The organism is Fulvimonas soli, assembly GCF_003148905.1.
Lineage (GTDB): Bacteria > Pseudomonadota > Gammaproteobacteria > Xanthomonadales > Rhodanobacteraceae > Fulvimonas > Fulvimonas soli.
Genome location: NZ_QGHC01000016.1, coordinates 1 through 54,711, shown reverse-complemented (window position 1 = coordinate 54,711; position 54,711 = coordinate 1). Strand labels below are relative to the sequence as shown.

At 70.6% G+C, this 54,711-nt stretch carries 48 protein-coding genes and 1 riboswitch; of the genes, 24 read left to right on the top strand and 24 right to left on the bottom strand.

Going from position 1 to position 54,711, the window contains the following annotated elements:
- The 8 genes from C7456_RS15355 to C7456_RS15320 form a co-directional block, all read right to left on the bottom strand.
- On the bottom strand, positions 1–129 hold a 129-nt coding region (locus tag C7456_RS15355), incomplete at its 3' end, for a type II toxin-antitoxin system RelB/DinJ family antitoxin (RefSeq protein WP_281268534.1).
- A gap of 149 nt (positions 130–278) precedes the next feature.
- Positions 279–1,475 carry an STY4528 family pathogenicity island replication protein gene (locus tag C7456_RS15350; RefSeq protein WP_109724683.1) on the bottom strand — a complete coding sequence of 399 codons (1,197 nt, stop codon included), beginning with the start codon at positions 1,473–1,475 and terminating at the stop codon, positions 279–281.
- On the bottom strand, positions 1,472–2,038 hold the full coding sequence (locus C7456_RS15345; RefSeq protein ID WP_109724682.1) for a DUF2857 domain-containing protein: 567 nt from the start codon (positions 2,036–2,038) through the stop codon (positions 1,472–1,474). The genes C7456_RS15350 and C7456_RS15345 overlap by 4 nt, the downstream gene beginning before the upstream one ends.
- A 17-nt stretch (positions 2,039–2,055) precedes the next feature.
- Complete coding sequence (locus C7456_RS15340; RefSeq protein ID WP_109724681.1) at positions 2,056–3,714, bottom strand: ParB family protein; 1,659 nt, start codon at positions 3,712–3,714, stop codon at positions 2,056–2,058.
- Positions 3,707–3,955, bottom strand: a complete 249-nt coding sequence (locus C7456_RS15335; RefSeq protein ID WP_109724680.1) for a hypothetical protein — start codon at positions 3,953–3,955, stop codon at positions 3,707–3,709. Before C7456_RS15335 ends, C7456_RS15340 begins: the two co-directional genes overlap by 8 nt.
- Positions 3,939–4,805, bottom strand: a complete 867-nt coding sequence (locus C7456_RS15330; RefSeq protein ID WP_109724679.1) for a ParA family protein — start codon at positions 4,803–4,805, stop codon at positions 3,939–3,941. The genes C7456_RS15335 and C7456_RS15330 overlap by 17 nt, the downstream gene beginning before the upstream one ends.
- Before the next feature lie 41 nt (positions 4,806–4,846).
- On the bottom strand, positions 4,847–5,065 hold the full coding sequence (locus C7456_RS15325; RefSeq protein WP_009461157.1) for an AlpA family transcriptional regulator: 219 nt from the start codon (positions 5,063–5,065) through the stop codon (positions 4,847–4,849).
- 110 nt (positions 5,066–5,175) lie between these two features.
- Positions 5,176–5,937: a hypothetical protein gene (locus C7456_RS15320; protein ID WP_109724678.1), complete on the bottom strand. Its 762-nt coding sequence runs from the start codon at positions 5,935–5,937 to the stop codon at positions 5,176–5,178.
- Between the two features lie 703 nt (positions 5,938–6,640).
- On the opposite strand from C7456_RS15320, the gene C7456_RS15315 reads away from it, so the two are divergent.
- Positions 6,641–7,051: a helix-turn-helix domain-containing protein gene (locus tag C7456_RS15315; protein WP_027350494.1), complete on the top strand. Its 411-nt coding sequence runs from the start codon at positions 6,641–6,643 to the stop codon at positions 7,049–7,051.
- Positions 7,051–8,295, top strand: coding sequence for a type II toxin-antitoxin system HipA family toxin (locus C7456_RS15310; protein ID WP_087837839.1), 1,245 nt, complete (start codon positions 7,051–7,053; stop codon positions 8,293–8,295). The genes C7456_RS15315 and C7456_RS15310 overlap by 1 nt, the downstream gene beginning before the upstream one ends.
- Positions 8,296–8,316: 21 nt before the next feature.
- Here the strand turns inward: C7456_RS15310 and C7456_RS15305 are convergent, their stop codons facing one another.
- The 5 genes from C7456_RS15305 to C7456_RS15285 all read right to left on the bottom strand — a co-directional run bounded on the left by C7456_RS15305 (position 8,317) and on the right by C7456_RS15285 (position 15,782).
- A complete protein-coding gene (locus C7456_RS15305; protein ID WP_043223293.1) occupies positions 8,317–9,522 on the bottom strand; it encodes a DUF3322 domain-containing protein in 1,206 nt (401 codons plus the stop codon).
- The gene (locus tag C7456_RS15300) at positions 9,519–12,896 is read right to left on the bottom strand and encodes an ATP-binding protein (protein ID WP_109724677.1); all 3,378 of its coding nucleotides are present in this window, start codon (positions 12,894–12,896) and stop codon (positions 9,519–9,521) included. Before C7456_RS15300 ends, C7456_RS15305 begins: the two co-directional genes overlap by 4 nt.
- Positions 12,893–13,567 (bottom strand): DUF4194 domain-containing protein, encoded by a 675-nt coding sequence (locus C7456_RS15295; protein ID WP_109724676.1) that lies wholly within the window; start codon positions 13,565–13,567, stop codon positions 12,893–12,895. Before C7456_RS15295 ends, C7456_RS15300 begins: the two co-directional genes overlap by 4 nt.
- Positions 13,568–13,598: 31 nt before the next feature.
- Positions 13,599–15,074, bottom strand: a complete 1,476-nt coding sequence (locus C7456_RS15290) for a DUF3375 domain-containing protein (protein WP_109724675.1) — start codon at positions 15,072–15,074, stop codon at positions 13,599–13,601.
- 96 nt (positions 15,075–15,170) lie between these two features.
- Positions 15,171–15,782 (bottom strand): type IV toxin-antitoxin system AbiEi family antitoxin domain-containing protein, encoded by a 612-nt coding sequence (locus tag C7456_RS15285; RefSeq protein ID WP_027350488.1) that lies wholly within the window; start codon positions 15,780–15,782, stop codon positions 15,171–15,173.
- Positions 15,783–16,062: 280 nt separating this feature from the next.
- On the opposite strand from C7456_RS15285, the gene C7456_RS15280 reads away from it, so the two are divergent.
- The 4 genes from C7456_RS15280 (at position 16,063) to C7456_RS15265 (ending at position 19,689) form a co-directional block, all read left to right on the top strand.
- Positions 16,063–16,509 carry an ATP-dependent zinc protease family protein gene (locus C7456_RS15280; RefSeq protein ID WP_109724674.1) on the top strand — a complete coding sequence of 149 codons (447 nt, stop codon included), beginning with the start codon at positions 16,063–16,065 and terminating at the stop codon, positions 16,507–16,509.
- Entirely contained in the window at positions 16,506–17,384 is an 879-nt protein-coding gene (gene rimK, locus C7456_RS15275) for a 30S ribosomal protein S6--L-glutamate ligase (RefSeq protein ID WP_109724673.1), read from the top strand. The genes C7456_RS15280 and rimK overlap by 4 nt, the downstream gene beginning before the upstream one ends.
- 342 nt (positions 17,385–17,726) lie before the next feature.
- Positions 17,727–18,413: a response regulator transcription factor gene (locus C7456_RS15270; protein WP_109724672.1), complete on the top strand. Its 687-nt coding sequence runs from the start codon at positions 17,727–17,729 to the stop codon at positions 18,411–18,413.
- Positions 18,397–19,689 (top strand): sensor histidine kinase, encoded by a 1,293-nt coding sequence (locus C7456_RS15265; protein WP_109724671.1) that lies wholly within the window; start codon positions 18,397–18,399, stop codon positions 19,687–19,689. The genes C7456_RS15270 and C7456_RS15265 overlap by 17 nt, the downstream gene beginning before the upstream one ends.
- 187 nt (positions 19,690–19,876) lie before the next feature.
- On the opposite strand, the gene C7456_RS15260 is transcribed toward C7456_RS15265, so the two are convergent.
- From C7456_RS15260 to metF, 3 genes are all read right to left on the bottom strand, one after another.
- Positions 19,877–20,794 carry a branched-chain amino acid transaminase gene (locus C7456_RS15260; protein ID WP_109724670.1) on the bottom strand — a complete coding sequence of 306 codons (918 nt, stop codon included), beginning with the start codon at positions 20,792–20,794 and terminating at the stop codon, positions 19,877–19,879.
- A gap of 62 nt (positions 20,795–20,856) precedes the next feature.
- A complete protein-coding gene (locus tag C7456_RS15255) occupies positions 20,857–21,417 on the bottom strand; it encodes a DUF4124 domain-containing protein (RefSeq protein WP_109724669.1) in 561 nt (186 codons plus the stop codon).
- Positions 21,418–21,449: 32 nt separating this feature from the next.
- The gene (gene metF / locus C7456_RS15250; protein WP_109724668.1) at positions 21,450–22,274 is read right to left on the bottom strand and encodes a methylenetetrahydrofolate reductase [NAD(P)H]; all 825 of its coding nucleotides are present in this window, start codon (positions 22,272–22,274) and stop codon (positions 21,450–21,452) included.
- A gap of 197 nt (positions 22,275–22,471) precedes the next feature.
- Here metF and ccoN point away from each other — a divergent pair, with 197 nt between their 5' ends.
- From ccoN to C7456_RS15200, 10 genes are read left to right on the top strand one after another with little or no spacing between them, the layout of a single operon-like run.
- Positions 22,472–23,905 carry a cytochrome-c oxidase, cbb3-type subunit I gene (gene ccoN, locus C7456_RS15245; protein WP_109724667.1) on the top strand — a complete coding sequence of 478 codons (1,434 nt, stop codon included), beginning with the start codon at positions 22,472–22,474 and terminating at the stop codon, positions 23,903–23,905.
- A 10-nt stretch (positions 23,906–23,915) separates the two neighbouring features.
- The gene (gene ccoO, locus C7456_RS15240) at positions 23,916–24,563 is read left to right on the top strand and encodes a cytochrome-c oxidase, cbb3-type subunit II (protein ID WP_109724666.1); all 648 of its coding nucleotides are present in this window, start codon (positions 23,916–23,918) and stop codon (positions 24,561–24,563) included.
- A 1-nt stretch (position 24,564) separates the two neighbouring features.
- The gene (locus C7456_RS15235) at positions 24,565–24,702 is read left to right on the top strand and encodes a cbb3-type cytochrome oxidase subunit 3 (protein ID WP_109724665.1); all 138 of its coding nucleotides are present in this window, start codon (positions 24,565–24,567) and stop codon (positions 24,700–24,702) included.
- Positions 24,699–25,628 carry a cytochrome-c oxidase, cbb3-type subunit III gene (gene ccoP, locus C7456_RS15230; protein WP_109724664.1) on the top strand — a complete coding sequence of 310 codons (930 nt, stop codon included), beginning with the start codon at positions 24,699–24,701 and terminating at the stop codon, positions 25,626–25,628. Before C7456_RS15235 ends, ccoP begins: the two co-directional genes overlap by 4 nt.
- The gene (locus C7456_RS15225) at positions 25,625–25,927 is read left to right on the top strand and encodes a hypothetical protein (protein WP_109724663.1); all 303 of its coding nucleotides are present in this window, start codon (positions 25,625–25,627) and stop codon (positions 25,925–25,927) included. Before ccoP ends, C7456_RS15225 begins: the two co-directional genes overlap by 4 nt.
- Positions 25,924–27,477: a 4Fe-4S dicluster domain-containing protein gene (locus C7456_RS15220; RefSeq protein ID WP_109724662.1), complete on the top strand. Its 1,554-nt coding sequence runs from the start codon at positions 25,924–25,926 to the stop codon at positions 27,475–27,477. The genes C7456_RS15225 and C7456_RS15220 overlap by 4 nt, the downstream gene beginning before the upstream one ends.
- Positions 27,474–27,962: a hypothetical protein gene (locus C7456_RS15215; protein ID WP_109724661.1), complete on the top strand. Its 489-nt coding sequence runs from the start codon at positions 27,474–27,476 to the stop codon at positions 27,960–27,962. The genes C7456_RS15220 and C7456_RS15215 overlap by 4 nt, the downstream gene beginning before the upstream one ends.
- Before the next feature lie 19 nt (positions 27,963–27,981).
- The gene (locus tag C7456_RS15210; protein ID WP_109724660.1) at positions 27,982–30,372 is read left to right on the top strand and encodes a heavy metal translocating P-type ATPase; all 2,391 of its coding nucleotides are present in this window, start codon (positions 27,982–27,984) and stop codon (positions 30,370–30,372) included.
- Complete coding sequence (gene ccoS, locus C7456_RS15205; protein ID WP_109724659.1) at positions 30,369–30,548, top strand: cbb3-type cytochrome oxidase assembly protein CcoS; 180 nt, start codon at positions 30,369–30,371, stop codon at positions 30,546–30,548. Before C7456_RS15210 ends, ccoS begins: the two co-directional genes overlap by 4 nt.
- Positions 30,538–31,263, top strand: coding sequence for a sulfite exporter TauE/SafE family protein (locus tag C7456_RS15200; protein ID WP_109724658.1), 726 nt, complete (start codon positions 30,538–30,540; stop codon positions 31,261–31,263). Before ccoS ends, C7456_RS15200 begins: the two co-directional genes overlap by 11 nt.
- A gap of 199 nt (positions 31,264–31,462) precedes the next feature.
- On the opposite strand, the gene ahcY is transcribed toward C7456_RS15200, so the two are convergent.
- Positions 31,463–32,890, bottom strand: a complete 1,428-nt coding sequence (gene ahcY, locus C7456_RS15195; protein WP_109724657.1) for an adenosylhomocysteinase — start codon at positions 32,888–32,890, stop codon at positions 31,463–31,465.
- A 55-nt stretch (positions 32,891–32,945) separates the two neighbouring features.
- Positions 32,946–33,020: riboswitch (S-adenosyl-L-homocysteine riboswitch) on the bottom strand.
- 95 nt (positions 33,021–33,115) lie between these two features.
- Between ahcY and C7456_RS17600 the strand changes: the two genes are divergently transcribed.
- The 4 genes from C7456_RS17600 (at position 33,116) to C7456_RS15170 (ending at position 41,432) form a co-directional block, all read left to right on the top strand.
- Positions 33,116–35,968, top strand: coding sequence for a phosphoenolpyruvate carboxylase (locus tag C7456_RS17600; protein WP_245889898.1), 2,853 nt, complete (start codon positions 33,116–33,118; stop codon positions 35,966–35,968).
- A gap of 109 nt (positions 35,969–36,077) precedes the next feature.
- The gene (locus C7456_RS15180; protein WP_109724656.1) at positions 36,078–40,202 is read left to right on the top strand and encodes a hypothetical protein; all 4,125 of its coding nucleotides are present in this window, start codon (positions 36,078–36,080) and stop codon (positions 40,200–40,202) included.
- Complete coding sequence (gene prmC / locus C7456_RS15175) at positions 40,195–41,034, top strand: peptide chain release factor N(5)-glutamine methyltransferase (protein ID WP_109724655.1); 840 nt, start codon at positions 40,195–40,197, stop codon at positions 41,032–41,034. The genes C7456_RS15180 and prmC overlap by 8 nt, the downstream gene beginning before the upstream one ends.
- Before the next feature lie 77 nt (positions 41,035–41,111).
- Entirely contained in the window at positions 41,112–41,432 is a 321-nt protein-coding gene (locus C7456_RS15170) for a hypothetical protein (RefSeq protein ID WP_139942845.1), read from the top strand.
- A gap of 24 nt (positions 41,433–41,456) precedes the next feature.
- Here the strand turns inward: C7456_RS15170 and dxs are convergent, their stop codons facing one another.
- The gene (gene dxs / locus C7456_RS15165; RefSeq protein WP_109724653.1) at positions 41,457–43,346 is read right to left on the bottom strand and encodes a 1-deoxy-D-xylulose-5-phosphate synthase; all 1,890 of its coding nucleotides are present in this window, start codon (positions 43,344–43,346) and stop codon (positions 41,457–41,459) included.
- A 140-nt stretch (positions 43,347–43,486) separates the two neighbouring features.
- On the opposite strand from dxs, the gene C7456_RS15160 reads away from it, so the two are divergent.
- Positions 43,487–43,948: a low affinity iron permease family protein gene (locus C7456_RS15160; protein ID WP_109724652.1), complete on the top strand. Its 462-nt coding sequence runs from the start codon at positions 43,487–43,489 to the stop codon at positions 43,946–43,948.
- Here C7456_RS15160 and C7456_RS15155 read toward each other — a convergent pair.
- Complete coding sequence (locus C7456_RS15155) at positions 43,908–44,507, bottom strand: HNH endonuclease (RefSeq protein WP_109724651.1); 600 nt, start codon at positions 44,505–44,507, stop codon at positions 43,908–43,910. The genes C7456_RS15160 and C7456_RS15155 overlap by 41 nt on opposite strands.
- Positions 44,508–44,750: 243 nt before the next feature.
- Here C7456_RS15155 and C7456_RS15150 point away from each other — a divergent pair, with 243 nt between their 5' ends.
- Both C7456_RS15150 and C7456_RS15145 read left to right on the top strand, forming a co-directional pair.
- Positions 44,751–45,509 (top strand): SapC family protein, encoded by a 759-nt coding sequence (locus C7456_RS15150; protein WP_109724650.1) that lies wholly within the window; start codon positions 44,751–44,753, stop codon positions 45,507–45,509.
- A 121-nt stretch (positions 45,510–45,630) separates the two neighbouring features.
- Positions 45,631–45,978, top strand: a complete 348-nt coding sequence (locus C7456_RS15145) for a GFA family protein (RefSeq protein WP_109724649.1) — start codon at positions 45,631–45,633, stop codon at positions 45,976–45,978.
- 266 nt (positions 45,979–46,244) lie between these two features.
- Here C7456_RS15145 and C7456_RS15140 read toward each other — a convergent pair whose 3' ends face one another.
- From C7456_RS15140 to C7456_RS15120, 5 genes are all read right to left on the bottom strand, one after another.
- A complete protein-coding gene (locus C7456_RS15140; protein ID WP_109724648.1) occupies positions 46,245–46,718 on the bottom strand; it encodes a GNAT family N-acetyltransferase in 474 nt (157 codons plus the stop codon).
- A gap of 84 nt (positions 46,719–46,802) precedes the next feature.
- The gene (locus C7456_RS15135; protein ID WP_425454640.1) at positions 46,803–48,893 is read right to left on the bottom strand and encodes a TonB-dependent copper receptor; all 2,091 of its coding nucleotides are present in this window, start codon (positions 48,891–48,893) and stop codon (positions 46,803–46,805) included.
- Between the two features lie 92 nt (positions 48,894–48,985).
- Complete coding sequence (locus C7456_RS17380; RefSeq protein ID WP_109724647.1) at positions 48,986–51,277, bottom strand: TonB-dependent receptor; 2,292 nt, start codon at positions 51,275–51,277, stop codon at positions 48,986–48,988.
- A 166-nt stretch (positions 51,278–51,443) separates the two neighbouring features.
- Positions 51,444–51,839: a DUF2946 domain-containing protein gene (locus C7456_RS15125; protein ID WP_146203587.1), complete on the bottom strand. Its 396-nt coding sequence runs from the start codon at positions 51,837–51,839 to the stop codon at positions 51,444–51,446.
- Positions 51,840–52,092: 253 nt separating this feature from the next.
- A complete protein-coding gene (locus C7456_RS15120) occupies positions 52,093–53,097 on the bottom strand; it encodes a cytochrome-c peroxidase (protein ID WP_109724645.1) in 1,005 nt (334 codons plus the stop codon).
- Positions 53,098–53,194: 97 nt separating this feature from the next.
- Here C7456_RS15120 and C7456_RS15115 point away from each other — a divergent pair, with 97 nt between their 5' ends.
- On the top strand, positions 53,195–54,619 hold the full coding sequence (locus C7456_RS15115; RefSeq protein WP_109724644.1) for an IPT/TIG domain-containing protein: 1,425 nt from the start codon (positions 53,195–53,197) through the stop codon (positions 54,617–54,619).
- The last annotated feature ends 92 nt before the right edge of the window (positions 54,620–54,711 follow it).

The following is a 54,711-nucleotide window of genomic DNA, read 5'->3' as shown; positions in this document are numbered from 1 at the left end:
CGGCAGCGCGCCTTCCTTGACCACACGGGTCAGCAGGATGCGCACGGCGTCCGAAACGGTGAGGCCGACCCCGGCGAGCTTCTCGGCGGCATCGGCCTTGAGCTTGTCGTCCACTCGGATATGCAGCATCGAAGTCTGTGCGGCCATCTCGGCTCTCCTGTTTGTGCATCAGGCTGTATTTTGTATCTCAATTGAGACTCGCGCAAGAGCCAGGGCCGGGCCGACTGCCCGCCAGAAGGCTCCCTGTCCCAGCTATCCCCTGGGGATAGCTCGGCCGGTCACGGGTCGCGCAGGGCCGCCCGCAGCCGCGCCAGGTGGGCGCGCGCCACTTCGGGGGATACCGGCGGTGCCGATGGCGCCGGTGCCGGCGCGGGTGGACGGGAAGCAGGCGGCACCGTGGCGCTGTCGCCCGCCCAGGCCTTGAACTCCCCACGGATCGCCTTCTGGATGATGCCGAAGAGATAGCCCGCCGGGTTGCGCACTGCGCTGTTGCGGCAGCGCGCCTCCCACTCGTCGAGCACGGCCTGCCGCTGGGGCTCGTCCACCTGCTGCAAGGCCACCAGCGCGCCGGCCTGCTGCTCGTCCTTCAGGCGCAGGAAGCGCTCGGGCAGCCGCAGGTTCTGCAAGGCCCTCACGCGCGGTACTGTACGTACTTCTTTATTTATACGATTCATACGTACTGTACGGTCCTCCTTCGGAATCCGAAGAGAGCCGTCTGGCGCGGATTCCAACCCTGCTTCGGAATCCGAAGACGGGCGCACGCCATTCCGAAGAAGGGCTTCCTGGCCTTCTTCGGATTCGTGGTCCGCACCCTCCTGTGGATAACCTGGCGTCGTCCAGCCATGCAGCGCCATGCGCTGCGCCAGCACTTGCAGGCGGGTCGGCAATGTGCGGCCGCTGAGCAGCGGGTCTTCGGCAATCTCCTTGAGCGTGTTCATGCCCACGACCTGTACCGCCTTGGCGGCATGGGTCAGTGCCTGGCTGACCAGGCCGAGGTAGTCGGCATCGAGCTGCATCGCCTCGAAGGGCGACAGCGGTTCGTCGTGCAGCACGTAGAGGTTGCCGTGGATGCGGCCGGTCCTGGGATCGCGTCGCCGCCGTACCAGGCTGAGCCAGCGCGTCAGCCGCAGCAGCGTCAGGGCGCGCGCCACGGTCTCGTGCGAGGCTTGCGCCGCACAGGGCATGGACGCCAGATAGGGGCGGAGCTGGTCGTAGGTGGGAAAGGCGGTCACGCCGTCGTCGTTGAGTTGCAGGCGGAACACCTGCCAGGCATTGCGCTCCAGCGGTGTCAGGCGCCGGTCGAGGAACAGCCTGCGCGGCACGCTCTCATGGCGGTTGCCGCTGTAGAGGAAGCCGTCGGCGACTGGCGCGGTGCCCTGCGCCGGCTCCTTCGGCTCAAGGTGCCGCAGCGCCTCGTCGAACACCGCCGACAGCGCAACCGGGCCATCGCGCCGTGGTGCGCTGCCCGTGGTCATGGCGACACCAGCCCCTGGTCGATCCAGTTCCGTATCGCCGACCAGATCACCGACATCGGCAGGCTCATCGCCTCGGCCAGGTCCATGGTCAGTGCCAGCATCGACATGTCGTCGCTCAGGGCGATATGGCGCTCGGCGACGCCGGCCTTCCAGCGTTCCCACAAGGCCACGTCCTGCGCCTCGTCGAGCACCGGATGCCGGCCCTTGCGCTTGGGCAGCCCGAGGATGTCGCGGCGCAGCGCCACTTCCTGATGCGTGAGACCGTAGAACTTGCTGACCATCTCCGTGCTCGCCCCCAGGCACAGCATGCGGTCCACCGTGGCGATCTCCCGCTCCACGTCGTGCACCTGGCTCAGCAGCCGCTTCACCACCTCCCGGTTCACCGACACCGAACACCACGACACCGTGGCATTCACCAGCATGCTCACGAGTTCGGGGTGCTTCAGCGCATCCAGTTCCTCCTCGCCGAAGCCCATGGCCTTGCAGCGGCGCAACTGGCCGTTGCGCAGGTCATGCAGGGCCTGGGCGATCACGGCCTGGTTGAGTGGGTGCGGTGCCGACATGCGGTAGCCTCCTGCGCTCAGGCTTCCTGGCCTGCTACGCCGGCTTCCAGATCCAGCAGCCGGCGCGCCAGGCGCAGCAGACGGAACAGCTTCACCAGCGCAGCATCGCTCAGGCGTGTGGCCGAGCCGCCATGGCCATGGAGCAGCGCCGCCAACTCATCGGCCAGCCGCGCGCGGCCCAATCCGTTCGCTGAGGGCGGTGCCGTACTCAGCGCTTGCAGAAGGGTGAGCACCGCCCGAGCAAATGCCGGCAGCGCCTTCGCCTGGTCCACGGCCGGCGCCACGCAGACGAAGCCGATGCCGCTGACGCTGGCCTCGATGTGGTCGGCGACCGCCGCTTCCTCGCCGATCTCGCGCGCGAACTGCGCGATGTGCACGCGCAGGCGATCCGGCACGTCCAAGCTCGGCTCGATGTACCAGACGTCCGAGATGGGATAGAGCCCGCCGACCTGCACGGGGATCGCACGCAGCGCATCGGCCTCGAAGTCGGGCAACTTGTCGCCGAGCTGGTCCGCGACCATCCGTTGTATGGACTGCAGGCGCTCGGTGGTCGGTGCCGGTGTCACGATGTGCCCTTGCAGGCGATCGTCGTGTGGTCCGTGCTGGTCCTCCAGCGCTTCGGACGATGCAGGCGATGTCGCTGCTGGCGCCGAAGGCGCGACCGGCGTGGTGTCGCGCGGTACGGACGACCCGGGTGGCTGCTGAGGCGCGGAGACCGGTGCGGAAGTAGCAGCAGGCACGATAGGCGCTGCCGGAGGCGTTAGCGCCGCCGGTTCGCTGGTCAGCGCACGCTGGCGGTTTTCGCTGTCGTCGATCTCCAGCGCCAGCGTGTCGTAGTCCGTCTCCAGCAGTTCGGCCATCTGGCCCACCAGTTCGTCCTGCACCCGCTGCGGCGAGAAGTCATCCGGCTGCGTGTCGAACTGCGTCAGCACGTCCTGAAACAGCGTGGCGAAGTCCACGGCCACCGTGCGGCCCAGCGTACGCCGCTCCCAGGTGCGCTCGCACGCCTTGCGCAGTACCGCGATCCGTTCCACCTGATGTCGTCCCAGGCCGCCGTAGAGCAGGTTCGGTATCGCCGGCAGCAGGTAGCGCACCGCATCGTTCATGCGGCTGATGTGTGACTGCGGCACCGGATAGCCGTCGGCCGTCAGCCGCCGTGCGAGTTCGCTCTGTGACAGCGCCTGGCCGCTTTCTTGCTCGTAGAACTCGCGCGCCTTCTCGATGCCCAGGGCGCGCTCGATGAAGGTCAGCCCACCGCGCAGTTCGTTCTCGGCCAGGTGCCCGGTCAACGCCACGATTTCGCCGCGCGCCGGCCACGGGCGGAACAGGCACGCGATCCGGAAGAAGCGGTCTTCCTTGGTTTCGCTCCACAGTTCGCGCAGGATGGCGAGCCGCGTATTGCCACCGTTCCTGATGATGTAGTGCGCCTCGCCCGGCCGGCGGGTGATCGCGGGCGGTGCGTCCAGCCCGCGCTCGCGGATCGAGGCCTTGATTTCCTCGTAGGCCGGGTTGCGCGTCACGCGTGGGTCATGTTCATAGGGGCGCAACTCGTCCAGCGTCACCACCATCGGCGTATCGGCGATGGGGTCGGTCAGGGCGGCGGCCGAAGGACCGCTGCGTTCGAAGCCGGTGGCCAGCAGCTTGGCGGCCATGTCCTGCGGCGTCGACTCAGCCATCGCTGCTCTCCCGAGATGCCACCGGTGCCTGTCGATCGGCGCGGCGAAGCTGCGCGCGAGCGTTGCGGCTGGCGCGGTGATCGCTCGCGGTCGAACTGGTGTAGATCGCGGCGCAGCCGGGCTTGGTGAACATCAGGTGCCCGCCGCGCGTGCGTTTTACGTGCCAGCCTTCGCTCAGCGCGAACTCGATCAGTGCGCGCAGCCGGTCATGGCCGCGGGCCAGTTCATGCGCGTTCGCCATGCCTGGTTCTCCCTGCGTGACCTTTGCCGGTAACGCACGCGAAGCGCTCCCGCCATGCCGGGAACAGCTCGCCAGCCAGCGCACGCATCGTCTCCAACGCCGCAGGCGCAGTACGGCCCACTGGTTGCCGGTACTCGACGCGATGCACCGGCAGTCCTCGTGTTGCGGCACGTGGGTAGGCCTCGATGGCCGGGACGTTGGTGTTCAGGACCTGTATGCCAGCGTGCGCCTGGAAGACTTGTCGCAGGGCCTGCTGGATCAGTCGGGCGTTCGACGACACCGGATGCACGCGGTTGATGAGCAAGCGCAGCGGCGGTGGCTCGATGCCGAGGTGCCGATACGGAGCGATGTCCTCGATCAGTTGCAGCGTGCCGCGCCTCAGCTCACGCGCCGCCAGGATTTCCGGCGTCACCGGTGACAGCGCCAGGCTGGAGGCCAGTACCGCCATCTCCAGCAGCACGCTGCGCGCTCCCTGGGTATCGATCAGCAGCAGGTCGTAGTGCGACGCCAGCGCGGGGAGCAGGTGACGCAGGCGAAGCCTGCCGTCGGGCGCGTGCAGCAGCAGCGTGTTCAGTTCGCCGCGGCGGTCGTTCGAGACCACCAGGTCGAGACCCGCCACAGCGGTCTGCGAAGCCAATTGCTCGATACGCTGCTCGTTGAAGGCCAGCATCTCGTAGATACCGGCAGGCGCATGCGTGCCGAGCGTGAAGTAGCTCGACAAGGTGGGCTGTACGTCCAGGTCCAGCAGCAGAACGCGCAGCCCCGCATCGGCGATGAAGCCGCCCAGGTTCGCCGCGGTGGTCGTCTTGCCGACGCCCCCCTTGGTCGAAATGATGGATACCACCTGCATGGCGCGACTCCTCGTGGAAGGGATTCCGACGCAGCGCGGACTCACGCCCGTTCCCTGAGGCGATCGGTGATCCACTGATCGATCTCCACCGAATCCCAGCCGATGGCGCGTACCCCGAGGCGCAGGGGCTTGGGAAACTTACCCTCCTTGATCAGGTTGTAGATGTGGGCGCGCTTGAAGCCGGTCTTGGCCTCGACTTCCGCGCGGCGCAGGATGCGGTGTTCGTTCGGCGTCGCGGTGGCGATGGTCTGGGCAGTCACGAGGGGCACTCCTTGGCGCTGTGTAGCGGCGGTGATGGACGTGCCCCGTATTCAATAGCGCGGTTCCCGCGCAGTCACCGCAAGTGCAGACATGCCGTCTGCACTTGCAGTCAGCGGTCCCGGGTGGCGAGATGACGCTTGGCTGCCGAAAACTTCGCCCACAGCGTTCGCTCGCTGATCCCGGACTTGTCGCCGTAATGGGCAACCAGCGCACTGATGACCGACTCCAGCGTCTCGAAAGACGAATAGGGAACGCCATTGGGTGACTTGCCCAACAGCAGGGTCAGAAGACCGCCAACGATATTCAGGTAGGTGGATTCACTGCGGGCGCCCGGCATCCCGGAACGCTTCTCGCGCTCCGTACGTGCCTGGTGCTCCTGGCTGAGCGTCTGGAACTGGTCATAGAGCGCGTCCCAGGCTTGCACCTTGTCGGCAAGCTGGAGCTTCAACGCCTCGCGATCCATGACCAGTGCCTGCACGGCATCGACACTGACGGCCGGATGCAGGTGACGCTCGAAGGCATCGAACAGGAAGGCCGGTCGCTGGTCGGGATAGAAACGGATCATCCATGCCTTCAGATCGACGTGGCGGATCGTGAGGCTGGGGTCATCGAGCAAGGCGGGGTCGTTGCTCGTGATGCCGTCCTTGCCGTAGGGAAGGTCGAGGTGCACCAGTGCGTCGTAGATCCGTTCCGCGTTCAGGCGAAGCTGTGGCCAGCGCGCCAGTTCGGGGTGCTCCGGCAAGCGGTTCATCCCCTTGGCGACATCGAGGATGCGACGCTCGAAACGCGACAGCCCTGCCCACTGGATGGCCGCCTCGATCGGACGGTAGAAGACCTTGGCGTGGGCGCCGGAAGAAAATGACTTTCTCATGGCTGCTCCCTGGTAACCGGATTCAGGACATCTGTTTCCTCTCGTTGATTGGAATCGCTGCCGGGACGCGCCTTCACGGCGCGAGACGGTGGCGGCTTGGCTTGTGGCAAAGGCCGGGATGACGGATGCTCAGCAGAGCAGCCGCCTGTCGATATGGCGCTTGTCCACCAGCACCGAGCCTCTGCGTGGCGGTATGCTTCAAGCGGTTGACTGCACATGGCAGGATGGCTCGATAACGAGGTTTGCTACAGACGCCATCGAGGCGAAAGACGGATTTGGTCTTCTCGCGTTAGAGCCTGGTTGTCACCGGCGTGCAAGACAGCGACGGTCTATCAGCAGACGCAGTGCAGGCGGAAACAGGTGTGGCGATGCCGCCTCGACGGGGTGCGGCGAGGTTTGGGGCAAGACGCGAGGGGTCTTCCCCCAGATCGACAAAGCATGACGCCCCGTTTCTCTCACGTGCGTAGGAGCCGTTTGGTGGCTCCTGCGAACAATCGAGCGGTGACGAGGTGAGATCACCTGCCGGATTTCATCGGGAGTTGGCAGCCCGGTGACACCTCTCACGAACAGGACGGCTGGCAATGGCGCAGCGCGGTCACCAGAACTGCAAGGGCAGACATGGACTGGGTTGACTGACCCCCATTTTTGCATTCAAATATGAATGCTTATTTCGAGAATAACTTCATATTTGAGGCCCTAAAAGATGTCTTCTTCCGAGCAAAAGCGCTCCGGTGCGCAGGTGGCGATGCCGCAGCCTGTCGCGCGCGCGCTGCGCCGCCTGGGGCAGGACATCTCGGCGGCGCGGCGCATGCGCCGCCTCAGCCAGGAAGACCTTGCTCAGCGCATCGGCACGTCCCTGAGCACCGTCCGGCGCATGGAAGATGGCTATCCCGGCACCGCGCTACACACCTTCCTGCGCGCGCTGCACGTGCTGGGCCGGCTCGATGACCTGGCCCAGGCGATGACCCTGGAGAACGATGCGCTCGGCATGGAACTGGTGCGGGCGCAGTTGCCGCAGCGGGTACGCACCTCTGCCGGCAGGAAGCGGCAGGCAGCGCCCGTCGTCGACAAGGGCGATGCGCCCGCTCCTGCCGATGACCTGGAGGGCTTCTGATGGCAACGCCTCGGCCCGCACGACGTCCGGACCTCGAAGTCCACCTGGGGGCGAGCGGCTTGGTCGTGGGGCGCCTGCATCTTGGCAGCGGCCGGCGCAGCGCGTTCAGCTATGACGAAGGCTGGCTGCGGGATGCCCGGTTCTTCACGCTGTCGCCCGACCTCCAGCCGGTGGCCGGCGTGCAACATCCCCGGCAGGTGTTCTTCCTCGCGCTGGAGGACACCGCGCCCGACGCCTGGGGCGAGCGCGTGATCCGGCGCGCCCATGCGAAGCTGCGGCAGGAGGACCGCGACACGCCTGCATTGGACCCGGTGGACTTCGTGATGTGGGTGGACGACGAGGCGCGCATCGGCGCGCTGCGCCTGTTCGATCCGCACTCTGGCGCCTACCTGCGCGCCGGAGGAGCGAACCGGCACGTACCGCCACTGGTGGAACTGGAGAAGGTGCTCCACGCGGCCCGCGCCCTGGAAGACGGAACGGAAAGTGCGCAGGACCTGCGCTACCTGCTGGGGCAAGGCACGTCGCTGGGTGGTGCCCGGCCGAAGTCCACGGTGCGGGACGCTGACGGACGCCTGGCGGTCGGCAAGTTTCCCAGCCAGGCGGACCGGCGCGACGTGATCCGGGGCGAAGTGCTGGCCATGCAACTGGCGGCCAGGGCCGGCATCCGCGCGGCGCCGGCCCGCGTGGAAATGATCGGCGGCACGGCGGTCGCCGTCATCCGGCGTTTCGACCGCACCGACGACGGCGCTCGCATCCCCTACGTGTCGGCCGCGACGATGCTCCAGTCCGATGGCCGCGATGCGACGCATGCCTACACCGAACTGGTGGATGTGCTGCTTCAGTCGGGCGCCGATCCGATCGCCGACATCCATGAGCTGTGGCGGCGGCTGGTCCTCAATTTCCTGATCTGCAATACCGACGACCACCTGCGCAACACCGGCTTCCTCTACGACGCGCGCCGGCGCGGCTGGCGCCTGTCGCCGGCCTTCGACCTGAACCCGATGCCGGGCGACCGTCGCGAGAGCAAGACCTGGCTGACCGAGGACACCGGCGTCATCGACAGCCGTGACATGCTGATGGCCGCCGCGTCGTATTTCAGGCTGGATGCTGCGCAAGCGCAGGCGATCTGGAACGAAGTGGCCCAGGCCGTGGCGGGCTGGCGTGCAGTGGCCCGGGGATTGGGCATGCGCGGTACCGACCTGCTGGATTTCGAGCCGGCGTTCGTCGAATCGACCACGCCCTGACGACATCGGCAGGACATACCGCTACGGCCGAGAATCGTCCTGGACTGTTGTCGCCAACGCCGCGCATAGCCAGCGATAGCTGATGCGTTCCTGTTCCAGCCGCAGCTGTGGCCGGATTCGGTCATGACGCAAGTCGTCGTAGAGAGCGGCCTCCTCATCGACCAGTCGGGACAAGGGCAACGTATGGCGTTTGTCGAGGGGCTCGTCACCCCATTGAAGTGCGTGGGCCATCAGGGTGGAGCGGTCCATGAGGAACGAAGCGGCTAGCGGGAAATACTTGCGCAGGCTGTCCAGAATGGCAAAGCCATGGGTATCGATGTCTCCCCAGTAGTGCAGAGAGGCGCGATGCAGCCAGTTGGCTCGGGCGAGCGCTCCCCAGCCATAGCCGGCACCGAACACGACGATGGCACTGGAGACCGGTGGGAACGCTAGGAAGTTCACCTCGTTTTCGGTGATGAACACACGCTGCGCAGGCAAGGTGAGCGTGGCGAAGCTATCCTCATCCAGGGTGATGTCGGTCAGTCCGGTGCAGCCGGGAAGCTGGGGCAGTTGCGGATCGAGCAAGCGCAGGCGGATGCGAACGGGCTTCTCCAGAAAACCGTAGCGACGGGCAAACCCGGCCATCCCGGTAGCAGCGTGGTCGATGGCTTCCGTCGGCAAAGCCAGATCCAGCCACTGAGCCAGCGTACCGCGATGGGCTTCGATGAATTTGCTGTCCACGCCCGGCGCGTCAACCTGCCGAAGATAGACGCCTGGGCGCGGATGGGCTTGCACCCAGGCCACCACGGCCAGCAGGCGTGGCCAGTGTTCGGCCAGCGCCAAAGTCTGCAACGGCGATCTTTGCAGCCATGCCAGCAGTGTGGGTTGCGCTTCGGCAGTTTGCTGCCAGAGCGCCTGGAACCGGCGGGCATCGCCGGTCTTGCCGATCATCGCCAGTGCATCGTCCAACGTATCGATCCACAGCGTGTCCGGCAGACGCTGCCGGCCCTGCACCCGGTGCATCCACTCGCGCCATTCGATGCGCACGCGCGGCATGGCGCTGATTTCCCGCACCCAGCCGCGCACGGCATCGAAACGGTTGCTGAGATCGGCGGCGGACGGCGACTTCAGCGACAGCCGCAATGGCCAATTCAGTGTGTCACCGCCGACCACGGTACGCAGCAGTTCGCCGCGCTGCCACAGCCGTTCGACCTGCGTGCGCAGATCGGTGGGCTGGCTCCAGGTCATGGGGCGGCTCCCGTGGCAGCAGCCTTCTGCGCACGATACTCTTCAATGCTCAGGTTGCGCAGCCGCGACTCGCGGCCGCCTTCGTTGTGCACGAAGCCGACGCTGGACACGTAGGACTCGATGATGTGGATCTTTTGCAGCGGCGTAATGATCAGCAGTTGCAGGTTGAGCTGGCGGAACAGTTCCAGCCCATACTGGGCCGATTCATCCGAGCCGCGCCCGAAGGCTTCGTCGATCACGACAAAACGGAACGAGCGCGAGCGCACCGCCCCCCATTCCAGGCCGAACTGGTAGGCCAGGCTGGCGGCCAGCACGGTATAGGCCAGCTTCTCCTTCTGCCCGCCGGATTTGCCGCCGGAGTCGGAGTAGTGTTCGTGCTCGGCATCGTCCTCGCGCCAGCGCTCGCTGGCGGAAAACAGGAAGCCGTTGCGCACGTCGGTCACCTTCTGCATCCAGCGCCGGTCGATCTCGGCCAGTCCCTCGCGCCCCCGGAAGCGGTCGATGATGGCTTTGACCTGCAGAAATTTGGTCTCGGAATACTGTTCGTCTTCCGAGCCGCTCAGCGCGCCTTCGGTGCAGGCACGCAGATCCTGCAGGAAGTCGCGGATCTCCGCATCGGGGCTGGGTTGCGCCAGCAACCGGATGTAGCGTCCGGGGTTGTAGTCGATCACCTGCAAGGATTGGTTGATGACATCGACCCGCTCCTTGATCGTTTCACGCTCGCGCGCGAGCTGGGCGTTGAAATTGGCGATCTCGTTGATGGTATTGACGTTGAGCAGTTCCTTGAAACGCGCTTCGAAGCGCGGCAGGTCGTCGTGCTGCAAATCCTTCATCAAGCGCTCGAACTCGGGCAGCGCGGCCAGGCTGATGTCGATCTCGGCGGTCTCTGCCTTGAAGGCCTCCTTAAAACCGCGCATGGCGTTGATGATGCGTTCGGTCAGGCGTGAGAGACGCTTGTCTTCGGCATCGATGCGCGCCTGCAAGCCATTGCGCACGTCCTGTTCGCGGTTGTCGCAGGATTCCACCGTGAGCTGGTGGTCGCCCAGGACTTCGGCGCGCCAGCCCTCAAGAGATTGCAGCAACATGTCGTCGAGTGCGGCTTGCGTCTGGATTTCGAGAGCCTGCGCATGCTGTGCCTGGGCAGTTTCGTGCTTGCTGCGAATTTCTCCGCGTTTGCCTTGTGCCTCGCCAAGATCGCCTTCGATCTCCTTCAGGCGCTCAACGACCTGCGCCAGTTGGCTTTCCAGTTCCCGCAGGGTATCGGAGGCCGCCTTGAGGCGGTCGCGTTCCTCGGTCAGCCGGGCAATCTCGCGTGCCGGTGCCTGCCAGTCGATCTCGCTGTAGCGGGTGAAGACTTCGAGCTTGGCCAAGGCCTCCAGTTGCGCCTGGCATTGCCCGCGCAATCGCTGTGTGTTGGCAATGCGCAGACCGATGTCGCCCAGTCGCTGTTCCAGGCCTTCACGTTCGTCACGCAAGGTCCGCAGCTTGTCGGCGTTGCTCCAGCCCAGCACGTAGCGACTGCGGTCGTCGATGCGGCGGCGGTCGTCCTTTTCGTGGCGTCCGCTCGGGTCCTTGATCTGTCCGGCGCGGGTGATGGCTCGGGTCTCGCGGCGGAACTGCTCGGTGTTGTCGCAGCAGGCCAGGTCGAAGCGGTGGTGCAGTTCGCGTTCAAGCCAGTCGTAGTACGGCGTGTCGGGCTTGATGAGCAGCTTGCGCACCAGCGACTGGGGGTGCAGGCTGCCGGCCAGCGTGGACTTGCGCGCACGCACGTGGAAGTACACCAGGCGCGTGCCCAGGTGCTGGCGCTCCACCCAGTCGGCCACGTCCTTGTAGTGCCTATCCGGCACCAGCAGGGACAGGCCGAAGCCATGCAGCAGGCGTTCGGCCGCGCCCTCCCAGTCGCGTTCGTCCTCGCGCACCTGGATCAGTTCGCCGGCAAAGGGCAGGTCTTCCTCGGCGATGGACAGGGCGGCGCACAATGCGTCGCGGATGCGCACCTGGGCCGCGTCGATATTGCTCTTGCGACGCGCAAGGCTGTCGATCTCGTCGCTGAGCGCTTTGTGTTCTTCCTGACCCCGCCGCAGCGCATATCCGTCTTCATTGATCTGCGTATCGTGGTCCGCAATGCTTGTGCGCAGCGCTTCGGCGTGTTCTCCGATGGTGGATCTTTGTGTCATGAAAGCAGCTTCGTCTCCCGGCGCTGCTTCTCCAATGCGCGTCAATAGCGTGGTGTAGGTGTCCGCTTTCTCCTGCCGTTGCTGTTTCTCTGCCTCCTGCTGCTGAATGGCGGCAGCGAGTTGTTGCAGCCGGTCGCCGCCGTTCTCGCGCAGTGCGCCTTCGAGCTTCCCCTGCTCGATTCGGGCGTTGTCTCGTTGCTCTCCCAGTTGCTTGATGCGGGCGTCCCAGCGCGTCGCATCCTGAGTCAACAATTCCAGGCGCCTCTCCAGCAGTGCTGCCTTCAAGCCGGCGAAGTACGGGCGTAATGCATCGCGTCCTTCGCGCAGCGCCTGGATCTCGGCGGCGATTTGCCCGTGGCGAAGGCCATCCTCCACCAGCGGAGTCAACAACTCGATCTGCCGCTTGGCCTTGAGTACCGACTGGTGGGCGCGGTCGAGGTCATCGAAATGGCCGAGCAGTGCCTCGATGCGCCCCCCCACGTCGAACGGTTCGAGCATATGGCTGCGCACGAAATCGGTCAGATTGCCAACCGATTTCATGGAAACCGTCTGATGGAACAGCTCCAGCGCCTGCTCGTGCTCGATGCCGAAGCGGCGGCGGAACCAGGCGCCGTAGGGCGGGAAGCTGTCATTCAGTTCGCAGCCCATCGCGCGCAACTTCTTGCGCAGGCCGTTGATGTCGCTGCCGAATCCGGAAAAGTGCTCGGTGATGGACAGCTCCCGCTCTACCGTCACGAACAAGCGTGCGGGCTGGCCCTGTGGTTCGCGAAACCAGAATACCTGCGCCAGCGTGACCGACTGGCCATAGGCTTCGTTGCGGAACACACCCAGGATCACGCTGTAGCTGCTTGCATCGCGCAGCGCCACCGGGCGGGCGCTGCCGGTGGTTTCGTTGCGCTCGCTCTTGTAATGGCCCAGCACGTAGGACCGCAGTGATCGCTCACGCGTCTCGGCGCCTGCGGCCTTGTTGTAGGCGATGCGTTGCGCTGGCACCAGCAGCGTGGTGACGGCATCGACCAGGGTGGATTTGCCCGAACCGATGTCGCCAGTGAGCAGGCCGTTACGCCCATCGAGTTCATAGCGCCAGACGCGCCGGTCGAATGTGCCCCAGTTCAGAACTTCCAGCCGCTGCAGGCGAAAGCCGACGCGGCTGTCGTCGGCCACGAAATCGAGCTCCTGTGGCGAAAAATCGTTCATCGGCCAGCTTCCTTGTCGCGATCGGCACCTGACAATGCGGTGCGATAGCCCTCCAGGCGCGCATCGAAGTCGGCCAGCCACTGTGCATCGACGAACGCCTTGAGGATGCGCCGCACCTCGTAGCGAGGTGCCTGCTGAGCTGCGCCGGCAGCGGGCTTGAGCTTGCGCAGATAGCCCAATTCCACCACCTTGGTGATGGTCGAATCCACTTGGTCGACGAGGCGCGCTTCGTTGGTGCCGTCCGGCAGAAACACGCGCATCAGTTCGGCGATCTCCTCGCGCGACAGCACCAGCCGGGTATCGCCGCCGCCGGCGTCGGCTTCGGCCATGCGCTTGCGCAGCAAGGCCAGCATCAGGCTGACCGGGTAGGACAGCGGCCGTCGCGCGATCAGGCGCGGCGGACGGGGTGTGGCGTCCACATCCTCCGGCTCCGGCTGGCTTTTGAAGAAGGCGTACCCCTCGGCTTCGTCCAGTACCAGATCCAGCAACAACACCGCCGCCTGCTCCCGCACCCGCGCTTGCAGGCTCAACAGGCTGGCCCATAGGCGCTCGTCGTCCTGACGGTACAACACGCCTTTGAGCAAATGCACCATCAGTTGCGAGAGTTCCGCTACAACGGGCGGGCGCGACTCGGTGCCGCCTTCTGGATCATCCTGGTGCATATCGTTCATGGGTCTCCGCTCTATCCGTCGCAGCTTGCATTCAACGCGTAAAAATCACGCGTGGCATTCGCGCCCGCCGTCGTACCGTCGAGCCATCGCTGTCCTGCATGGCCCATTCGATGATCTCCTGCACATCGTCATCCACCGTGGCCCTGAGGCCATCCAGCCAGCGGCTGCCCGCGTGGGCCAGTTCCAGCCAGGTGACCAGTTCGGCCAATCCCTGTTGCAGCGGCTGGGTCTCCAGCAACGCGCGCAAGCTGATCTGCGACTGCTGCCGCAATGCCTGCCGCAGGGCCTCACGCAGGCGGGTCTTGTCCACGACGTGCTGGTCGAACAGGCGTGTGGTGTCGATGTCGTCGTCCTCGCCGGATTCAAGTATCAGTTCCGCCAGGCGTGGCTTGGCATGGAGCGCAAACAGGGGGCGTTCCTGCGGCAAGGCGATGTCCGCGCCCATCTCGTCGAGGAGCATCACTTCGCCGGTCGGTGGCATGTCGCGCAATGCAAGCGCCTTGGTCTCAATGCTGCGCAACAGTTCGAGGATGCGACGGTTTTCCTGGAAGGCCCGGTCATCCAGGAAGCGGCGCAGTTGTTGCGACAACTGCGCTACCGTGCGCTGGGTATGTTCGCCGGCTTCCAGCCAATCGTGGTGCACCCGGCGGGTGCGCGGCTCCGGCTTGAGCGCAGCCACGGCGGGCAGGCCGAGGATATGGTCGAGCCGTGCGGACAGTTCTTCCTGGCGACGGCTGGACATCAGGAAATCCCAGAATGCACGGAAGCTGCGCCCCTGGTCGGAATCCCCGATGGCGTCGCGCTCGCCCATGACCTCGTCGAGCAGCGTCCCCTTGCTGCCGTCCCACAACGCGATCTTCTCGCGGACGCTGCGGTCGAGTTGGCGGAAGTTGTGTTCCACCTGGCGGAAGTCACTCAGCAGTTCGCGCGCCAACTGTTGGAATTGCAGGAAGCGATCCTTGATGGCCGTGTCATCCATGAGCGGCACGTCGCCGGACAAGACGCGGCCGATCTCGGCGTCGATCTCGTCGCGCTTGCGGCGCAGTTCCTCCAGGCGCCTGGCTGGATCGGCCTCGCTTCCGGTGCTGATCTGCTCCAGCAGCGCGAACAAGGTCAGCAGGCGAGATTCAGTGCCGACGAAAGGCCGTTCGGTCAGCGATACCAGCCAGGCGATGGCTTTTTCGGTGGCGGGGGTGAGATCGAACTGGGCCTCGTCGGTTCCGGGCTTGTAGAACTTGCGCAGCCAGCCCTTGTCCGGCGCGCACCAGTCATTCAGGTATTCAGTTGCGGCTTTCGGATACACCTCTGCACCGAGCTGTTCGCGCAGGGCAAACAGCTCATCTTCCAGCATTTCGGCCAGATCCGCTTCGCTCGTCAGCCGCACGTTCGGTGCAACGAACACCCGGTACAGGAAGCTTGCTACCAATGGCGCATGTGGCGAGGCCAGCAATCGCCATGCAGGATGCCGATCGCGGTATGTGGTGAGTGTGAGGTGGTCGAGTGCCATGATGGGCTGCCTTATCCGAGCCGTTCGTTGACAACGACGTCTCGATCCGAATGCACGGATCGGCTTGCCCGGAAAGCGCGAATCAAGGCGGCGTGGTCACTCATGCGAAACCGCCTCCAGGTAAGGACGCATGACATTTGCGACCCGGCAGACCTTGGCATGGCGCCATAGGTCATCGGCTGAAGCCTTGCGTGTCTTCCAGGCAGCCTTCAGCGCCTCAATGGCCACGTCCAGGCCGATCTGGTTGCGGTGCTTGAAGCAGTCCGCCACGGTTTTGGCGGCACTGTAGATCCGCAGTCTGGCGCCATCGCGTTCGTGCTCATCAATGCCCAAGGCATAGGCATCACCCGCCATCTGCACCATCTTGATCGGCGGGTGCTCGATACGTGGGGTGTGGCTGCCACGAGGCATGGCAATCCAAACTTGGCGAGGCAGTTGCGTGGTCAGTTCGTGGAACTGGAGTGCCGTCAGCAAGCAGAACACGGCTTTGGGAACCTTGACTGCAATCGTGGCGAGGTCCTCCTGCTCGGACATGGGGTTGCCTGGCAAACGGTAGAGGCCGCGCCCGACACGCTCCAACTGCCCGGAAGTGGACAGACGTGTCAGCACCACCCGCGGCGCGCCGATGGTGTCCAAGTCGCTGGTGCGCAGAAAGCCCTGCTTGTGGAGCAGGGCAAGAGCGCGCTGGGCATGTGAGGATCTTTCCATTGCCCCAAAGATGTTCCTTGATTTCGTTGATCTTATACATCAAACGATAGAATGAAACACGTCTGCCTGGAGCGCGCGTTGATGACTGACCGTGAATGTCAGCAGACAAATGCGGATAGGATCTGGTTGCCGACGCGGTACGTCCGGTACATAATCTGGCCTAGTTCCGTAGCGCCAAACGGAATAAACCCGTTATCAATCAACGATTTGAGTGCGGCGTGATGTTCCCATCGCCCGCTCCACCTTCCCCCTCGATCCCCACCGAGCGCGCCCGACCCCCATGACGGATGTGATCTCACTCGGCTGGCGGGAGCGTGTGGCCTTGCCGCAGCTCGGCATCGGCCTGCTCAGGGCGAAGCTGGACACCGGCGCGCGCAGCAGCGCGCTGCACGTGGACGGCCTCGAGGCGTTCGAGCGCGGCGGCGTCACCTGGCTGCGCTTCGGCGTGAGCCCGGGGCGGCGGCGCGCGCAGACCTTCCTGTGCGAGGCGCCGGCACTGGACCGGCGCGTCGTCACCGACACCGGCGGGCGCCGCACCGAGCGCTGGTTCATCCGCAGCGAGCTGCTGCTGGCGGGCCACCGCTTCGGCATCGACATCAGCCTGACCGACCGCCGGCACATGCTGTTCCCGATGCTGCTGGGGCGCACCGCGCTGGAGGGCCGCTTCGCGGTCGATCCGGCGCGTTCCTACACGCAGTCCAGGCAGCGGATCGCGGAGCTGCGATGAAGATCGCCGTCCTGTCGCGCAACACCCGGCTGTATTCCACCCGCCGGCTGGTCGAGGCGGCGCGCCAGCGCGGCCACGTGGTGCGCGTGCTCGACCCGCTGCGCTGCTACGTGCGCATCGCCCCCGGCGACATGGCGATCCGCTACCGCGGCAAGGCGCTGCGCGACTTCGAGGCGGTGATCCCGCGCATCGGCTCGCAGAGCACCTTCTACGGCACCGCCGTGCTGCGCCAGCTGGAGATGCTGGGCGTGTACACGCCCAACCCGTCCGGCGCGGTGCTGTGCGCGCGCGACAAGCTGCGCTGCCTGCAGGTGCTCGCCGCGCAGGGCATCCCGATGCCGATGACGGTGTTCGGCGACAACCCGGACGACACCGACGACCTGCTCGCCCTGCTGGGCGAGCCGCCGCACGTGATCAAGCTCAACGAGGGCAGCCAGGGCAACGGCGTGGTGCTGGCCGAGAAGCGCGCCGCCTCGCAGAGCGTGATCGAGGCCTTCCGCGGCCTGTACGCCAACTTCGTGGTGCAGGAGTTCATCGCCGAGGCCAAGGGCTGCGACCTGCGCTGCTTCGTGGTCGGCGGCAAGGTGGTGGCGGCGATGCAGCGCGAGGCCACCCCAGGCGACTTCCGCGCCAACCTGCACCGCGGCGGCAGCGCGGTCAAGGCCGTGCTGAGCGCGGAGGAGCGGCGCCTGGCGGTGCGCGCCGCCGAGGCGGTGGGGCTGGGCATCGCCGGGGTCGACCTGCTGCGCTCCCGGCGCGGCCCGCTGCTGCTGGAGGTGAACGCCTCGCCGGGCCTGGAGGGCATCGAGACGGCCACCGGGGTGGACGTCTCGGCGCACATCATCCGCTATCTGGAGCGCAACGTCGGCCAATGACGCGCCCGCCGGCGCGCGGTCCCGCGGCTCCGCCGGCGCGGGTTAACCGCCGGCCTGCATCGGGTTAACCGGCTTGTAACCGCCCGGCGCCTATAACGGCCCCACTGCAAATTTGCTCGACACTTCAACCTCTGGTTTCGGTGACAGCAGATTTCGGTATCGGGGCAGTAGCTTGCGCCCAGGCGTCGCGATCGGCTCGTGCGCCTGGGCTTTTCTTTGTCCGGGCTCCGGGCCCTGAGCCGCGCGTTCAGCTGGCGGGCGGCCGGGCCGGCGTCTTTCCCGCGCCGGCTTGTTAAGCTTGCACTCCGACGGCCGGGTGCCGGTGGTGTACGGAGCGGCGCAATGCGCGTACTGGTGATCGAAGACAACAGCGATATCGCGACCAACATCGGCGATTATCTGGAAGACCGCGGCCACGTGGTGGACTTCGCCGGCGACGGCGTGACCGGCCTGCACCTGGCGGTGGTGCACGATTTCGACGTGATCGTGCTGGACCTGACCCTGCCCGGCATGGACGGGCTGGACGTGGCCAAGAAGCTGCGCCACGAGGCGCACAAGCAGACGCCGATCCTGATGCTCACCGCGCGCGACGCGCTGGAGCAGAAGCTCACCGGCTTCGAGTCCGGCGCCGACGACTACATGACCAAGCCGTTCGCGCTGCAGGAGCTGGCCGCGCGGCTGGAGGTGCTGGCGCGCCGCGGCAAGGGCCCGCAGAGCCGCGTGCTGAAGGTGGGCGACCTCACCTACAACCTGGACACGCTCACCGTGACCCGCGACGGCAAGTCGATCCAGTTGAACCCGATCGGCCTGAAGCTGCTGCAGGCGCTGATGGAAGCCAGCCCCTCGGTGGTGACGCGGCAGGACCTGGAGCAGCGGGTGTGGGGCGAGGAGCTGCCGGACAGCGACTCCCTGCGCGTGCACATCCACGGCCTGCGCGCGGCGATCGACAAGCCGTTCGACAAGCCGCTGATCCACACGCGGCACGGCATCGGCTATCGGATGGTCGATCCGGATGCGGTCCAGACGTAAGCTGCGCTTCCGCCTGGTCGTCTCCTTCGCGCTGTTCGGCTTCGGACTGAGCGCGCTGTTCGCGTTGGCGTCGCTGGACATCCGCTCGCGGGTGGAGGACCAGCTGATCAACGCCAGCCTGCAGAACGACGTCAACCAGGCGGTGGAGAACAAGCACGACCACCCCGACCAGCCGCTGCAGTCGGAGCTGGTCACCGCGTGGCTGTGGAGCGACCGCACCATCTACAAGGCGCCGCTGGCCTGGCAGAACCTCGACACCGGCGTGTACGACATGCACGAGGTGGACGAGCACGGGCGCCAGCGGCACTACAAGCTGGCGGTGAGCCGCAAGTACGGCCTGATCGCCTTCCTGAGCTACGACATCAGCCGCGACGACCTCGGCAAGCAGCAGCTGCTGTTCAGCGTGATCGGCGCGGTGTTCCTGTTCGGCCTGCTCTCGCTGGCGATCGGCCTGTGGCTGTCGCGCAAGGTGCTCAAGCCGGTCACCGAGCTGGCGCAGCGCCTGCGCGACTTCCGCAAGAACGGCAAGGCCGAGCCGCTGGCGCCGCACTTCGCCGACGACGAGGTGGGCGAGCTGGCGCAGGCGCTGGACGCCTACGCCGAGAAGCTCACCGCGATGGTCGAGCGCGACCGCGAGTTCAATTCCGACGTCAGCCACGAGCTGCGCACGCCGCTGGCGGTGATCGCCAGCACCACCGAGCTGCTGCAGGCCTCGCCCGACCTCACCGACAAGCTGCGCGAGCGCCTGAAGCGCATCGAGCGCGCCTCGCGCCAGGCCACCGAGCTGATCGAGGCGCTGCTGCTGCTCTCGCGCGCCGAGCGGCGCGGCCCCACCCGCGGCGAGACCACCGAGGTGGCCAAGGTGGCCGCCGACGTGATCGAGAGCCAGCGCCCGCAGATGCGCGACAAGCCGCTGGGCATCGAGCTGGCGGTGAACGCGCCGCTCACCGTCAACGCGCCGGCCTCGGTGCTGTCGGTGGCGCTGACCAACCTGATCGGCAACGCGATCAAGTACACGCTGCAGGGCATGGTGCGGGTGGAGATCGGCAGCGACCGTGTCGAGGTGATCGACACCGGCCCGGGCATCAAGCCGGAGGACGCCGAGCGGCTGTTCCAGCGCGGCGTGCGCGGCGAGGGCGCGGGCGGCAGCGGCGCCGGGCTGGGCCTGGCGATCGTGCGCCGGCTGTGCGACCTGTACGGCTGGGACGTGTCGATGCGCCCGCGCGCCGACGCCAACGGGGCGATTGCCAGCATCGTGTTCGGGAGGCAGGGGTGAGGGACGAGTAGTGAATAGTGAGTAGCGCGGGCACGGGCATGGATGGTCGCGCCAGCCCGGCGGCTCCGGGCAAATAGGCCTCGCACGAGACGAAAGCGCCCCGCATGCGGGGCGCTTTCGTTTGCGTCTCCGTGGTGCAAGGCGCCGCGAATGGCGCCCTCGCTACTCGCCCTTCATCCCTCTTCCCTCAGACCGACTCCAGCCAGCCCCACTTGTCATGCGTGCGGCCGTCGAACAGGCCGAAGTACAGCTCCTGCAGGCGGCGGGTGACGGGACCGGCCTTGCCGGCGCCGACCGGCTTGCCGTCGATGGCGCGGATCGGCGTGACCTCGGCGGCGGTGCCGCACATCAGCACCTCGTCGGCCAGGTACAGGTACTCGCGCGGGATGTCGCGCTCGACCACCTCGATGCCGTCCTCGCGCGCCAGCACCTTGAGCGTGTCGCGGGTGATGCCGGTGAGGATGGAGGCGCTGGCCGGCGTGGTGTGCAGCACGCCGTCGAACACCAGGAACAGGTTCTCGCCCGCGCCCTCGCTGAGCAGGCCGCCGGCGGCCAGCGCGATGCCCTCGCCGAAGCCCAGCCGGCGCGCCTCGCGCGCGATCAGCTGGCCGGAGAGGTAGTTGCCGCCGGCCTTGGCGCCGGCGGGAATGGTGTTGGGCGCGAAGCGCTGCCAGCTCGACACGCAGGCGGTGATGCCCTGCTCCAGCGCCTCGGGGCCGAGGTAGGGGCCCATCGGCCAGGCCGCTACCGCCACGTCGATCGGCGTCTCGGCGGAAAGGCCGAAGCCGCCCAGGCCGCGGTAGGCCACCGGGCGCAGGTAGGCGGCGGCCAGGCCGTTCTTCCGGATCACCTCGCGGCAGGCCGCGGCGAGCTGGTCCTGCGTGTAGGGCAGGGCCATGTCGTAGATCTTCGCCGACTGGTACAGCCGCTTGAGGTGGTCGGTGAGGCGGAAGATCGCCGCGCCGTCCGGGGTCACGTAGCTGCGGATGCCCTCGAACACGGACGAGCCGTAGTGCAGCGCGTGCGCCATCACGTGGGTGGTGGCCTCGGCCCAGGGCTTGATCGCGCCGTTGTGCCAGATCCAGTCGGGGTATTGCTGCGCCATGGCGATTCTCCGGAGGGGACCGCCCATGATACCGGCTCGCCGCCTTCCGCGAACCCGGACGCCTACGGCCGCAGCCAGAGGCAGCCGGAGCGGCGCACGACCGCGAAGCGGGTCTCGTCCGGCACGCCGCTGCCGTCGGACGAGGCGGTGCGCAGCACCAGCTCGGGCGGCGTCTGCGCCGTGTCCGCGGGCACGGCGTCCGGCATGGCGGCGTCGGGCGGGCCGTCGTCGTCCGTGGCCTCGGACGAGGCCCGGCCCACTTCGACCAGCGGCCGCTCCATCAGCGCCGCCAGCCGGCGGATGCCGGCCACCACGCCCTGGCGGCCGTGGCCTTCCCACAGCATCAGCCCGGCCAGCCGGTTGGCGTCGCGGGTGGCGAACGCCTCGACCACCGCCTGCCGCAATGCGCTGAAATCCGCCGCGCACAGCAGCGGCGGCGCGGCGGCGGGCGCGGCGGTTTCGGGCGCGGCGCGCGGCGTGTACGGCACGGCCTGCAGGTCGCTGCACTGGCGGTCGGTGAACACCGGGTTGCCGCGCGCGTCGACGCAGTGGTGGATCGTCTGCGCCGCCGCGGGGAGCGGCCAGGGCAGGGCGAGCAGCAGCAGGAGCAGGGCGGGGCGCATCCTCGGCAGGATAGTGCCGGGCGCCGCCGCGGTCAGTGCAGCCGGTCGAGGATCGCCAGGGTCGGGCGGGCGCGGTTCAAGGTGTAGAAGTGCAGGCCCGGCGCGCCGCCGTCGAGCAGCCGCCGGCACAGCTGCGCCACCACGTCCGCGCCCAGCTCGCGGATCGCCTCGGCGTCGTCGCCATGCGCCTGCATGCGCTTGGCGATCCAGCGCGGGATCTCCGCGCCGCAGGCGTCGGAGAAGCGCTTGAGCTGGCCGAAGTTGGCGATCGGCATGATGCCCGGCACGATCGGCACCGCCACGCCCAGCCGGCGGGCGTCGTCGACGAAGCGGAAGTAGGCGTCGGGGTTGAAGAAGTACTGGGTGATCGCGCCGTCCGCGCCGGCCTCCACCTTGGCCTTGAAGTGCTTCAGGTCCGCCAGCGCGTCCTCGGCCTGCGGGTGGATTTCCGGGTAGGCCGCCACCTCGACGTGGAAATGGTCGCCCGAGTGCGCGCGGATGAAGCGCACCAGCTCGGCGGCGTAGCGGAAGTCGCCCGGCGAGGCCATGCCCGAGGGCAGGTCGCCGCGCAGCGCCACCAGGCGGCGGTAGCCGGCGGCGCGGTAGCCGTCCAGCAGCGCGGCGATCTCCTGGCGCGTGCCGCCCATGCACGACAGGTGCGGCGCCACCTCCAGGCCGTGCTCGCGGTGCAGCCGCGCCACCGTCTCGCCGGTGTAGCTCAGGGTGGAGCCGCCGGCGCCGAAGGTCACCGAGACGTAGTCGGGCGCATGCGGCTTGAGCAGCGCGGTGGTGCGGTCCAGCTGGGCGCGCTGCTCCTCGGTCTTGGGCGGGAAGAATTCGAAGCTGATGGACGGCATCGCGGCGGTTCCGTGGGATGGCGCGGGCCATTGTATATCTCTTTTTCGAGATGGAGAGATATTTGCGCCCGCCGCGGCGGGCGCCGCCTGCGACAAAGCGCGCCATCCGCGCCCGGCGCGGAAATTGACTGTGGTCAACTGCGGCCCGCCGGCCGTTCTCCACACTCGCCGCCGTTTCCGTGCTGAGGAGGCGGCGAGTGGAAAGCTACAACGACAGGGTCGTGCGGCAGTTCGCCGTGATGACCGTGGTATGGGGAGTGGTCGGCATGCTGGTCGGCGTGCTGATCGCGGCGCAGCTGTACTGGCCTTCCCTCGACTTCAACCTGCCCTGGCTCAGCTACGGACGGCTGCGCCCGCTGCACACCAACGCGGTGATCTTCGCCTTCGGCGGCTCGGCCCTGTTCGCCACCAGCCTGTACACGGTGCAGCGCACCTGCCACGTGCGGCTGCTGTCGGACCGGCTGGCGTCGTTCGTGTTCTGGGGCTGGCAGCTGGTGATCGTGGCCGCCGCGGTCACCCTGCCGCTCGGCTACACGCAGGGCAAGGAGTACGCGGAGCTGGAGTGGCCCATCGACGTGCTGATCACCATCGTGTGGGTCGCCTACGCGGTGCTGTTCTTCGGCACCATCGCCCGGCGCAAGGTCAAGCACATCTACGTCGCCAACTGGTTCTACGGCGCCTACATCATCGCGGTGGCGCTGCTGCACGTGGTCAACAACATCGCCATCCCGGCCGGGGCGTTCAAGTCGTACCCGGTGTACTCCGGCACGGTCGACGCGATGGTGCAGTGGTGGTACGGGCACAACGCGGTGGGCTTCTTCCTGACCACCGCCTTCCTCGGCATGATGTACTACTTCGTGCCCAAGCAGGCCGGCCGGCCGATCTACTCCTACCGGCTGTCGATCGTGCACTTCTGGGCGCTGATCGCGGTGTACATGTGGGCCGGCCCGCACCACCTGCAGTACACGGCGCTGCCCGACTGGGCGCAGTCGCTGGGCATGGTGTTCTCGCTGATCCTGCTGGCGCCCTCGTGGGGCGGCGCGATCAACGGCATCCTCACCCTGTCGGGCGTCTGGTACAAGCTGCGCACCGACCCGATCCTGAAGTTCCTCATCGTCTCGCTCTCGTTCTACATGATGAGCACGTTCGAGGGACCGATGATGTCGATCAAGACGGTCAACTCGCTCAGCCACTACACCGACTGGACCATCGGCCACGTGCACTCCGGCGCGCTGGGCTGGGTGGCGATGATCTCGATCGGCTCGATCTACGCGATGCTGCCGCGCCTGCTCGGCCTGCCGAGGATGTACTCGGTCAAGCTGATCGACACGCACTTCTGGCTGCACACGATCGGCCTGGTCGTCTACATCGCCTCGATGTGGATCGCCGGCGTGATGCAGGGCCTGATGTGGCGCGCCACCGACCCGGACAACGGCACGCTGGTCTATTCCTTCGTCGAGGCGCTCAACGCCACCAAGCCCTACTACCTGTTCCGGCTCGGCGGCGGCCTGATCGTGCTCGCCGGCATGCTGGTGATGGCCTGGAACGTGTTCAGGACCTTCCGGGAGGCCGTCGCGGCGCCCGCGCCGCAGGCGGTCCTGCCGCCGGACGTTTCCGATGCCCGCGCCTAGAGGACCGGCCATGAGCCACACACACGCACACGACAAGATCGAGAAGAACATCGGCCTGATGGCCATCCTGATCGCTGTGGCGGTCTCCTTCGGCGGGCTGGCGGAGATCGTGCCGCTGATGTTCCAGGCCGAGGCGATCAAGCCGCTGCCGGGGGTCAAGCCGTACCCGGCGCTGGAGCTGGCCGGCCGCGACGTCTACATCCGCGAGGGCTGCTACAACTGCCATTCGCAGATGGTGCGCACCCTGCGCTTCGAGACCGAGCGCTACGGGCACTACTCGCTGGCGGGCGAGTCGGTCTACGACCACCCGTTCCAGTGGGGCAGCAAGCGCACCGGGCCGGACCTGGCCCGTGTCGGCCTGCGCGGCTACTCGGCCGACTGGCACCGCGCGCACCTCAACGACCCGCGCGACGTGGTGCCCGAGTCCAACATGCCCGCCTACCCGTGGCTGGCCGGACACAAGCTGGACGGCGCGGAGATCGCGCGGCACATGCGCGCCCTGCAGCGCGTCGGCGACCCGTACACCGATGCCGAGATCGCGGCGGCGCCCGCCGCGGTGGAGGGCAAGACCGAGCTCGACGCGGTGGTCGCCTACCTGCAGGGCCTGGGCACCCACCTGTCGAAGGCGGACGACCAGGTGCAGCAGGGGGAGGACTGACATGGTACCGGGCCTGATCACCGCAGCGCTGCTGCTGCTGTTCGTCGCCGGCTGCATCTGGCTGTGGCTGCCCCGGCACGCCCGCGCGCTGGAGGAAGCCGCCAAGCTGCCCCTGGACGATGAGGAGAAGACGCCATGACCTGGGCATGGACGTGGTACGTGGTCGCCCTGGTGGCGCTGAACATCGCCGGCTGCGCCTGGCTGCTGATGAGCCACAGCCGCCGCCGCGCGGGCGACCCGAAGCCGGACGAGACCGGCCACGTGTGGGACGGCGATCTCACCGAGTACAACAAGCCGCTGCCGCGCTGGTGGATCAACCTGTTCTACATCACCATCGTGTTCAGCGTGGGCTACCTGCTGTGGTACGGCGTGGGCCACCTCCGCGGCTTCGGCCACTGGAGCTCCAGGACCGAGTGGGCGCAGGAGAAGGCGACCGAGGACGCGCGGCTGGAGGACACCCTCAGGCCCTACGCCGGCAAGCCGATCGACGCGCTGGCGAAGGACCCCGGCGCGGTGGCCATCGGCCGCACGATCTTCGCCAACACCTGCGCGGCCTGCCACGGCTCCGCGGGGCACGGCGCGACCGGCTTCCCCGACCTGACCGACGACATCTGGCACTGGGGCGGCACGCCGGAGCGCATCCTGGAGACCATCCTCGACGGCCGCACCGCCGTGATGCCGGCCTGGGGCGAGACGCTGACCGCGCAGGGCGGCGCCAGCGCGGTCGACGACGTGGTCGCCTACGTGCAGTCGCTGTCGCGGCCGGGCCAGCCGGCGGACGCGGCGGCCGGGCGCGGCCAGGCGCTGTTCTCCACCGTCTGCGCGGCCTGCCACGGCGCGCAGGGCAAGGGCAACCCGATGCTGGGCGCGCCGGACCTGACCGACAGCTACTGGCTGTACGGCGGCGGCAAGGCGGCGCTGCACAGGACCATCGCCGAGGGCCGCAGCGGCAGCATGCCGGCCTGGCGCCCGGCGCTGGGCGAGACCCGCGCGCGGCTGGTGGGCGCCTACGTGTGGACGCTGTCGCCACACCGCGCGCCGCCGGCGGAAGCGGCCGCGCCATGACCCTGCGGGACGCCGCGCCGTCCGCGCCGGCGCCCCGCCTCGTGCGGCGCGCCGGCGCGATCCTGTGGCCGAGCTTCTTCGCCGCGGGCGTGGCGACGATGGCGTTCTTCGCCTACGTCGATCCCCAGGCGCTGCAGGACATGACCTTCCCCGCGCTGCACCTGGGCCGCGGGCAGGGCTACACGCTGGGCTTCCTGCTCGCCTGGCTGGCGACCGCCTCCTCCAGCCTGTTCACCTGGGTCCTGCTGCGCCCGCGCAAGGCGCTGCGGCACGCCCCCATGGCGCGCGGACGGACATGAGCGGCCGCATCCCCCTGCAGCTGGTCGAGGACGACGGCGGCTCCTACTACGTCAGCGAGCGCAAGGTCTACCCGCGCGAGGTGTCCGGGCGGCTGAACCGCCTGCGCGTGGCGGCCGTGCTCTGGCTGCTGGGCATGTTCTACCTGTTCCCGTGGCTGCGCTGGGACGGCCGGCAGGCGGTGCTGCTGGACCTGCCGGCGCGGCAGTTCCACGTGTTCGGCCTGCTGTTCCTGCCGCAGGACTTCCTGTTCCTGGCGATGCTGCTGATCGTCGCGGCGCTGGCGCTGTTCTTCTTCACCGCGCTGGCCGGCCGGCTGTGGTGCGGCTACGCCTGCCCGCAGACGGTGTGGACGGAAGTGTCGCTGTGGATCGAGCGCTGGTGCGAGGGCGACCGCGGCAGGCGCATGAAGCTGGACGCCGGCCCGTGGAACCGCGAGAAGCTCCTGCGCAAGGGTGCCAGCCACCTGCTGTGGGCGCTGTTCGCGCTGTGGACCGGCTTCACCTTCGTCGGCTTCTTCAGCCCGATCGCGGACCTGGCGCGGCGCGCGCCGTCCGGCTGGGGCGGCTGGGAGACCTTCTGGGTGCTGTTCTACGGCTTCGCCACCTGGGGCAACGCCGGCTTCCTGCGCCAGCAGGTGTGCAAGTACATGTGCCCCTACGCGCGCTTCCAGAGCGCGATGTTCGACCGCGACACGCTGATCATCGCCTACGACCCCATGCGCGGCGAGCCGCGCGGGCCACGCAAGCGTGGCCTGGCCAGCGTGCTGGCGCGCGCGCGCGGCCTGCTCGACCAGGCCACCGCCTACGACTACGTGTTCCGCGCCAGCCGGCATCCTTCCGCCGCCGACAACCGCGCGCAGGCCGGCGGCACCATCGCGCTCGGCGGGCCGGGCGCCAGGGTCGAGCCGCTGCCGCGCTTCGCGCCCGAGCAGCTGGGCGACTGCATCGACTGCACGATCTGCGTGCAGGTCTGCCCCACCGGCATCGACATCCGCAACGGCCTGCAGTACGAGTGCATCGCCTGCGGCGCCTGCATCGATGCGTGCGACGGCGTGATGGACAGGCTCGGCTACCCGCGCGGGCTGATCCGCTACACCACGCAGAACAGCGTGGACGGCCGGCCGACGCGGGTGCTGCGGCCGCGCATCGCCGTCTACGGTGCCCTGCTGGCGGCGCTGATGGCCGGCTGGGTGTACGGGGTGGCGCATCGCAGCCCGCTGCTCGCCGAGGCGATCCGCGACCGCAACGCGATGTACGGCACGGCCGCCGACGGCCGCATCGAGAACAGCTACACCCTCAAGCTGGTGAACAAGGACCGGCAGGCGCACCGCTACCGCATCGAGGTGGCCGCGGACGACCTGCCGGACGCGATCCTGCGCGACGGCCCGCGGACGGTGCGGGCCGGGAGCGGGCAGGTGCTGTCCGTGCCGCTCACGGTGAGCGCCCCGCCCGAGGTCACCGGGCGCCACGCGGTGCGGTTCCGGGTGCGCGGCGTCGACGTGGACGCCGCGACGACCGTCGAGAGCAGCTTCTTCGGACCGATGCCATGAACGACGGGACACGCAGCGCCTGGCGCGAACCCATGGTGTGGATGCTGGTCGGCCTGCCGCTGGCCTCGGTGGCGATCGGCTTCGGCCTGCTGTTCGCCGCGGTGCGGCCCGGCCGCCAGGACATGGAATCGGCCGACCGGGTGACGCGCTGGGGCCGGCTGCAGGTGTCGGCGCAGGTGCGGCCGGACGCGGAGCCCCGGCCCGCGCCGGCGCTGATCCTGCGCGCCAAGGGCGACGCGATCGAGGCGGTGCCGACCGACCCGCGCTTCCCGCGCGGTGGCCGGCTCACCCTCATCCTGAGCGCGCCGGACGCGGCGGGCGGCACGCGCACCTACCACCTGGAGCCCAGCGAGCTGGGCTGGCGCGGCCCCGGCCCGCTGGACGGCGCCCGCGCGTGGACGGTGCGGCTGTCCTCGGACAGCGCGTCGTGGCTGATGCGCGGACGCTGGACGCCGCAGGCCCGCTTCGTCCGCCTGGTGCCGTAGGGCGAAGGGCCGGACCGGCGTGGACCAGCGCGTCTCCCAGCACTGCCACCACTGCGGCGAGGCGCTGCCGCCCGCGCCGGTGCGGCTCGACGTCGACGGCGGCGCGCAAGCCTTCTGCTGCGAGGGCTGCGCCGCGGCGGCGCAGTGGATCCGCCGCGCCGACCTCGGCGACTACTACCGGCTGCGCAGCGCGGCCGGCGCGCGCGTGGACGCCGACCCGCCCGACCTCGACGTGTGGGACCGCGACGACCTGCTGGGCGAGCACGCCTGCCGCGTCGACGGCGGGCTAGAGATCACCGTGCTTACCGACGGCATGCGCTGCGCCGCCTGCGCGTGGCTGATCAACCGCGCGCTGGAACGCGAGCCGGGCGTGCTCGACTGCAGCGCCAACGCGGTGACCGGCCGCATCCGCATCGGCTGGGACCCGGCGCGCACCCGGCTGTCGCAGGTGCTGCGCCGGCTGGCCCTGCTCGGCTACCGCCCCTACCTCGCCGCCGGCGCCGCGCGCGAGCGCGAGCGCGTCGCCGAGCACCGCCGCTGGCTGCTGCGCCTGGGCGTGGCCGGGCTCGGCGCCATGCAGACCATGATGCTGTCCGAGGCGCTGTACCTGGACTTCGGCCACCACATGGCCGCGTCCACCCGCGACTTCTTCCGCTGGATCGCGCTGCTGGTGTGCGCGCCGGTGGTGTTCTACGCCGGCTGGCCGTTCCTGGCCGGCTGCTGGCGCGAGCTGCGCCGGCGCCACCCGGGCATGGACACGCTGGTGGCCGCGTCCACCCTGCTGGCCTACCTCGCCAGCGTGGCGGAAACGCTGCGCGGCGGGCCGCACGTGTGGTACGACGCGGCGGCGATGTTCGTGTTCCTGCTGCTGGGCGCGCGCATGCTGGAGCAGCGCGCGCGGCGCATCGCCAGCGCGCAGGTCGACACGCTGGCGCGCGCGCGGCCGGCGCTGGCGGTGCGCGAGCGGGCCGACGGCACGCGCGAGTCCGTGCCGCTGGCGGCGCTGCGCAGCGGCGACGTGGTCCGCGTGGCGGCGGGGGAGACCGTGCCGGCCGACGGCGAACTGCTGGACGAGCGCGCCTCGTTCGAGGAGGCGCTGCTCACCGGCGAGTCCCGCCCGGTGGTCAAGCGGCGCGGCGCGCCGGTGTACGCCGGCACGGCATGCCGCGACACGCCCGCGCGCCTGCGCGTCGCCCGCACCGGCAGCGCCACGCGCCTCTCGCAGTTGACCCGGCTGGTGGAGCAGGCGCAGGCCTACCGCCCGCCCGTCGCGCGATGGGCCGACCGCGTCGGCAGCCGGTTCGTGGCCGCGCTGCTGCTGGCGGCGGCGCTGGTCTACCTTGGCTGGCGCGCCTACGACCCCGCGCGCGCCTTCGAGGTGGCCCTGTCGCTGCTGGTGATCAGCTGCCCCTGCGCGCTGTCGCTGGCGGTGCCCGCCGCGCTGGCGGCGGCGCACGGCGCGCTGGCGCGCCTGGGCGTGCTGTCGGTGCGCGCCGGCGGGCTGGACGGGCTGGCACGCGCGACCGACGTGGTGTTCGACAAGACCGGCACGCTGACCGGCGTGCAGCCGCTCCCGCACGAGGTGCGCACGTTCGGCGGCATGGAGCCGGCCGAGGCCGTGGCGATCGCCGCGGCGCTGGAGCGCGACAGCGGCCACCCGCTCGCCGCCGCGTTCGCGGACGCCGGCACGGCATGGCGGGCCGAGGACGTGCGCGTGGTGGCGGGGCAGGGCCTGGCCGGGCGCGTGGGCGGGCGGACGTGGCGGTTCGGGCGCGCGTCGTTCGCGGCCGGCCGCGCCGACGACGACGGCCGGCTCTGGCTGGGCGACGGCGCGCGGGCGGCGGCGTGCTTCCGCCTGCGCGAGGACGCGCGGCCGGACGCGGAGGCGGCCGTGCGCGCGCTGCGCGGGCTGGGCCTGGCGATCCACCTGGCCAGCGGCGACGCGCCGGAGGCCGTGCTGCCGCTGGCGCGCCGGCTGGGCATCGGCGTGGCGCACGCGCGGCAGACCTCCGAGGACAAGCTCGCGCTGGTGCGCCGGCTGCAGGCGCAGGGGCGCGTGGTGGCGATGGTCGGCGACGGCCTCAACGACGCGCCGGTGCTGGCCGGCGCGGACGTCTCCGTCGCGATGGGCGGGGGCGCCGCGCTGGCGCAGCGCGCGGCGGACATGGTGCTGACCGCGCCCTCGCTGCGGCGCCTGCCCGCCGCCGTGCGGCTGGCACGGCGCACGCGGCGGATCGTCCGGCAGAACTTCGCCTGGGCGATCGGTTACAACCTGCTGGCCCTGCCGCTGGCCGCGCTGGGGCGGGTCACGCCCGCGCTGGCCGCGCTCGGCATGGCGGCGTCCTCGCTGATCGTCACCGCCAACGCGCTGCGGCTGATGCGCGGGCCGGGCAGGGAGCCGCCGCCGTGATCATCCTGCTCATGCTGGTGCCGCTCAGCCTGGTGCTGCTGGCGGTCGCCATCGGCGCCTTCGTGTGGGCGGTGCGCAAGGGCCAGTTCGACGACCTGGACACGCCGGCGCTGGACGTGCTGCACGACGACCCGCCCGCTCCCGTCCACCGCGCGGGCGACGACGATGCCGCTTGACGGCCTGACACTGTCGGCCGCACTGCTGAGCGGACTGCTCGGCGGCGTGCACTGCGCGGCGATGTGCGGCGGCATCGCCACCGGCTTCTCGGTGCACGCGCCGCGGGCCGGCTGGGCCGGCGCGCTGCAGCTCAACCTGGGCCGGGTCGGCGGCTACGCGCTGGCCGGCGCCGCGGCCGGCGGCCTCGGCGCGGGCGTGCTGCGGCTGTTCGAGCTGCACGCCCTGGCCGTCGCGCTGCGCGCCGCGGTGGGCCTGGTGCTGGTGCTGGCGGCGCTGCGCCTGCTCGACCGCCGCGGCCGGCTCGGCTTCCTCGCCCGTCCCGGCGCGCGGCTGTGGCGCGCGCTGCAACCGCTGCAGCGGCGCCTGCTGCCGGCCGACACGGCCGCGCGCCGGCTGGCGGCCGGCATGCTGTGGGGCTGGCTGCCGTGCGGCCTCAGCACCACGCTGCTGGCGGCGGCCTGGCTGCAGGCCAGCGCGCGCGACGGCGCGCTGACCATGGCCGCGTTCGGGCTGGGCACGCTGCCGGTGATGCTGCCGCTGACCTGGTCCGGCGCGCGGGTGGGGCGCTGGCTGCAGCGGCCGGGACCGCGCCGCGCCGCCGCGCTGTTCATCCTCTGCGCCGGCGCGCTGACCATGGCCGCGCCGTGGCTGATGCAGGTGCCGGCGCTGCACGGCGTGCTCGGCGCGCTGGGATGCGGGCCGCGGTTTCGTTGAGGGCGCGGGCGCGGATCGCTTCCGCTTCGTCGTGTTGCAGCGGATGGACAGGCGGCGGGCTGCGCGTTCGATCCGCGCGCCGGGCCATGCGAAAAAAAGAAGGGCGCATCGCTGCGCCCCTCGGGTGTCGCAAGCATGGCCCCTCACCCCGGCCCTCTCCCCGGAGGGGAGAGGGAGTGGATTTCGCGGGCGCGGGGACTCAGTAGCGGTAGTGCTCCGGCTTGAACGGGCCGTCCACCGGCACGCCGAGGTAGGCGGCCTGCTCGGGGGTGAGCCGGGTGAGCTTCACGCCGATCTTCTCCAGGTGCAGGCGCGCCACTTCCTCGTCCAGCTTCTTCGGCAGGATGTAGACCTTCGGCTCGTAGAAGTCCTTGTTGGCCCACAGGTCGAGCTGCGCCAGCGTCTGGTTGGAGAAGCTGTTGGACATCACGAAGCTCGGGTGGCCGGTGGCGCAGCCCAGGTTCACCAGGCGGCCCTCGGCGAGCAGGAAGATCGAGCGGCCGTCGGGGAAGGTGTACTTGTCCACCTGCGGCTTGATGTTGGTCCGGGCCGCGCCCGAGGCGTTCAGGCGGTCCACCTGGATCTCGTTGTCGAAGTGGCCGATGTTGCAGACGATGGCCTGGTCCTTCATCGCCTGCATGTGCTCCAGGCGGATGATGTCGCGGTTGCCGGTGGTGGTGACGTAGATGTCGGCCACGCCCAGGGTGTCCTCGACGGTCTTCACCTCGTAGCCTTCCATCGCCGCCTGCAGCGCGCAGATCGGGTCGATCTCGGTGACGATCACCCGGCAGCCGTAGGCGCGCAGGCTGCTGGCGCAGCCCTTGCCGACGTCGCCGTAGCCGCACACCACCGCCACCTTGCCGGCCAGCATCACGTCCATCGCGCGCTTCAGGCCGTCGGCCAGCGACTCGCGGCAGCCGTACAGGTTGTCGAACTTGCTCTTGGTCACCGAGTCGTTGACGTTGATCGCCGGCACCAGCAGCTTGCCCGCCTCGGCGAGCTGGTAGAGGCGGTGCACGCCGGTGGTGGTCTCCTCGGAGACGCCCTTCCACTCCTTCACCACGGCGTGCCAGAAGCCCGGGCGCTCCTTGTGCACGCGCTTCAGGAGGTTCTTGATGACCTGCTCCTCGTGGCTGGACGAGGGCGTGTCGACCCAGCCGTCGCCGTTCTCCAGCTCGTAGCCCTTGTGGATCAGCAGCGTCACGTCGCCGCCGTCGTCCACCACCAGCTGCGGGCCCTTGCCGCCGGGGAAGGACAGCGCGGCCAGCGTGCAGTCCCAGTATTCCTCCAGCGTCTCGCCCTTCCAGGCGAACACCGGCGTGCCGCCGGCGGCGATCGCGGCGGCGGCGTGGTCCTGGGTGGAGAAGATGTTGCACGAGGCCCAGCGCACCTCGGCGCCGAGGTCCTTCAGCGTCTCGATCAGCACCGCGGTCTGGATGGTCATGTGCAGCGAGCCGGTCACGCGCACGCCCTGGAGCGGCCTGGCCGGCGCGTACTTCTTGCGGATCGCCATCAGGCCCGGCATCTCGTGCTCGGCGATGTCGATCTCCTTGCGGCCCCAGTCGGCGAGGCCGAGGTCGCGGATCTTGTAGTCGTGGGTGGTGTCGCTCTGGATGGCGGCGTTCATGGGGTGTCTCCGGTTCTCGTGGGAGCCGCGGCGCGGAAGGGGCCGCGGCGTCCGCAGTGGGTGAGCGCCGTTGTTGCGCATGCCGCGCCGAGCCTGGCCGTCCGGGACGGTCGCAGCGCCCCTCGGCGGGCACGGGAGCGGGCATTGTAGCGTCGCCCCGCGGGCTTTGCGTTGCAGCGCGTCATTTTTCGGTAGGCTTGGGCGGTTGCCCACCGGAGACGCTTCATGGAAGCCAGCCGCGACACCGACTACCTGCCCCACGACGGCCCGCTGCGCGAGGACGTCAACCGGCTGGGCACGCTGGTCGGCCGGATGCTGGCCGAGCAGGGCGGCGAGGCGTTCTTCCGGCGCGTGGAGTCGGTGCGCCAGGCGGCGATCCGCCGCCGCCGCGAGGGCGAGCCGGTGGCCGCGCTGGCCGACGCGCTGGCCGGCCTGCCGGCGCAGGAGGCCGAGTCGCTGGCGCGCGCCTTCGCCGCCTACTTCCAGGCGGTGAACACCGCCGAGCGGGTACACCGCATCCGCCGCCGCCGCGACTACCAGCGCGAGGGCGGCGCGCCGCAGCCGGAGTCGCTGCTGGACACGCTGCAACGGCTCGAGGCGCAGGGCGTGGGCGCCGCCGAGCTGCTCGACTGGCTCGGCCGGCTGCACGTGGAGCCGGTGTTCACCGCGCATCCCACCGAGGCGGTGCGCCGCTCGCTGCTGGAGAAGGAGCAGGCGATCGTGCGCGCGCTGGTGGACAACTTCGACCCCAGCCGCACGCCGCAGGAGCGCGCCGAGGACGAGGACCGCATCTTCATGGCGCTGTCCGCCGGCTGGCAGACCGCCGAGGCCTCGCCGGTGCGGCCCAGCGTGCAGGACGAGCACCACCACGTCGGCTTCTACCTCGCCAACCCGGTCTACCGCATCGTGCCGGCGTTCTACGAGGAGCTGGCCGACGCGCTGCAGGCGGTGTACGGCGTGGCGGTGGCGCTGCCGCGCCTGCTGTCCTTCGCCACCTGGGTGGGCGGCGACATGGACGGCAACCCCAACGTGGGCGCCGACACCATCGCCAACAGCCTGGCGACCCAGCGCGCGCACGTGCTGGAGCACTACATCGCCGACGTCGAGGGGCTGGCGCGGCTGCTCAGCCAGACCGACGACCGCGTCGAGGTCGACCCGCGCCTGCGCGGGCGGCTGGAGGACTACCGGCGGCGCTTCCCGCAGGCGGCGGCGCGGATCCGCCCGCGCCACGCCGACATGCCCTACCGCTGCCTGCTCACCTTGATCCGCGCGCGGCTGGAGGCCACCCACGAGGACGGCCATCCGGAAGGCTATGCGTCCGCCGCCGAGCTGCTGGACGACCTGGAGCTGATCGCGCGCAGCCTGATCGACCACCGCGGCCTGCACGCCGGCGCCTACGCGGTGCGCCGGCTGGTCTGGCGCGTGCGCACCTTCGGCTTCCACCTGGCGCGGCTGGACGTGCGGCAGGACTCGCGCGTGCACGACGACGCGCTGGCCGCGCTGCTGGACGACGCCGACTGGCCGCAGCGCGCGGCGGCGGAGCGCGCGGTGCGCCTGCGCGGCCACGCCAGCGGCGCGGCGCGCTTCGGGATCGGCCACGCCGAGGTGGTGAAGTCGCTGTACGACGTGTTCGTCACCCTGGGCGACGCGCGCCGCCGCTACGGCGCCGAGGCGGTGGGCCTGTACGTCATCAGCATGGCGCGCTCGGCCGCCGACGTGCTGGCGGTGCTGGCGCTGGCGCGCTACGGCGGGCTGGTGGAACCGGCTTCTGCTCCCTCTCCCCTCCGGGGAGAGGGCGGGGGTGAGGGGCCGCCCTCGCCGCAAGCCGCGGGCGGAGCGAACGGCACCGACCACGTTGCCGCAAGCCACGGCCCCTCACCTCAGTCCTCTCCCCAGGGGGGAGAGGAAGAAAAAAGCGTCGTCCCCCTCGACATCGCCCCGCTGTTCGAGACCGTCGACGACCTGAAGAACGCCCCCGCCACGCTGCGCGCGCTGCTCGACGACCCGGTCTACCGCGCCCACCTCGCCGCGCGCGGCGACCGCCAGTGGGTGATGCTGGGCTACTCCGACAGCGGCAAGGACGGCGGCACGCTGGCCTCGCGCTGGGCGCTGCAGCGCGCGCAGGTGGAGCTGCTGGAAGTGGCGAAGGCCGCCGGCATCCGCCTGGCCTTCTTCCACGGCCGCGGCGGCTCGGCCAGCCGCGGCGGCGCGCGCATCCTGCCCGCGCTGATGGCCTCGCCGCGCGGCTCGGTGGACGGCGTGCTGCGCGTCACCGAGCAGGGCGAGGTGATCCACCGCAAGTACGGCATCCGCGCGCTGGCGCTGCGCAACCTGGAGCAGACGGTGGGCGCGACGCTGCGCGCCAGCCTGCGCCCGCGCGCGGACGAGCCGCGCGAGGAGGCCTGGCGCGGGCGCATGCACGCGCTGGCCGCGGCCAGCCGCCGGCACTACCGCGCCTTCGTCGAGCGCGAGGGCTTCGTCGACTACTTCCGCGGCGCCACCCCGATCGACGTGATCGAGCGCATGGCGCTGGGCTCGCGCCCCGCGCGCCGGCGCAGCATGCGCGGCGTGGAGGACCTGCGCGCGATCCCCTGGGTGTTCGCCTGGACGCAGTGCCGCTCGATCCTCACCGGCTGGTACGGCCTGGGGCACGCGCTGGAGCAGGGCGCCACGGCATGCGGCGAGGCGGCGCTGCTGGAGATGGCGCGCGACTGGCCGTTCTTCGCCAACCTGCTCGACGACGTGGCGATGGTGCTGGCCAAGTGCGACCTCGGCATCGCCGAGGCCTTCTCGCGGCTGGCCGGGCCGCTGCACGAGCCGTTCTTCGCGCTGGTCCACGACGAGTTCGCGCGCACCGTCGCCTGGGTGGAGCGCCTGAAGGGCGGCGCATTGCTGGCGGACAACCCGCGGCTGGCGGTGTCGATCCGCCTGCGCAATCCCTACGTGGACCCGATGAGCCTGCTGCAGGTGGACCTGCTGCGCCGCTGGCGCGCCAGCGGCGAGCAGGACGAGGAGCTCCTGCGCGCGCTGGTCGCCTGCGTCAACGGCGTGGCGCAGGGGCTGCAGAACACCGGCTGAGCGCCGGGCCGCGCGCCCGGAGCCCTTCCGCGCCGGGCCGGCGGCACACGGGGAACCCCGCGCCGCTTCCCTTACACTGCCGGCCAAAGGGGCGGACAGGGAGAAGGGCATGCTGCACCGATCGGGATGGCTGCTGGGCCTGGGGCTGCTGCTGGCGTCGCCGCTGCGCGCGCAGGAGGTGCCGCCGCCGCTGCAGGGCTGGCAGGACTGGGTGCTGCACGACCTGCCGCAGCACGCTTGCCCGCGGCTGGCCACGCCGGCCTATGCCGGCGAGTTCCAGTGCGCCTGGCCGGGCCGGCTCGCGCTGCAGGCCGACCGCGACGGCGGGCGCTTCGCGCTCGACGTGCACGCCGACGCGCCCGGCTGGGTGGCGCTGCCGGGCGACGCGCGCGCCTGGCCGCAGCAGGTGCAGGCCGACGGCCAGCCGGTGCCGGTGCTGGAGCACGACGGCGTGCCGTCGGTGTGGCTGGCGGCGGGCGACCACGCCCTGCGCGGCGCGCTGCCGTGGTCCGCGCGGCCGGCGCGCCTGCGCGTGCCGGCCGCGGTCGGCCTGGTCGCGCTGAGCGTGGACGGCGCCGCGGTGGCGCGGCTGGAACGCAACGGCGACGAGCTCACCCTCGGCGAGGCGGCCGCCGCGCAGCGCACCGCCGACGCGCTGTCGCTGCGCGTGTACCGGCGGCTGCAGGATGGCCTGCCGGCCACGCTGCAGACGCGCCTCGTGCTCGACGTCGCCGGCAGCGCGCGCGAGCAGTCGCTCGGCCCGGCGCTGCCGGCCGGCTTCGTCGCCACCGACCTGCAGGGCGAGCTGCCCGCGCGGCTGGAGAACGACGGCCGCCTGCGCGTGCAGCTGCGTCCCGGCCACTGGGAGCTGGGCCTCGACGCCCGCGCCACCGCGCCGCTGGCGAAGGTGGCGCCGGGCGCGGCGGCCGCGCCCTGGCCGGCGCGGGAAACCTGGAGCTATGCCGACGATCCCGGGCTGCGCAGCACGCGGGTGGAAGGCCAGGCGGTCGATGCCGCGCAGGCCGGCGTGCCGGACGAATGGCGCGAGTTGCCCGCCTACGCGCTGGACGCCGGCAACGGCCTGGGCATCGAGCAGGGCGCCCGCGGCGACGAGGGCGGGCAGGGCGACCAGCTGCGCCTGCGGCGCGAGCTGTGGCTGGATTTCGACGGCGGCGGCTTCAGCGCGGTCGACCGCCTCGACGGCGAGCTGCGCCATCGCCAGCGCCTGGACGTCGGCGCGCCGTGGCAGCTGCAACGCGCCGCGCAGGCCGGCCAGCCGCTGCTGGTCAGCCGCGGCGCGGACGGCCGCGGCGGCGTCGAGCTGCGCACGCGCCGGCTGGCGCTCGAGGCCGGGCTGCGCCTGCCCGCGCACGGCGCCGCGCCCAGCGGCGGCTGGCAGCTGCCGCTGGAGCGCATCGACGCCGTGCTGCACCTGCCGCCGGGCTACCGCCTGCTCGGCGCGGCGGGCGCGGACGTCTCGCCCGATTCGTGGGTGGCGCAGTGGAGCCTGCTCGACCTGTTCGTGCTGGCCCTGCTCGCGCTGCTCGCCGGCCGCCTGCTCGGCTGGCGCTGGGCGCCGGTGGCGGCGGCCTTCCTGCTGCTCGCGCTGCACGAGGGCGGCGCGCCGCGCTGGACGCTGGGCGTGGCGCTGGCGCTCGCCCTGCTGGTGCGCGCGCTGCCGGAGGGGCGGCTGCGCGCCGTCGCGCGCGGCGGCGCCGTGGCCGCCTTCGCGCTGGCCGTGCTGTGGAGCCTGCCGTTCGCCGCCGCGCAGCTCGAATATGCCTTGCATCCGCAGTTGGAGCAGCAACGCGCCCGCGTGTCGCCCGGTGCAACGGAGGCCGCAAGTCGTGCGGACGATGAAGTCGTTGCTGCCTACAACGCCCAGCCGCCGCCGGCCGCTGCGCCGGCGATCGATGAGGCTTCCGGCAACTCGATGCCTGCGCCCCCGGCACCGCCTGCCCCGCCTTCGCCAGTGCTACGCCAGGCCAGGCCGCTCCCCAGCCTGCCGGCCAAGCCCGCTCCGAAAGCGGAGCTGGCCGCAATCACCGTGACCGCGGCCGCTCTCGCGGCGCCGGACGCGCACGGCCTGCTGCAGGCCGGCGACGGCACGCCGCGGTGGGACGTCGGCAACGACTACCGGCTGGGCTGGAGCGGCCCGGTGACGCCGCAGCAGGGCACGCGCCTGCTGATCGCGCCGGCCTGGCTGGTGCGCCTGCTGCGGGTGGCACTGGTGGCGCTGCTCGCCGCGCTGCTGGCGAAGCTGGCGCTGCACCTGCTGCGTCCGCTGCGCGCGGACTGGCACGGCTGGCGCCGCCGCGGCGCCGGCGCCGCGGCCCTGCTGGCGCTGGCGCTGCTGCCGCACGGCGCGCCGGCGCAGGGCCTGCCCAGCCAGGCCATGCTCGACGCGCTGCGCCACCGCCTCGCCGAGGCGCCGAAGTGCGATCCCGGCTGCGCGGCGCTGGCGCAGGCCACGCTGCAGACCGGGACCGACACGCTGGACCTGCAGCTGGAACTGCATGCCGGCGCGACCGTGGCGGCGCCGCTGCCGCAGCCGGACGCGGGACTGCAGCTGCTCGACGCCAGCGTCGACGGCCATCCGGCGGTGCTCGCGGCCCGCGACGGCCAGCTGCTGCTGCGGCTGGAGCGCGGCGTGCACCGCGTCGGCCTGCGCTACCGCTTCGGCGACGCCGACAGCGCCGGCCTGCGCTTCCCGCTGCCGCCGCAGCGCATCGCGGCGGGCGGCGCGGGCTGGACGGTGGGCGGCCTCGACGACGGCCGCCTGCTGGGCGACAGCCTGGCCTTCAGCCGCCAGCGCAGCGGCGGCGACGGCCGCGCGCTGCCGCCGGCGCGGAGCTTCCCGCCCTACGTGCGGCTCACCCGGCGGCTGATGCTGGGCGTGGACTGGACGGTGGAGAACGAGGTCGAGCGCATCGCGCCCAGCGACGGCGGTTTCGACGTCAGCCTGCCGCTGCTGCCCGGCGAGCACCCGCTGGGCGAGGACGCGCCGGTGAAGGACGGCCGCATCCGCGTCAGCCTCAGGTCCGGCGAGGAGTACACGGGCTGGAGCAGCCGGCTCGACCGCGCCGATGCGCTCGCGCTTGCCGCGCCCGCGCTGGGCGAGCGCGCCGAAGTGTGGGAAGTGCTCGCCGCGCCGATGTGGCACGTGGAGGCCAGGGGCGTGCCGGCCAGTGCCAGCGAAGAGGGCCTGCGCTTCCAGCCGCTGCCGGGCGAGCGGCTCGAACTGGCCGTGTCGCAGCCGCCCGGCGTGGCCGGCGACAGCCTGGCCTTCGACCGCGTGAGCCTGCGCAGCGTCGCGGGCGAGCGGGTCACCGAGAGCACGCTCGAACTGCAGGCGCGCAGCACGCGCGGCGGCGAGCACGCCGTCGCGCTGCCGCCGCAGGCCGAGCTGCTGGAAGCCAGCCGCGACGGCGAGGCGCTGCAGCTGGCGCTGCGCGACGGCCGGCTGGGCCTGCCGCTGCTGCCCGGCACGCACGGCTACGCGCTGCGCGTGCGCACGCCCGGAGGCGCGGCCGCGGGCACGCGCACGCCGGCGTTCGCGCTCGGCGCGCCGGCGGCCAATCTCGAGCTGGGCCTGCAACTGCCGCAGGACCGCTGGGTGCTGTGGACCTGGGGCCCGGCGCTGGGGCCGGCGGTGCTGTACTGGGCGCAGCTGGCCGTGCTGCTGCTGGCCGCGTGGCTGCTCGCGCGCCATGCGCCGACGCCGCTGCGCTTCCGCCACTGGCTGCTGCTGGGGCTGGGCTTCTCCGCCTTCGCCTGGAGCGCCTACGCGCTGGTGGTGCTGTGGCTGATCCTGCTCGGCCTGCGCGCGCGCGGCGCGCCCGCGCGGCTGGGCGCCACCGGCTTCAACCTGCTGCAGCTGGGCCTGGCCGCGCTCACCGCGCTGGCGCTGGCGGTGCTGGTGTCGGCGGTGCCCAGGGGCCTGCTCGGCCTGCCCGACATGCACGTGGCCGGCAACGGCTCCACCGCCTGGGCGCTGCGCTGGCTGGCCGACCGCAGTGCCGGCGCGCTGCCGCAGGGCGGCGTGTTCAGCCTGCCGCTGTGGGTCTACAAGCTGGCCATGCTGGCCTGGGCGCTGTGGCTGGCCAACGCGCTGATCGGCTGGCTGCGCTGGGGCTTCGAGGCGTGGTCGAGGGACGGCTACTGGCGGCGCCGCGAGCCGAAGCGCACGGCCGAGCCGCCGGCGATGCCACCGCCGGAGCCGCCGCATGGCTGAGGTGCGCGCCCTGCTCGCCGCGGCGGCCGCGCGCCTGGGCGAGCGCATCGACGCCGAGCTGCTGCTGGCGCATGCGCTGGGCCGGCCGCGCGGCTGGCTGTTCGCGCATGCCGACGACCCCGTGCCCGCGGACGTCCAGGCGGCCTTCTCCGCGCTGGTCGAGCGCCGCGCGGCGGGCGAGCCGGTGGCGTACCTGGTTGGCTCGCGCGGCTTCTGGTCGCTGGAGCTGGAGGTGACGCCGGCCACGCTGATCCCGCGGCCGGAGACCGAGCGGCTGGTGGAGCTGGCGCTGGAGCGCCTGCCCGCGGACCGGCCGTGCCGCGTGGCCGACCTCGGCACCGGCAGCGGCGCCGTCGCGCTGGCGCTCGCGCGCGAGCGGCCGCGCGCGCAGGTCCTCGCCACCGACGCCAGCGCGGCGGCGCTGGCGGTGGCGCGGCGCAACGCGCAGCGGCTGGGCCTGCGCAACGTGGCGTTCGCGCAGGGCGACTGGCTGGCGCCGCTGGGCGGGGCGACGTTCGAGCTGATCGTCTCCAACCCGCCGTACATCGAGGCGGGCGACCCGCACCTCGCGCAGGGCGACCTGCGCTTCGAGCCGGCTTCGGCGCTGGCCTCCGGCGCGGACGGGCTGGACGACATCCGGCGCATCGTCGCCGGCGCGCGCGCGCGTTTGGCTTCCGGCGGCTGGCTGCTGTTCGAGCACGGCTGGAACCAGGGCGAGGCGGCGCGCGACTTGCTGCGCGGGGCGGGCTATGCGCCGGTGTTCACCGCGCAGGACCTGGAGCGCCGCGACCGCGTCAGCGGCGGGCAGCGTCCGGCCGGTGCTGTCACATGACGTAGACTTGACCGCGATCCGCGTCGGCCGGTGCCGCTGGAGCCGGCCGCCGAGCCACGGTCCGGAGATGAGCCCGCATGCCTGAGCGCCTTACCGCCTTGCCTGCCCGTCGCCTGTCGATCCTGCTGGCCGGCCTGCCGCTGCTGCTCGCCGTTTCACCCGGCTTCGGCATGCTCGACCTGGACGCCGGCCTGGCGCTGCGCGGCGGCGCCCGCGTGGACGTCTACCTGCGCAACGCGCTGGACCGGCGCGTGCCGGTGGGCACGCTCAACGACGAGGCGATCAGCTTCCTGGCCAGCGTGGGCGGGCCGATGCTGGTGCAGCAGTCCACGCCGCGTACGCTGGGCGTGTCGATCGAGGTGCCCTTCGGCGCGGGCGGCCCCGCCCCGCGGCGCTGAAGCCGCGCCCCCGCGGGAGGGCGCTCAGCCGACGCCGGTGGCGGCGGCGGACAGCAGCGGGAAGCGCGCGCGGATCGCGTTGCGGATGCCGGGCAGGTCGAGGCCGGCCATGCTCAGCACTTCCTCGCGGCTGCCGTGCTCCAGGTAGGCGTCGGGCAGGCCCAGGTGCAGGATCGGCTTGACCACGCCGTGCGCGGCCAGGCACTCGGCCACCGCCGAGCCGGCGCCGCCGGCGATGGCGTTGTCCTCCAGCGTGACGAAGGCCTCGTGGGTCCTGGCCAGCTCCAGCACCAGCGCCTCGTCCAGCGGCTTGACGAAGCGCATGTTGACCAGCGTGGCGTCCAGCTCCGCGGCGATCTCCGCCGCCGGCGCCAGCATCGCGCCGAAGCTGAGCAGGGCCAGCCCGCGGCCGCGCCGGCGCAGCTCGGCCTTGCCCAGCGGCAGCGTCTCCAGCTCCCGGCGCACGGCCACGCCGGGGCCGGTGCCGCGCGGGTAGCGGATCGCCGCGGGGCCGGCGTGGCGGAAGCCGGTGGTGAGCATCGCGCGGCACTCGTTCTCGTCGGCCGGCGCCATGATCACCATGTTCGGCAGGCAGCGCAGGAAGGAGAGATCGAAGCTGCCCGCGTGGGTGGCGCCGTCCGGGCCGACCACGCCGCCGCGGTCGATCGCGAAGGTGACGTCCAGGTTCTGCAGCGCCACGTCGTGGATCGCCTGGTCGTAGGCGCGCTGCAGGAAGGTGGAGTAGATCGCCACCACCGGCTTGGCGCCCTCGCAGGCCATGCCGGCGGCCAGCGTCACCGCGTGCTGCTCGGCGATCGCCACGTCGAAGTAGCGCTCCGGGTATTCCCTGGAGAAGCGCACCAGGCCGGAGCCCTCGCGCATCGCCGGGGTGATGCCGTACAGCCGCTCGTCGGCGGCGGCCATGTCGCACAGCCAGTCGCTGAAGATGTCGGTGTAGGTGGGCCGGGCCGCGCCCGGCTTCTTCACCACGCCGGCCTGCGGGTCGAACGGGCCGACCGCGTGGTAGTCGATCTGCGCCTGCTCGGCCGGGGCGTAGCCCTTGCCCTTGGTGGTGACCACGTGCAGCAGCTGCGGGCCCGGCAGGTCCTTCACCGTGCGCAGCGCGGCGAGCAGCTGCGGCAGGTTGTGGCCGTCGATCGGGCCGGTGTAGTGGAAGCCCAGCTCCTCGAACAGCGTGGAGGGCACGAACATGCCCTTGGCGTGCTCCTCCCAGCGCTTGAAGAAGCGGCCCATCAGCGACTGCTTGGGGATCGCCCGCTTGGCGCGCTCGCGCCAGCTGTTGAGCGTGCGGTTGGCCAGCAGCCGCGCCAGCATCTTGGTCAGCGCGCCCACGTTCTCGCTGATCGACATGCCGTTGTCGTTGAGGATCACCAGCATGTCCGGCTCGACGTCGCCGCCGTGGTTCATCGCCTCGTAGACCATGCCCGCGGTCATCGCGCCGTCGCCGATCACCGCCACGATCTTGCGCCTGTCGCCGCGCCGCTGGTTGGCGATGGCCATGCCCAGCGCGGCGGAGATCGAGGTGGAGGAGTGGCCCACGCCGAAGGTGTCGTACTCGCTCTCCTCGCGGCGCGGGAACGGCGCCAGGCCGTCCTTCTTCTTGATCGTGGTGATGCGGTCGCGGCGGCCGGTGAGGATCTTGTGCGGGTAGCACTGGTGGCCCACGTCCCACACCAGGCGGTCGTGCGGGGTGTCGAACACGCGGTGCAGCGCCACGGTCAGCTCCACCACGCCCAGGCCCGCGCCGAAGTGGCCGCCGGAGCTGGCCACCGACTCGATGAGGTAGGCGCGCAGCTCGTCGGCGACGGCGGGCAGCTCCTCGTCGGGGAAACGGCGCAGGTCGGCCGGCGCGTCGATCTGCGCCAGCCGGGGGTAGCGGGAGAGGTCGTTCATCCGCGTATTGTTGGCCCTGTGCGGGGGCGGGGCAAGGGCGGCTCCGGGGCGGGGCGGTGGCGACGGTTCAGCCGGCCTGCACGGCGGGCACACGCGCCGCGCCGCAGGCTGGGGCGGATCGCCACTGCGGGAGCCGAGCCATGAACGCCTCCAAGCTGTTCCGCCGCTTCGCCGCCGCCACCTCGGCGGCCGCCGGCAAGCCGGCCACCTTCATCGCGGCGGTGGCGCTGGTGCTGCTGTGGGCGGCCACCGGCCCGCTGTTCCACTTCGGCGACACCTGGCAGCTGGTGATCAATACCGGCACCACCATCATCACCTTCCTGATGGTGTTCCTGATCCAGAACACGCAGAACCGCGACTCGGCAGCGTTGCAGATCAAGCTGGACGAGCTGATTCGCAGCAGCCGCGCGCACAACGCCTTGCTGGACCTGGAAGAGCTGGACGAGCAGACACTGGAGCGCATCCGCGCCTACTACTGCCGCCTGGCCGGCGAGGCGCGCGAGCAGCTGGAGGATGTGGAGGCGGCCCTGGCCAGGGCCGGCGAGCGCGCCGACCGGCCGCTCAGGCGTGCGCCGCGCGGCGGTCCCGCGGCAGGTGGCTGACCAGGAACTCCATCTGGTCGGCCAGGATGTTGCGGTTGGACAGGATCAGGTGCTCCACCCAGCTCGGCCGGTACGGCACCGCCAGCAGCGGCATGTGCGCCTGCTGCGGGGTGCGGTTGCCCTTCCGGAGGTTGCAGGCGAGGCAGGCGCTGACCACGTTCTCCCACTCGTCGCGGCCGCCGCGCGAGACCGGCTGCACGTGGTCGCGGGTCAGCTCCCCGCGGCTGAAGTGCTCGCCGCAGTACAGGCACAGGTAGCGGTCGCGGGCGAACAGCGCGGTGTTGGTGAGCGCGGGCGCCGGGTCCACCGCGTGGTCGCGGCAGTGGCCGGTGCTGGCGATGATCGGGTGCAGCTCGATGCGGCTCTGCGCACCCAGCGCGCGGTTGTGGCCGCCGTGCACGGTGAGGCAGGGGTCGCCCAGCGTCCACGCCACCGCGTCGCGGACGTAGAGGCAGACCGCCTCCTGCCAGCTGATCCAGTCGAGGATGCGGCCGGCGGCGTCCAGCGATAGCACCCGGGTCGAGTGGAGGTCGCCCCGGCGGTTCACTTCCATCAGCATGCGTTGCGTCCTTCCCGTCAGGTGAAAGAGCGTCCCGGCGATGTCGGTCGGACCGAGCATAGACCAAAAAAGGTTGCAATTCCCATGCAAGGCCCGTGCAAGTCCTTGCCGCAACAGGGGGATGGTGGCGATTCGCGGCCATCGGCCGGCGCTGCTATAGTGCCAAGTTCGTCCCGACGCCGGGTTTGGGAGGGGAAGCCGAAGTGGCGACCCCGGCACGGCGGGGCCAATGGGTAATCAGACGTGGCTGAAGTTCTTTTCTACGAGCGCCCGGTGCCGCTCAACCGTACCGTCCACAAGGACCTGCGCCTGAAGGGCGTGCCCAGCATGCGCTTCGCCGCCAAGGCGCACTCGGTGCCGCTGACCGGCGTGGAGTTCCCGCTGGCCGCGCGCGACGTGCCGATCCTGTTCGCCGGCAGCAGCATCGAAGACGCCGGCCCGATGGCCCTGCTCGGCCTGCGCCAGGACGAGAACCTGCTGGTCGACGCGCAAGGCCAGTGGGCGCCCAACACCTACATCCCGGCCTTCGTGCGCCGCTATCCGTTCGTGCTGGCCGAGAAGCCGGCCGGGCAGGAGGGCGAGGACTTCACCGTGTTCCTCGACGAGGCCTTCGAGGGCTTCGGCGAGACCGAGGGCGAGCGCCTGTTCAAGGAAGACGGCAGCGACAGCGAGATGCTGGCCCGCGCCGTGGGCTTCCTGGGCGAGTTCCAGCAGCACGTGACGCGCACCCGCTGGTTCATGGACCAACTGCGCAAGCACGAGCTGCTGGAGCCGCGCAACATCCGCCTGGAGAAGGAAGGCAAGGCGATCAACCTCAACGGCCTGTTCGTGGTCAACGAGGACAAGCTGCGCCAGCTCGACGAGCAGACCGCCCACGAGTTCCTGCGCGAGGGCGTGCTGGGCTGGATCTACGCGCACCTGCTGTCGCTGCCCAACATCGACCGCCTGGCGCGCCTGCTGGACGCGCGCGAGCAGGCCGAGGCCGGCGCGACCCGGAACTGAGCGGGCCTGCGCCGAGCGCGGGGACAAGAGGGGACGGCGTCCGCGCCGTCCCCTTTTTCGTGGCCGCGGGGCGCCCCGCTCGGGCATACTGGCGGCCTCTCGCGGCGAAGGAGGGGCGGCCATGAACTACCACGGCAGTTGTCATTGCGGGCGCGTCGCCTTCGACGTGGAAGGCGAGCTGGGCAAGGTGATGGAGTGCAACTGCTCGCACTGCAGCCGCAAGGGCTACCTGCTCTGGTTCGTGCCGCGCGAGCGCTTCGCGCTGGCCACGCCGGAGCAGGAGCTGGCCACCTACACCTTCAACAAGCACGTGATCCGGCACCGCTTCTGCCCGCACTGCGGCTGCGCGACGTTCGCCTTCGGCACCGGGCCGGACGGCGCGGCGATGGCGGCGGTCAACGTGCGCTGCCTGGAGGGCGTGGACCTGGCCGCGCTGGAGCGCGTGCCGGTGGACGGCCGCAGCTTCTGAGCCGCCCGGCCGCGCGGCACGCCGCGGCCGCCTGGCGGCGCGGTTCGTTGGCGTGGTGGAAGGCGAGCAGGCGGGCGCGCAGCCCGGGCGGGGCGTAGAGCAGTTCGCCGTCGGCCCGCGCCGGATGCGGCGCGCAGAGCGCCAGGCCGGCGGCGAGCAGGCAGGCGGGGAGGGAACGTGGCATCGGCGGCTCCGCGGTGGGCATGCGGCCATGCTCCGCGGCCGCCCGCCGGGCGGCCATCCGTTTCCTGCGCCGGGTGCGGCGCTCAGCGCACCGGCTTGGCCAGCCGCAGCAGGTCGGTGCCGTAGCCGGCCGCCTCGTACAGCGCCCGCGCGCGCTCGTTGCCGGGGAACACCGCCAGCGTCACCAGCGCGCAGCGGTGCTCGCGCGCCCATGCCTCGGCGTGGTCGAGCAGCGCCTTGCCCACGCCCTGGCCTTCGTGGCCGGGCGCCACCGCCAGGTCGGAGACGTGGCAGTTGATGTGGCCGTTGAAGAAGTCCTGGGTCTTCTGCAGGTGGATGAAGCCGACCGGCTCGCCGTCCGCGTTCTCGGCCACGAACAGGAAGCTGTTGGCCGGCTGCTCCTCCAGGTGGCGCGCGAGGTCGCGGCGGATGCCCTCGATGCACTCGTGGCGCTTGCGCCAGGGCGGCAGCGGGAAGTCCACGAAGCGGGGCGCCAGGCCCAGGATGAAGTCGTCGTCGTCTTCGGCCAGGCGGATCAGGTAGGTCGTCTCGCTCATGACGTGCTGGTGGCGGATTGCCGCGATGACGAAGGTTCTACATGAGCGCGGCGCCGGACGGAAGTGGCCCGGCGCCGCGCCCGTTCAGAGTTGCAGCGCCACCTTCAGCCAGGCGGTGCGCCCCGGCTCGTTGACGCGCACGGTGTTGACGTAGCCGGCCAGGCCCTCCGGTGCGGCGTTGAGGTGCTCGGCGTAGGTGCGGTCGAACAGGTTGTCGATGCCGGCGCTGAGCGCGAGGCGCGCGCCCGCGCGCCAGCCGGCGTTGAGCGAGAACACGCCGAAGCCCGCGCTGGGCCCCAGGTCCTGGCCGACGATGTTGCCTTCGCCGGCGGCGACGCGGTGCTGCGCGGCGACGATCCGCCACAGGCCGCCGACCGACCAGGCGCCGCGCGCGTAGGCGAGGCCCAGGCGCGCCTCCAGCGGCGGCATCTGCGGCAGCGGGCGATGCTCGCTGCGGTTCTCGCCCCAGGCGTAGCCGAGCGTGGCGTCGCCCTTCCAGTGCGCCGCGAAGGCGTAGGTCGCGCCGGCCTCGCCGCCGGCGATGCGCGCCTGCACGTTGCCGGCCGAGCCGCCGCCCATCGCGCCGGCGGGGTAGTGCACCAGGATGAAATCCCGCACCACGCCGGCGTAGCCGGAGACCCACGCCTTCAGGCGCGCGTCGCGGTACTGCAGGCCCACGTCGAGCTGGGTGGTCTTCTCCGGCGCCAGGCTGCGGAAGCCGGGCAGCGAGACGTCCACGTGCCCGCCGAACAGTTCCCAGTAGTCGGGGAAGCGCTGCACGTGGCCGAGGCCGGCGTAGAAGGTGGCGGGCAGCGCGGCGAGGTCGCGTTCGTAGCGGACGAAGCCCGCGGGCAGCGTCGAGGCGCGGTCGGCGTCCCGGGTGGCGGCGGCCGCGCCGCCCATGGCCATGCCGCCCATGCTTCCCATGCCGCCGTCCATGCCCATGCCGTCGCCGGGGCCGGCCGCCAGTCCGTAGCCGCGCGCGTGCGCGCGGTCGAGCCGCGCGCCGGTGACCAGCCGCTGCCGCGGCGCGAAGGTCCAGCGCAGCTCGCCGAACGCGCCCACGTCGTCCATGCGCGCGTCGCGCACGCGCGGCAGGTCGCGGTAGTCGCCGGCGCTGCCCGGCGGGCCGCCGTTGCGGACGGTGTGCACGCTGCCGGAGCCGTCCAGTCCCGCGACCAGCTCGAGCGCCTCGTCCCAGCGCCAGGTGCCGGCGATGCGGCCGCCGCTGGTGCGCCGGGCCACGTTGGAGGCCATCGCCATCGGCATCATGCCGGCCGGGTCAGGATGGCGCAGCGTGTAGTTGTCCATCACGTGGTCGGCGTAGTTCGTGTACGCGCGCACCTCCAGCTTGGCCCAGTGGCGGGTCAGGTGTTCCCGCGCCACGTCCAGCGCGGCGCTCTCGCGCAGGAACTGCGCGCCGTCCATGCCGCTGAAGGCGTAGGCGGCCTGGCCGTCGCCCTTGCCCACGGCCAGCTGCACGCGGGTGTCGTCGTCGGGCGTCCAGCCGACGGTGGCGTCGGCGTTCCAGCGGTCGTAGCGCGAGTGCACGCGGTGGCCGTCGCCGTCGGCGTAGTCCTGCGCGTGGGTGTGGTTGGCGCGCACGCCGAGGTAGCCGGCGGGGTCGCCGGCGCGCAGGTCGAGGTTCTGGTCGTTGCGGCCGCGGGAACCGACGAGCACGCTGGCGTCGGCCGAATGGTCCGGCGCCGCGTAGCGCTCGAAGTCGCGCTCGAAGCGCACCACGCCGGCGGAGTTGCCGGGGCCGTCGACCACCGTCTCCGGTCCCTTGACCACGGTGACGCGGTCGTACAGCTCCGGCGCGACGTAGGCGGTGGGCGGGTCCATGCGCGAGGGACAGCCACCGGCGATCTGGCCGCCGTCGACCCGGATGCCCAGCCGCGAGCCGCCCATGCCGCGCAGCACCGGGTCGCCGTTGCTGCCGCCCTTGCGGATGGTGGCGAAGCCGGGGATGGTCTTGAGGAAGTCCGCGCCGTCGCTGGCGGGCACCGGCTGGCGCGGCGCCCTCGGGTCGGTGACCACGGTGAGCGGCGCGTCCTGCATCGGCGCGGTGACGACCACCGGCGGCAGGTCCTGCGGCGCGGCCGGCACGTCGGTGCCGGCCCGCGCCGCGGTACAGGCCGCGGCCCCGAGCGCGGCGGCCAGCGCGAGCGGCAGCGAGCGCCGCGATGCGCCCGCGAGGCCGCCGCCGGGCGTCCGGGCGACCCGGAGCCGGCGGTGCGGCGGCCGCGCCGCCGTGGCGTCGCGGCTCACAGGCTCACCTTCAGGTCGGCGACGTAGGTGCGCTGCGGGAACGGGTGGTAGAGGAAGTACTTCTCGTTGGTGAGGTTGTCCACGCCCAGCGAGGCGGTCAGGTGCGCGTCGATGCGGTACTGCACGCGCGCGTCGAACACGGTGAAGCGGTCGAAGGCGCCGAACACGTGCGGCGTGTCGTCGGTGTTGTCCAGCGTGGAGTACTGCCGCCCGCTGTAGCGCCCGGCCAGGGTGAACGCCCAGGCCTCGTCCGGCCGGTACGTCGCCACCGCGGTGGCGCGCCAGCGCGGCACGTAGGGCGCGTGCCTGCCTTTCACGCTGGTGCCCGCGCTGCTGGCGAAGCTGTCGTCGGCGAGGATGGTGGAGTCGACGAAGGTGACGCTGCCGGCAAGCTCCAGCCCGCGCAGCAGCACGTCGTCGCGCTGCGCCGCCAGCTCCACCCCGCGGTTGCGCACCTCGCCCACGTTGACCACGTAGTTCACCGGCGCCGGGTACTGCGCCAGGAACGCGGTCTGCTGGATCAGCGCGTCGCGGGTGTTCTCCTGGAACAGCGACAGCCGCAGCAGGCCGTGGTCGAGGCCGTGCTCGACCGCCAGCTCGCCGCTGCGCGCGCGCTCGGGCTTGAGGTCGGGATTGGGCGAGGCGTAGGTGGAGCCCGTGGCGACCAGCTGGTACAGCTCGCCCACGGTGGGGAAGCGCACCGCCTTCGCCAGCGAGCCGGTGACGCGCCAGCCCGGCGCGGCGTCCCACTGCAGCGTGGCCTTGGGCGAGAAAGCGTCGGCCTTCGCCGTGGGCTGGCGCACCGCGACGCCGCCGGCGAAGTTGAAGCCGTCGCTGGCCTTCCACCATTCGTGGCGGCCGCCCACGCTGAGCAGCCAGGCCGGCGCGAGGCGCCAGGCGTCCTGCAACCATAGCGCGCGGGTGGCGGTCCGGCCGCTGCCGGCCGAGTACAGCGCGCCGGCGCTGCCGGGGTCATGCCAGTCGGCGAGGTTGCGGGTGGGGTTGTCGAGCTCGTAGCGGTCGCCGTGCAGGCCCGCGGCGATTTCCTGCGCGCCGCCGTAGCCCTGCGGCCGCCACTGGCCCTTGAGGTCGACGGTGCTCCAGTTCGTGCCGGCATAGCTGGCCAGGCGCCCGTTGCGGCCGACGCCGGTGCCGGTCGTCACGATGGCCGGCGACCACTGGCTGTCCTCGAGGAAGGCGTAGTGCGTGACCACCGCCTCGCCGTCGAAGTCGCCCCGGGTGTCGGTCTTCAGCGACGCGGCCTGCATCAGGTGGCGCGCGGCGAGCCCGTAGGTGTTGCCGGCGAAGCCGGACGCCCCGCCGTAGGTGGGCCGGCCGGCATCGTCGACCAGGTAGGTGTCCGCGTCCGCGCTGCCGTGGTTGTTCCAGAAGCCCACCAGGTAGCTCGCCTGCAGCCAGGGCGCGAGGTCGTAGACGAGCTTGCCGTCGAGGTCGAGCTGGCGCGTGTGCAGCAGGCCGCCGGCGCCGAGCACGTCGGCGGCCTGGCCGGTCTTGTTGCGCGCGGCGTAGCCGCCATGGGTGCCGGCGGGGAAGCCCGGCGCGGTGACGTAGGACAGCGGCTGGCCGAAGCTGTTGAGCGCGCTGGCCGAAAGCAGCCAGCCCCAGCGGCCGCTGCGGCCGCCCGCGGTGACGCCGGTGCGGCTGGTGGCGAGGTGGCGGTGCGTGCCGTACTGGTCGAAGTCCTGCACCGCCTCGGTCTGCCGGATGGTGACCTCGGGCTGGTCGGGCAGCCGCGTCACGATGCGCATCACCCCGCCCATCGCGTTGCCCGCGTAGGCCGCCGAATAGGGACCGTAGAGCATCTCGATGCGGTCGACCGTCTCCGGCGAGGCCAGCCCGAAGCGCGGGGCGCCGAGGGTGTTGTTGTTGGCGATCAGCGCGGAGACCAGGATGTCGTCGATGTACACCAGCGTGCGCGCACTGGAGTTCACGCCCCAGGTGCGCGTGGCCAGCACCGGCTGGGTGTCGCCGTAGCTGCGCTTGCGGACGAACACGCTGGGCAGGTACTTGGCGGCGTCCTCCACGTCCACCGCGTTGACGGCGGTCTCCGCCTGCTCGGCGGTGACCGTGGCGCGGGCGGCGGGGAAGGACGGCCTGGCGCTTTGCTCGGGCTGGGCGTCGGCGGACACCCTCACGTTGCCGAGCGTGGTGACCTGCGCGTCGGGCGGCAGCTCCGTGCCGGCCGGGGCCCGCGCGAGCGCGATGGAGGACGCGAGCAGGCCGAGCGGCAGGGCGGCCAGCCGGCTGCGTTGGATGGAGAGGGTCATGTTCGGTCGATCCGTTCGTGATCGCCGGCCGCGCCCGGCGCGGCGGCGATGGAATGCGCTCGGCGCGCGCGGGCGGCCGGCGGATGGCGTCACAAGGACGCGCGCCGGGCGCGGCAGGCGTGGCCGAGGGACGGGCCGGCGACGGCGCGGAGCGCCGCGGACGGCTTCAGGCGGGACGGATCGGGGGCGGGCCGCGCGGATGCGCGGCGAGCGGGACGGCGGCGTGGCCGGCCGCCGCGATGCGGCCGGCGGGCGCGGCGGCGCCGGGCAGGGCGGGCGGCAGCGCCAGCGCCGCCGGCGCGCCGAGCAGCGGGCTGTGCGCGAGCAGGGCGCAGTAGCCGCACTTGTCCAGGTGCGCGGCCGGATCGGCCGGCGCTTCGGGGTGGCGCTGCTCCAGTCCGTGGCCGGTGCACCAGGCGCCCAGCTCCGGCCAGGCGTCGGCGGCGGGCAGCACGCGCGAGACCGTCGGCGCGGCCGCGGCCAGCCACATGGCGAACAGCGCCAGCCATGCGACGAAACGCCGGGTTGTCGAGCGCCGGAACAGCACCAGAGCGGGCCCCAAGTGAAAGCCTGGATCAGGCTCCAGGGATGATGCCACGCTTCGCGTGCCGCATGTGGCGGTCGTGCCTGTGGCAAACCGTCACGTGCGGCGGGCGCCACGCGGCATCCGGATTCGGGCATTCCCTTGTCCCGTCATGTCCGTTCGATGGGCGCATACCTTCAATGTGCTTTCGTGATATCCCACGAGGGCTACACGAATGCGAAGTCTGCAGATTTGCAGGCAGGTATCGGTGTGCGTATCAATGCCGGCCCGGTTATGGCGTCCGCAGCGTTTTCAGGAAAAAAACGAGTTCGGTGCGTTCCTCCGACGTCAACTGCAGCGGCCGGCCGGACTCCAGCCCGCGGTAATAGATTTCCAGGTCCACCGCCTGTTCGAGCGTGGCGACGCTGCCGTCGTGCATGTAGGGGGCCGTGGCTGCCACGTTGAGCAGCGAGGGCGTGCGGAACGCGTTGACGTGCGCCGGCTGCTTGTCCACCAGGAAGCGTCCCAGCTCGGCGAGATCGCGGTTTTCCCCCGACAGGCGGCCGACGGCTTCTACATCGGTGGCCTTCGACATGCCAAGTGGCACCAATTGGGGCAGTTGTGCCGCAAGCTTCCGCGTGCCCAGGGCCGACGGGTGGAAGCGGTCATCGGTGTAGCGGCCACTGTCCGCACTCGCCTCGTGGCAAGCGACGCATTGCGCTTTGCCGAAGAACAGGCGCTTGCCCATGGCGACGCGTCGGTCGAGGGTTGGGTCTGTCCGTGAAGTCTCGCGTGGTCGCGTGCCGTCGTTCGCAAGAGATCGCAGATAGGAGGCCAGTGCCGCTTCCACGTGGTCCATCGAGGCATCCGGCGCATCCGGGAACGCGGCTTCGAAGCGCCGACGGTAGTCGATGTTGTCGAGCCTTTCGAGCAGGTCGCGCTCGTCGCGCAGTCCCAGTTCGAACGGCATGAAGAAAGGATCGTGTACCGCGTCTTCAAGGCGGGTGCGCCGGCCGTCCCAGAAATAGACCGTCGACGTTCCCACGCCCAGCAGACTTGGTGCATTCCTGTTGCCGATGCGTCCGAAAGCGCCTGTCGAGCGCGGGTGGTCGTCGCTGAAGGCATGCTCGGGCCGGTGGCAATCCGAGCACGCCACGCGGCCATCGGCGCTCAGGGCCCGATCGTTGAACAGGGCGGCGCCCAGCTCGCGCCGTGCGTCTGCGGTCTGCGGCAATTCCTTCGCATAACAGAACCACGTCACAAAAAGGCAAAGGGCTGCGAGGTAGGTTCGGGCCATTCAAGCAAGTCCATGCTTCGACGCGCGTAGACGGAATCTACCGCAAGGGAGGCCGTAGGCGCTCGCGAGTCGGGACTCGAGCCAGGGAGGGCGCTGCATGCAATCCGTGTACGGTGGAAGGCGTTCCGGCATTGGCAAGAGCGCAATGCAGGCGACGCCGCAAAGGCTTTCCGGCCTGCGTCTCGCTGCTGTACAGTGGCTAGCGTTGGCGTTCGGTGCCGTCCTTCCTCTCCTTGCACCGGCTCAGACGAACTACGTCTACGATGCGAATGGACGGCTGGTCGGCGTCACCAGCGCATCGGGACAATCGGTGCGCTATGTCTACGACGACAACGGCAACCGGGTGCGCACCGACACCCTGCCAGCCACGCAGTTGGCGCTGTTCGGATTCTCGCCCGAACACGGCGCGCCGGGCAGTACGGTGCTGCTCTCCGGTCAGGGGTTCAGTTCGACGGCGAGCGCGAACGCGGTGAGATTCAATGGCGTCACCGCCGATGTGCTGTCAGCCACGGTCAACGCGCTCGAAGTGACCGTTCCGGCGAACACCACCAGTGGCCCGATCTCGGTGACGGCCGGTGGTGTTACTGCCACGAGCCAGACGCCGTTCGTTGTCGACGGCACTGGCCTGCCGCCTACGCTGGCCTCGGTGTCGCCGCTGCTCGGCGCCGCGGGCACGGTGGTGACGCTCACTGGCGAGCACCTGGATCCCGTGCCGGGCGCTACCACGGTCACGCTCAACGGTGTCGCGGTGGTGCCGACGACGATCACGGACACCACGATCAGTTTTGCGATCCCCAAGACGTTCGGTAGCGGGAGGTTCCAGGTTACGACACCCTACGGCCAGGCTACGGCGGCTTCGGATTTCATGACTATTCCTGCCGATTACAAGAATAACTATGCGATTACTTCGAGTCGTCTAGTTGTTGGCGGCGTGGCGGCTCCCGTTACGGCGGCCTCCTCCTCTGATGTGAAAGAGTTTGTTTTCGACGCTGTTGCGGATACTTGGGTGACATTGCAGGCGGTTGGTATCGTAAATACGGCATCCTTGCAACTATACGACCCGCGTGGGTTCGTTCTAGGTGAGCAGCTCTTTATTTCCCAAAGTCGGCCTAGCGCGCATTTCCTGCAGTTGCCCATGACTGGGACTTATACTCTGGTCGTGTGGCCAATGGGGGCTGCCGGCTTCAACGTTAACCTTGAGCGTGACGGGCAGATACTCCTGGATTCGCCCTATGTTTTCGCAACCGCGCAGAATGGCGAAAGCGAGCGATTGATGTTCAAGGCTGATGCCGGGGAGAGTTTTGGTATAGGCCTCATCAACCCGCAAACATCATCGGCTGGATCGACGATACGTACAGAACTGCTGGACGCAAACGGCCAGTCCCTCAGCTACGAAAACTGTGAGCCGGGCCAGTCGACGCCAGTCTGCGATCTCAATGCGCCTGGTTTTCAAGTGAGTCCTTATTTGGCATCGTTGCCACCAGCGGGCTGGCGCCAGTTAGTGCTGACTTCGGAGCAGTGACCTGAGTATGGAACTTGTAGCCAATCAGGCAGTGAGTCCGGGGTTGATGGTATCGGGTTTCGACCAGTTCCGGCGAACGCTCGCCGGGGGTT

Coding starts and splice junctions, on each gene's coding strand:
- C7456_RS15350 (WP_109724683.1), bottom strand. CDS start 1,475: ATGACCACGGGCAGCGCACCACGGCGCGATGGCCCGGTTGCGCTGTCG.
- C7456_RS15345 (WP_109724682.1), bottom strand. CDS start 2,038: ATGTCGGCACCGCACCCACTCAACCAGGCCGTGATCGCCCAGGCCCTG.
- C7456_RS15340 (WP_109724681.1), bottom strand. CDS start 3,714: ATGGCTGAGTCGACGCCGCAGGACATGGCCGCCAAGCTGCTGGCCACC.
- C7456_RS15335 (WP_109724680.1), bottom strand. CDS start 3,955: ATGGCGAACGCGCATGAACTGGCCCGCGGCCATGACCGGCTGCGCGCA.
- C7456_RS15330 (WP_109724679.1), bottom strand. CDS start 4,805: ATGCAGGTGGTATCCATCATTTCGACCAAGGGGGGCGTCGGCAAGACG.
- C7456_RS15320 (WP_109724678.1), bottom strand. CDS start 5,937: ATGAGAAAGTCATTTTCTTCCGGCGCCCACGCCAAGGTCTTCTACCGT.
- C7456_RS15315 (WP_027350494.1), top strand. CDS start 6,641: ATGTCTTCTTCCGAGCAAAAGCGCTCCGGTGCGCAGGTGGCGATGCCG.
- C7456_RS15310 (WP_087837839.1), top strand. CDS start 7,051: ATGGCAACGCCTCGGCCCGCACGACGTCCGGACCTCGAAGTCCACCTG.
- C7456_RS15305 (WP_043223293.1), bottom strand. CDS start 9,522: ATGACCTGGAGCCAGCCCACCGATCTGCGCACGCAGGTCGAACGGCTG.
- C7456_RS15300 (WP_109724677.1), bottom strand. CDS start 12,896: ATGAACGATTTTTCGCCACAGGAGCTCGATTTCGTGGCCGACGACAGC.
- C7456_RS15295 (WP_109724676.1), bottom strand. CDS start 13,567: ATGAACGATATGCACCAGGATGATCCAGAAGGCGGCACCGAGTCGCGC.
- C7456_RS15290 (WP_109724675.1), bottom strand. CDS start 15,074: ATGGCACTCGACCACCTCACACTCACCACATACCGCGATCGGCATCCT.
- C7456_RS15285 (WP_027350488.1), bottom strand. CDS start 15,782: ATGGAAAGATCCTCACATGCCCAGCGCGCTCTTGCCCTGCTCCACAAG.
- C7456_RS15280 (WP_109724674.1), top strand. CDS start 16,063: ATGACGGATGTGATCTCACTCGGCTGGCGGGAGCGTGTGGCCTTGCCG.
- rimK (WP_109724673.1), top strand. CDS start 16,506: ATGAAGATCGCCGTCCTGTCGCGCAACACCCGGCTGTATTCCACCCGC.
- C7456_RS15270 (WP_109724672.1), top strand. CDS start 17,727: ATGCGCGTACTGGTGATCGAAGACAACAGCGATATCGCGACCAACATC.
- C7456_RS15265 (WP_109724671.1), top strand. CDS start 18,397: ATGCGGTCCAGACGTAAGCTGCGCTTCCGCCTGGTCGTCTCCTTCGCG.
- C7456_RS15260 (WP_109724670.1), bottom strand. CDS start 20,794: ATGGCGCAGCAATACCCCGACTGGATCTGGCACAACGGCGCGATCAAG.
- C7456_RS15255 (WP_109724669.1), bottom strand. CDS start 21,417: ATGCGCCCCGCCCTGCTCCTGCTGCTGCTCGCCCTGCCCTGGCCGCTC.
- metF (WP_109724668.1), bottom strand. CDS start 22,274: ATGCCGTCCATCAGCTTCGAATTCTTCCCGCCCAAGACCGAGGAGCAG.
- ccoO (WP_109724666.1), top strand. CDS start 23,916: ATGAGCCACACACACGCACACGACAAGATCGAGAAGAACATCGGCCTG.
- C7456_RS15235 (WP_109724665.1), top strand. CDS start 24,565: ATGGTACCGGGCCTGATCACCGCAGCGCTGCTGCTGCTGTTCGTCGCC.
- ccoP (WP_109724664.1), top strand. CDS start 24,699: ATGACCTGGGCATGGACGTGGTACGTGGTCGCCCTGGTGGCGCTGAAC.
- C7456_RS15225 (WP_109724663.1), top strand. CDS start 25,625: ATGACCCTGCGGGACGCCGCGCCGTCCGCGCCGGCGCCCCGCCTCGTG.
- C7456_RS15220 (WP_109724662.1), top strand. CDS start 25,924: ATGAGCGGCCGCATCCCCCTGCAGCTGGTCGAGGACGACGGCGGCTCC.
- C7456_RS15215 (WP_109724661.1), top strand. CDS start 27,474: ATGAACGACGGGACACGCAGCGCCTGGCGCGAACCCATGGTGTGGATG.
- C7456_RS15200 (WP_109724658.1), top strand. CDS start 30,538: ATGCCGCTTGACGGCCTGACACTGTCGGCCGCACTGCTGAGCGGACTG.
- ahcY (WP_109724657.1), bottom strand. CDS start 32,890: ATGAACGCCGCCATCCAGAGCGACACCACCCACGACTACAAGATCCGC.
- C7456_RS17600 (WP_245889898.1), top strand. CDS start 33,116: ATGGAAGCCAGCCGCGACACCGACTACCTGCCCCACGACGGCCCGCTG.
- C7456_RS15180 (WP_109724656.1), top strand. CDS start 36,078: ATGCTGCACCGATCGGGATGGCTGCTGGGCCTGGGGCTGCTGCTGGCG.
- prmC (WP_109724655.1), top strand. CDS start 40,195: ATGGCTGAGGTGCGCGCCCTGCTCGCCGCGGCGGCCGCGCGCCTGGGC.
- C7456_RS15170 (WP_139942845.1), top strand. CDS start 41,112: ATGCCTGAGCGCCTTACCGCCTTGCCTGCCCGTCGCCTGTCGATCCTG.
- dxs (WP_109724653.1), bottom strand. CDS start 43,346: ATGAACGACCTCTCCCGCTACCCCCGGCTGGCGCAGATCGACGCGCCG.
- C7456_RS15160 (WP_109724652.1), top strand. CDS start 43,487: ATGAACGCCTCCAAGCTGTTCCGCCGCTTCGCCGCCGCCACCTCGGCG.
- C7456_RS15155 (WP_109724651.1), bottom strand. CDS start 44,507: ATGCTGATGGAAGTGAACCGCCGGGGCGACCTCCACTCGACCCGGGTG.
- C7456_RS15145 (WP_109724649.1), top strand. CDS start 45,631: ATGAACTACCACGGCAGTTGTCATTGCGGGCGCGTCGCCTTCGACGTG.
- C7456_RS15140 (WP_109724648.1), bottom strand. CDS start 46,718: ATGAGCGAGACGACCTACCTGATCCGCCTGGCCGAAGACGACGACGAC.
- C7456_RS17380 (WP_109724647.1), bottom strand. CDS start 51,277: ATGACCCTCTCCATCCAACGCAGCCGGCTGGCCGCCCTGCCGCTCGGC.
- C7456_RS15120 (WP_109724645.1), bottom strand. CDS start 53,097: ATGGCCCGAACCTACCTCGCAGCCCTTTGCCTTTTTGTGACGTGGTTC.
- C7456_RS15115 (WP_109724644.1), top strand. CDS start 53,195: ATGCAATCCGTGTACGGTGGAAGGCGTTCCGGCATTGGCAAGAGCGCA.